Below are 49,317 nucleotides of genomic sequence, written 5' to 3' on the forward strand. Positions count from 1 at the left end.
AGGAAGCCTAAGATGACGTCGTTCTCGTTGGTCAGAGCAAAAGTATAGTCTGCATTCGTTGCCGAGGAGCTGATGAACTGTACCAGGTCAGATACGCCATCGCCAAGGCAGATGCTGAGCTGATCGCCCGGCGCTTCCGGCTCTGTCAGGATGATACCGCCGTCTACGCCTATAGCATTGATTTCCACAAACTGATCCGTCACGTCAAAACAGCCATCGGACAGCACATCGTCGAATAGGTTTGCGCCAGGCAAGATGGTGATGTTGCCTGTATAAGAGATGTTGTATACCCTGTAGATACCTGGGACGATCCCCTCAAAGTCGAACACACCGCTGATGCTGCTGACGATGAAGTCGTTCTCGTCTGTAATGAGTAATGCTCCCGGGTTAGGGGTCGCGCCAATTACGGTGAAGGTTACCTCATCAGGGGCACCGTCTCCTACGCACAGCTCTAGGCTGACAGGGCCATCTATGGTCCCGATCACGCCGGCATCCGGCACTAGGCGGGTGATGGTCACGAAGTTCTCAGAAAGCCCGAAACAATCATCGCTCAGCATAGCTGTGGCAGCATCTTCGCCTGGCACTACGGTTAGGTTGCCTGTGTAAGCTAAGCCCCAGACTCTGCTCACGCCTTCTGGCAAGTTCTCGAAATCGTAGCTGTCCCCAGAAATGGCTTCCACAATGATGTTCTGCTCATCCGTGAGCAGGTAAGTATACAAGCCTACTACGCCTGTGCTGTCAAAACTTGCCAAATCCGCCATCCCATCGCCCGGGCAGGTCAGCAGGGATGATTCCCCTGATTCCAGGCTGACCATGCCGCCTTCCGGCTGCTGACTGATGATGGTCACAAAGTTTTCGGAAACGGCATAGCAGTCATCTGCCAGCACATCCTGCAGTACATCCGCGCCAATGATGATTGGCGTAATGTTCCCTGCATAGGACAACCCCCAAATCCGGTATACATTGGGCGCGTAGATGTCAAAGTCGACTGAGTCCGGCACAATGGTCAGAACGATATTGTTGGTATCCGTCAACAGGTAGGCATAATTGCCGCTAACGCCAGCACTGTCTAGCAGTACGGGGTCAGGTGTGCCGTTGCCAGGGCAAGCATAGACGAGCGTATCGCCACCCTGCGCACGGACCACCCCGCCTGCAGGCACATCGCGGACAATCGTCAGGAAGTTGTCCGAAAGGTCGAAACAATCATCGCTCAGAGCGGCGGTAGTCAGTGTGTCGCCTGCGGCAAAAACCAACGCGCCAGTGTAGGCTAGGCCATACACGCGGCTTACGCCAATACCGCCCAGGTCAAAATCAAAGCTATTGCCATCAATGATAAGGGTTACCACGTCGTTGGTGTCCGTCAGTACATAAGTATAATTGCTGCTGCCAGTAGTAGAGAAGGTCAGGATATCCGCATTGCCATCGCCTGGGCAAAGCGTGACCATATCCATATCCTCATCTGCAATGCTGACCATCCCGCCTTCTGGAGTTTCCCGCACAACGGTGATGAAGTTGTCGGAGAGGTCGAAGCAGTCGTCGCTCAGGGCTGTAGCCGCGGCATCGTCTCCTGCAGCTGCAGTGAAGTTTCCAGTGTACGCGACGCCCCATATCCGGCAAACGCCGGGCATAGCGGAGTCAAAGTCGAAGGTATCTCCAGAGGGCACTTCAAGGATGACGTTGTTCTCATCTGTAATGATATAGGTATAAGGGCCAGAAGAAGTCATTGTACTATCGGCTGAGATGAGGTCAGAAACATCATCACCAGGACAGGTGAAAGCGGTATCCCCTCCCCCTGCAAGCGCAACGTTGCCGCCTTCCGGCACTTCGCGGATAATAGCCACGAAATTATCGGAGAGGTCAAAGCAGCCATCAGTCAGGGCTACAATCGAGGCCGTATCGCCTGCTACAGCTGTGATATTGCCAGTGTAAGACAAGCCCCATACGCGGCAGGTGCCTACAGGTGCCCCATCAAAATCGAAGGTATCCCCTGTTGGGATATCAAGGATCACATTCTGATCATCTGTGATGATGTATGTAAAAGGCGTGATGGCAGCAAATGCGCTATCGAAGGAGATCAAATCTGCCACCCCGTCACCAGGGCAGGTATACACAATCGTCTCCCCGCTTTCAGTAGCGACTTCACCTCCGAATGGGATTTCGCGGACTATGTCTACAAAATTCTCAGAGAGGCTGAAACAGTCATCGCTCAGCGCAGCTGTGCTCAGGGTATCACCAGCTGCTGCGGTCAGGTTGCCGGTATAGGCCAAGCCGTATACGCGGACAATCCCAAGGCCTCCATTGTCAAAATCATAGGTATCCCCCTCAAATGCATCGAGCACGAGCCCTTCCTGATCAACAGCAAGGTAGGTAAAGGCGGGACCTGTCACTCCGGTACTGTCGAAGGAAATAAGATTGGCCTGGCCATCACCAGGGCAAATGAATATCAGATTGCCGCCGTCCTCTATTGTTATCTGACCTCCAACCGGTACTTGACGGATGACGGTAATAAAATTGTCGGACAAGTCGAAGCAATCGTCACTTAGGGCAGCCACCGAAGCCGTATCGCCTACTGCAGCCGTAATACTGCCAGTATAAGCCAAGCCCCAAACGCGGCAAATGCCTTCTGCCCCTCCGTCAAAGTCATAGGAATCACCATCTGCAAAACCTAGGATGATGTTCTCCTCATCTGTGACCACATAGGCATAAGGGCCAGAGGAAGTATTCGTGCTGTCGAAACTGAGCAGGTCCGCCATCCCGTCGCCAGGGCAAGTGATGACTGTGGTATCTCCACTAGCCAAAGCGACTTGGCCGCCCTCGGGCGTCTCGCGCACCACTGTGACAAAATTATCTGACAAATCAAAGCAGTCATCGCTCAATGCTACCACAGAAGCCGTATCGCCTACTTCAGCAACAATACTGCCTGTATAAGCTAGCCCCCATACCCGGCAGTTGCCTTCGGGCGCTTCGTCAAAGTCGTAGCTATCGCCCGCTACCAAGGCAAGGATAACATTAGCTTCATCTGTCACTACATAAACATAAGCCCCTTGAGAAGTACCGGTGCTATCAAAAGCAACAACATCCGGCCTACCATCACCGGGGCAGGTGAAGACCATGCTCATTCCTTGAGCAGTAGCCACTGAGCCTCCCTCCGGGGCCTCTACAATCACCGTGATAGCGTTATCGGAAAGGTCAAAACATTCATCAGAAAGCGCTGTCCCGCCGGCATCATCCCCCGCGTCAGCAGTTAGCGTGCCAGAATAGGCCAGCCCCCAAGCCAGATAAGTGCCTGCAGCCAACCCATCAAAATCAAAAGCACCATCGACTGCAAAGCCGATAATTTCCAAATCGGCTGTAGTCACTAAGTAAGTGTACTCACCTGTAGAACCGCCTGTGGTCGTGAAAGCAAGCAGATCGGGGCTGCCATCACTTGGGCAGGTAAACAATGGCCCTTCAGAACCATCTGCCAAGATGGTGCCGCCCATTACCGACTCCCGGCGTACGGTCAGGAAATTCTCAGACAAACCAAAGCAGCCATCTGCTAAGGGCCCTCCACCCATCAGGGCATCGCCCTCCATGGCCAGCAGCGCGCCGCCATAAGCAAGGCCCCAAATCCGGCAGACGCCGGTCTCGGCCCCTTCGAAATCGAAGCTCGATCCTGCTGCAACCGCTAGAATAGTATTCTCTTCGTCCGTTACAATATAGGTGTAGCTGTCTGCCCCCATAGAAGTATTCGTGAAAGACAAAACATCCGCCACGCCATCCCCCACACAGGCGAAAGCCTCATCAGTGCCATCTTCAAAGGCGACAGTACCGCCATCAGCTTCCTGCCGCACCACTGTGATAAAGTTGGAAGAGAGGCTGAAGCAACCCGCTGAAAGATCAGCTACATTGACGTTGTCACCGGCCACAACCGTCAAAGCGCCTGTGTAAGAGAGCCCATATACCAAACAGGTGCCTGTAGGCGAGTCCTCAAAATTGAAAGCGTCCCCTTCCACTATATCCAGCACGGTCCCGTCCTCTTCCGTAATCAGGTAGGCATAAGCAGCGCCAGCAGCTGTCTCCTTGGTGAAAGTCAGCTCATCAGGCTGCCCATCGTCTACACAGACCAAGGCACTGTCGCTACCGTCAGCCAGAGCCACCAGCCCGCCATCTGGCAGGTCGCGCGTGATTTCCACAAAGGTATTGGACAAGCCAGCGCAGCCAGATGCCAAAGCAGATGCGGTGACGTCCTCCCCGGGCATGATCAGCAAGTCTCCAGAAAACGCCAAGCCCCAAACGCGGTAAGCTCCTGCGCCCAGCAGGTCAAAATCATAGGTATTGCCATCCAGCACCGCTATCAAGCCGTTGTCAGCTGTAGTCAGGAGGTAGGCGTAGGAAGCCGTCATGTCACCATTGGAAGCAAAGCTGATGACATCACTAATGCCATCTTCCGGGCAAACAAAAGCCTCCGTTGCACCATCAACGGTTGTCACTTCCCCTCCATTGGGGACGAAGTTGAGCACTGGGATGAAATTAGTGGTGAGCGCGCCACAGATTGTGCCGAGAGGAGCTGTAGTGGCATCCTGACCGGGCTGTGCAATCACTTGCCCCAGCCAGGCAAACGCCCAGACGCGGAAATTGCCTTGGCCCAGCCCTTCAAAACTGAGGGTATTATCGATGCTTACCTGAAGGATAATGTTGTTTTCATCGGTGATGAGGTAGCCAAAAGGCATAGCCAGAGTACTGGTACGGAAATCGTAGGTTTCCGCCAGCCCATCGCCTTCACAGGTGATAATTTCTGTACCGCCACCCCGGATTTCTATGGTAGCGTAGTCGATGCATTGGACCGGGAACTGCGCTTTGGCAGCGGTGGGCCCTAAAAGCATGGCGAGGAGCAGGAGCGCCTCAAAAAGTAATCGTTTGACCTTCATAGATTAGTGCGGTTTTGCGTTATCCCGGCGTTAGGGGGCGGCCGGGAAAAATGACATTAGTATTGGAATTATGTGCTTCAATATCACTTCGAGCCTGGACATACGCATTCGATGAAAAGGCTTGGTGTGTGTGTTGTTTCAGGAGCTTTCAGGCAAGGGGGGCAAAATTTCAGGGCATGCGCCCAATCTGAATGCTTGTCCAGGTCTGTAGCCGGCTATGAGCAGAGCCCAGCCAGTGGAAAATGGCAGGAATGTAATTATTTGCAGGTTTCTTACAACAAGCCAGATGCCCGGAGTCCTTGGTTTGTAGTGGTTTGCAGGCTGCAGAGCAGCCGGTTTTACTGGCTTTACACGCACGTGCAAGTTATTATATTTTTTTCTATAAAAAAAGAGTTGCCACAAAAATGCAAAGGCATTATCAGACTCGCCGGGCTGGGCTGGTGAATTAGGAAAAAGCAACCGTTTTCGGCCACTCGCTGGCCTTTCTGAGGGCTCTGCCTGGGCTAAGGGACTGGAAAATGAGAGGGGGGAGCACACTTTTAACGGGCACAAACCAGATGGATGTTTCTTTTGGGCCTGCCCCTGCCCGCAGGCAGGTGCCGCTATGCTACGGGGCTCGCTGTCCGCTCGGCCCCTCGCCCTACAGGCGTCGGGTCTGGCCTTCGGCCACCCCTTCGCAGCGCTAGGCCAATGCCAGGCTAGAACCTGAAAAGCATAAACGCACGCGACATTTTGGTTTACGCCCCTTTCAACCCTTCAAAGCTCCAAGCCTGTCTCTATTCTAACAGCCCAATCAGCGCCTGGTACTCATCGAATTTTGCATCCTCATTTTTCATTTCCAACAGGTCGAGGAGCGCACCGCCCTCGTAGGCTTCTTCCAGTTCTTCTGCGGTGTGGGCACTCCTGACCTCTATCTTCCCTGCGCTGATTTGCCTGGCCCTCCAATTGTAAGTGGCTTCCATACGCTTCATGACCTCTTGGTTCACCATGACGAAATCAGCATCCTCAGCAGTGGCCAGTGCATCTTTAAAAGCCAGCTTGTTGCGGGCGAGCATAACACCCCGGGAAATGATATAATAGGCAGTATGCGCCCAAGCAAAACCACCGCCCGCCATTTTTGCGTACAGCACCAACTGCAGATCTTCTTCATTGCGCAGCAACTGCTCCCGGTAGGACTTGCCAGACCACTTAAGGTCCAGCACAGCCAATTCTCCCCCTCTTTTCAGGACAAGGTCGGCTATGCCTTTGAAAGGCTTGCCCAAGAAGGTGCCTTCCAGCTCTTGTTCTGTCCCTACAATGGACCAGCCGTTTTCACGAATGTGAAGCAGGAGGTTTTTAGCAGAGCGCTTGACTTCAGACAACAGCCGTAGCCGCTCAGGCTCCTGCCCGTACATGAGCAGGACCGCCCCCTCGCGGTCTAAGAGGCCGGGGAAAGTGCTATCAAGAAAAGCATCTACTTGTTCTGCCGGCCACCCCAAGACACCATCCTGGGTAAGCAAAAGCTCGAAGAGCCGGTGGGCGAGGTTGCCCATGAGCCGCTTTTCGCCAACAATACTCAACAGGGAAGTGCGCCGAAGGCGGGCTAAGCGCTTGAAGGCCCAAGTGTGCGGAAAGTAGAACAATTCTTCCAAGCTGCTGAAAGAAATCGGGACCTGCTCTGCTATTCGATGGTGCGCCTGCCCTTGCAGCATGATCCAGGGAGAAGGCTTGCCCAATGGGCGTGCAGGCAGCCGGACATATTCCGGTACCGCCGCAAACTGCTTTGCCCACGCTGGGGGCAAAACGGTTTCGCCTACCCTGTACGTAACCAGCGAAAGGCTGCCCAAGGCCGCCTCCAAATCGCCCATCAGCGGATGAGGCGTGACCGCTTGGCCATTGACAAAATCTGGCGCGGCCAAAATCAACTGGCGTACCGCCTGCCGCACTGGCTGTTTCCGGTGCCAAACCTGCAAAGCATTTTCCACCTCAGGCCCGGCAAGCTCAACGCCCTGTTGGCTCAGCCATGCTCTTTCCTTAGCATACCAACGGGAGAAAAAGTGGTCGCGCTCAGCCCCGGCAAAATTCCACCATACCAAATGAGATACCGGAGCGACAACAGCACCCGGCAGGGTCGTAAACTCTAGCCCGCCCTGTGCCCGCTCTCCCAACTGTACAGGCGCCGGCTCGTACACGGTGCGCACTACCCGCTCAAGTTGCAGATAAGTCAGGTCATTTTCCGGCAAGGCCTCCAGAAGCTCCTTTATCCTGCGCGCCTGTTGGCTAAGGACAATGAGCGAACGGTTGCGGCCATTATCTTCCTGAAAACATTCCCGCGCCCATGCAGAAAGGTAATTATAGATAGCAATAGCGTCTTTTTTCGGAGCAGTGCCCCGGATAGCATAACGGGGCCGCCTGAACCAAAAGCGATACTGGTTATCTGCTCTCTCGTACCTGGGGCCAGGATCATCCTCTGATATTTTCACCTCTGCGAAAAAACGGGCAACAGCCCTATTCCAATCATCACTGAAAAGGCCCGGGCGTTCAGCCAGTGCGGCAGCGAGCAGATTGCCGAGCTCTCGATCAAGAGGCTTCACCGCAAGCGAGACAAACTCCATAACCTTGAAGGGGTCAATGGGCGCCCAGAGGAAGACCGGGGCCAACTTCAGCACCTGCAGGGTAGGCCGGGCCAAAGAGGCCGAAAGCACGCCAATAGGCGGCTGGCCTTCCAGCGCTAGGGCATGGCTCAAAACTTGTCCGCCCCCGGGGACCAGCACTGCCGGCCGGAAATGGGGGTTGCGCTGCAAGAGCTGGGCCAGCCAAGCGGCAATGTCTGTATCTCGCTGCCCGCTCAGCACCAGCAAGGAGCCATCGCCTTTGCACGGCCCACCTCCAAGCCCAGCCCCCGACAAAGCAGCTTGCAGCCGCCCCAGATCGGTACGGTCATCGGGCTGCTGCTCAGGCAGTTGCACTACTTCACACCCATGCGCCGACAAGGTAGCAAGCAGCCGTTGCCAAGCAGGCGGCAACAGGGGCAAAGGCTCAGCATGGTGCAAGGATTGGAGGCTTAGCCGGCGTGCAGGCAGGGCGGTGAGTATAGCGGCCAGCCGGTCTGCCTCCCCAGGGGGGAAGGCCGTGCCCCAATTGCGCAGCAGCGCTTCAGCTTCAGCCAGGCAAGACAGCCGTTCCGGCGTGCCCCCCTCAGCCTGAAAGCTCCAGCCCGCCACCACCAGTTCGTCACGGCGGCTGAGCAGATCCGTAGCCACTGCAAATTCGTCCGCCTCAAAGGAAGGTTCGAAGAAGTACTCCTGGCCATTGCGCGACATATGCTGCAAGACCTGCCGGTACTGTTCTACACGAAGGATTTCGTTGTCTTTGGGAGCCCCCGGAAGGCCGAGCTGCCGCTCCAGCAGGTCTAGCAGCCCCCAAGGGCCTAAGACTTTACAGCCGGGCTTGTACATCAACGAGCCGGGCAGCGGCTCCTCATCGAGGGCCATTCCAAATACTACTTCCATATTGTTCTTGAGGTTGTCCAGTTGAAGTGCTGCCTCCGTACTGCCTTAGGGATGCGGTGTTACTACCCGCCCATTTCTTTGCGAAGCTCGTCCATTTGGCTCCTCCAAAGCTGTTTCTGATCGTCCACTTCGTCCTCATCGCAGAAGTCGGTAATGAGCAGGATCGTATCCCCTGTTACAGGCGACTTTGAGATTTCGAACTCCAGGTACTCCGTATCGTCGTCTGCATCAAGCCAGTGGAAACGAAGGCGCTCCTCTTCTATGTCGTCTACCAGCTCTGCTTCTTCTGCTGCGCCTTGCCAATAAAACGTGAAGCTATCCCCCTGTATATCAACCTGATCACAGAACCACCGTACCAAGCAGGAAGGCGTTGTGAAAAACTTGTAGACGATGGCCGGAGAGGCTTTAAACAGAAATTCTTGGGTGAATTTTACTCGTTCCATGTAGTACGCACAGGTTGTTGGTTCACGGTTGATTTTGATTTGCGGGGCTGCCGGGCAACAGCAGGGCAGCAGTTACTGTTGTTTACCGGTGTACCGAAGGGCACCGCCCGCACAATAAAGAATAAAAAAATGATTTTTCCAAAAACTAATCGTGCTACCCCCACCCAAAGCACGCCACAGGAAATACCAACAACAACAGCCTTTGCAAAAGAACGTTTCACGATAGCCGCCCACACGCCAAATAGATACTGCCCGCACAGCTAATCATAAGGGCAGGAAACTTATTCCCGCCTGTCGATGTTGCTTTATTGGATGTTAGGCAAAGGTTAACAAGGTATTGACTACGATGGTAAATAACCTTATTTTTGTGGGCTGTAAACAGGGACCACCAAGCAATTGTAAACAACGGGCAGGCATGCGATCAAAAATATCCATTTTCCTTTTTCTACCGCCTAAGCCGCCACCTCCCCCTGTTATCCTAAAAGCGCCCACCACATCTGCCATATTCAGGACCCCATTTTTGTAAGGGAAAACCAACCAACCATTTCAAAATATATTAAAATCCACTGTACATGAGACAGCTTAAGATTACTAAGTCTATTACTAATCGCGAGAGCCAGTCCTTGGAAAAGTACCTCCAAGAAATCGGCAAAGTAGACCTGCTGACTCCCGAGGAAGAAGTAGACTTGGCTAAGCGCATCAAGCAAGGCGATCAGGCTGCATTGGAAAAGCTGACCAAAGCCAACCTCCGCTTTGTGGTTTCTGTAGCTAAACAATACCAAAATCAAGGCCTCTCCTTAAGTGACCTTATTAATGAAGGCAACCTTGGCCTGATCAAGGCCGCTCAGCGTTTCGACGAAACCCGTGGCTTTAAGTTCATCTCTTATGCTGTATGGTGGATCCGGCAGTCTATCCTGCAGGCTCTTGCCGAGCAGTCTCGTATCGTCCGCCTTCCACTGAACAAAGTAGGCTCGCTCAATAAAATCAACAAAGCCTTCTCCGAACTAGAGCAGGAGTATGAGCGGGAGCCTTCTGCAGAAGAGCTGGCTGAAACGCTCGAAATCGCCACTGAAGAGGTGGAAACGACCTTGGGCGTTGCAGCTCGGCACGTTTCTATGGACGCCCCTTTCGTAGAAGGGGAAGACAATTCTCTGCTCGACGTACTTGAGAACAGCAGCACGCCCAATACGGATTCGCAGCTTGACTACAAAGAATCCCTGCGGCGGGAAATCGAGCGCTCTTTGAGCACGCTCACTGAGCGTCAGTGTGATGTCATCAAGCTGTACTTCGGCATTGGGGTAGAGCACCCAATGTCTCTTGAAGATATTGGCGATAAATTCGGGCTTACCCGCGAGCGGGTACGCCAAATCAAAGACAAAGCGATCAACAAGCTGCGCTCTGCCAACCGCAGCAAGTTGCTAAAGTCTTACCTTGGTGCCTAAACGGTTGGTCCTGTTTTATTAGAAGACTTAGTAAATAAAAAAGCGCGTACTGGCTTAGGCTGGTACGCGCTTCTCTGTTTATGGCTTGTAGTTGCCCAGGGTCATTGCAGGCTCAGCCCAAAAGCGGTACTGCCTTCTTCCCCAGGCGCTAGGCGCCAAAGGCCTTCTCCGTTGTTGAAGGCATCTATATTGCAGGTCATGGGCTCAATCGCCAGACAGTTGCGATGTGGCGGCGTGAACAGCTGAACATAGGGGTACTTCCCAGGGCCACACTCCTGCCAGTAGGTTAGTGTAGCATCCTGATATTGCAGCCGGACCTGAACCTGCCCCTCCTGCTGCCGCAAGGCAAATGCGTTGTCCAAGACCTCCGCATTGATGCGGCGGGGCTGCGAGAAGGTCGTATACTCGTACCGCTTGCCGGTAGGGATCATATTGGCATCTACCCCGATCATATCACAGGGGGGGAGACAAAGCAGGTGGTTCGCCAAGTCATCAGACAACCGGAAGTATGGGTGCCAGCCCATACCAAAGGGCATAGCTCTATAGCCCGTATTTTCAACACGCAGCCCTAGGCGGAATGCCCCCTCGCTAACCCGGAATATAGCTTCCAGCCTGAAAGGGAAAGGGTAGTACGAAAGCTCGCCATCGTAATCAAAGCGGCAGCAAATGCCCGCACCATCCGCTGTGGCTTCCTGCCAGGCCACCTCCATTCGTTGCTCCAGCCCGAAACCGTGCAGGGCATTCTCTGTCGGAGCGTCATTTATAGGGAATTGATAGTCGATGCCGCCCCAAGTATATTGCCCACGCCGTAAGCGGTTGGGAAAAGGGTAAAGCAGCAGGTTTTTTGCCCACAAGTTGGCCTGCATCTCTTTTGGAGACTGATAGGCATCTAGGCATTCCTGCCCATTCAGCTTAAGGCTGGTCACACAGGCTCCAAAACCCGGGACCAGCGTGAGGGAGGTATCCCCACCAGATAAACAATAGGCCGTGAACGGGCCGTAGTCTGAGGTATCTATGGTAAACATGAGCCTGTTTTTAATCCGTCAATGCTTCTTCGGATAAAAGGCGCAACAGCACCCCATTCGTCCAGCCGAAACCATCCTGCACGGGGTATTCTCCGCCGCCGGCTTCCAGCCCCATGTCCATGACGTTGTATTTTTCTACCATTTTGCCTGTATTCTGATACACCTTGCTGTTGAGCTTCACCCAGTTGGCTTGCACCCGCGCAGCCAGCTCCGTTTCCCCATAATTGCGAAGGCCTTGTATGCTTACCCATTGCAGGGGTGCCCAGCCATTGGGGGCATCCCATTGCTGGCCATTTTCCACTAAAGTACTGACTAAGCCCCCATCGTAGAGAAAATCCCGCTCCAAAACACCCGCTACCTGAGCAGCCTGTTCGGGCGTAGCCATTTTGAAGAACAGTGGGAAGGCTGCCGCCAAAGACCGCTGCCCGGTAAAGCCCCCCTTTACAAAATTGTAATCTTGGAAAAAAAGCTCTTCTGCATCCCAGCTATATTTGAGCAATGCCTGTTTCCGGTCTTCCGCTTTTGAGCGGAAAGCTGCAGCATCCTGCTCCTGGCCAGATAAATCATAGGCACCAGCCAGGCACCGCTCCAAGTTGTAAAGCAGCGCATTCAGGTCTACCGGGATAATCTGAGTGGTGACGATAGTCTCCAGCCGCAGGGGGTCGTCCAGCCACCGGCTGCTGAAATCCCAGCCAGACTCGCAGGCGGAACGGATGTCCCTGTAGAGCGCTTCAGCTGGGCGGCCGCTTTTTTCGGCCGTCTCCACATCATCTCGGTACATCTCTGCGCGTGGATAATCGCCCTCGTCCCAATACCGGTTGAGCAGGCTGCCATCTGGCATGGGCACCACATGCCTGACGGGCTCCCCTGTTTCTAGCGCCTCCTCCAGCCCATTCATCCAGAAGGCATATTCTTTTTCCAGCTGCGGCAAATACTTTTGGTAAACCGCCGCCCGCTGCCCATCTTGGGTTTTGGCCCCAGCCAACAGATCGACCATTGCAGCGAAGAAAGGGGGCTGAGACCGCGTCAGGAAGTAATCCCGGTTGCCATTGGGGATGAAGCCAATGGTATCGATCAGGTAAGCGAAGTTGTCCAGCATGTTTTCGATCATCCCATCCTGCTCCGAGACTTCAAGCCCCAGCATCGTAAAATAGCTGTCCCAATAGTAAATTTCGCCAAACCGCCCACCAGGGACGATATAAGCATTGGGCAAAGGGATCAGGGTCCCCTTCGTGCTTTGGCTGTCGGGCTGACGGGTCAATACAGGCCAGAGGGCCTCTATGTGCTCAGCAGGCGTACGGCTCATATCGGTCTGAAAGCCAGAAGCATACTGCCGGGGAAGCTCAAAGTATTGGAGCACAAAAGCCCGGAGGTCGAAATCCGGCTCATCGCCCATTTCGGCGTAAGCCTGAAGGATGGCATCATCGGGCTGCTTTGGGGTACAGTCTACAAAAGTTTTCCCATCGGGGAACACCTGCTGCATCTGTACATCAACGAACAACTGCCCCCATCGGTCTGCCGGGGAGCGGAAGGGGTCAACAGCTGCTGCTTCTTCAGCAGGCGGCGCTTGTGGTGTAGAGCCTGTACCACAGGCTAAAAGAGACAATAGGCTCCATGTCATAAAAAGGAAATGATGAGTACGCATAGTTCCGTTTCGTTTGGAGGGCTAAGTTAAGAACTTGCCGTTAAACGGGTGGCATCTGCCCAAAAGCGCAAAGCTTTGTTCACTGCTGCCGGTGAGGGTGCTGAATGAGCTCTTCGCTTTCAGATTTCGTCACAATGGGCACGCCAAATTTTTCGGAAAGGACATAAAGCAAAATCAGGGCTACGAGGATGAGCCAGAGCCAGTCCCAACGGGACAACAAGCGGCGCCGGGGTTTGGGAGCATCTCCAGACATAAGTTGTGGGGGCTTTTTAATGCTGGCCATCTAAAACTCCATGCGCAACCTGAGGTTCAGGCGGCGGGAGGTCAGGTAATTCGGGATGGCATATTGCTGGTTGAAAACAGTTTTGATCCAAGTATTGCCCGCCTGATTGCGCACCTGCATAAGGTTGAACACTTCTAGGCTGAGCCAGGTATTGCGGGTAAACCGAAGGAAGTGGTTAGGGTTGCGCTTCTGTTTTTCCGCATCGAAAAGCTGAAGGCTAAACCCGATATCCACCCGGTGGTAAGGAGAAAAGCGGTAAGTATTGCGGTACTCCTGATTGTTGCCCTGTAGGCCAAATGGCAGCCCGGTGCCCACCGTCAGGTTGAGGTGCATACGGAAATTCTCGCTATTGGGCAGATAGTCTTGGAAAAACATGGACAGGTTCATCAGCTGATCGGTCGGCCGGGGGACGTCCTCAACGGGCACGCCCTCTGACTGCCCCAGCTCGCGCACCAAGTGCTGCACACCGGTCAGGCTTTCGCGCGCCCGCAGGAAAGAAAGGTTGATCCAAGATTCTGCACCCGGGACAAATTCGCCGTTCAGGCGGAAATCAATCCCTGCCACATAACCGGAGGCATCGTTCTCACCAGAATAGCGTATGCGCACATTCTCTATTTCATAGGATACGACATCCCAAAGCTCCTTGTAATACATCTCTGTGATAAAGCGGAACTTTTTGGGGTTGCGCTTGCCCATGTAGAAGTCGTAGGTCAGCCCCCCCACGAAGTGAGCGGACTTCTGCGCCCTGAGCCGTGTATTTACCGTGCCGTCCGGGCGGCGCATTTCCCTATAAAACGGCGGCTGATAATAAAGCCCGCCCGCCAGCCGGAAGGAGATGTCGCGTTGCCCAGACAGGGGCTTATAGAGCAGCTGTGCCCTTGGGGAGAGGAGCAGCTCTTCGTTCAGGTCCCAATAGGAAGCCCGTAGGCCAGCGGAAAAGCGGAACTCCCCTTTGGATTCGTTGCGGTGGGTGAAGGTGTTTTGGACAAATGCGGTATAGCGCAAGGAAGACAGCTCATTGCGGGTCTTTAGGACATTGAACAGCAGGACATCGGTTGTATCATAAGGAAGGGAATAGCCTGCGGAGTCCAGGCGCTCCCATTCGTTGATGCGGTCATCGATAAGCTCTTGCTGTACTTTTACGCTCCATTGCAGGAAGTGGCTGCTCGTGACTTCCGGCTTATCGGGGTCGAGCTGAAGCTCGATACCGCCCTTGTGCTCAAAATTGTATAGCTGAATATCCAGGAAATTCCGTACAAACTGATGCTGCGTGCCGCTGCCCAGCTCAGCAATGACCTGCCCGAAGTTGCTGCTGCCCAGCCCACTATCTATCTGCCGCAAGCTGTAGCGGCCTATTATGTCGAACCGCTCGTTCTCATCGCTGCGGAAACTCGAGGCCAGGAATTTCAAGAAGAAAGGGTTGCGGCTTCGGTCAGGCAAGTAAGTTAAAGAAACGCCCCCCATAGAAGTCGTAAAGTCGTCCAGCTCCTGCCCTTCAAAAACACTGAACAGCTCCAGCGCAAAATTGACCAGGCCGAGGGCAGTGCTGCGCTCTGTTGGCGCAAAACGGTATTCAGAGCGGTTGTAATTGGCCAGTACGCCCAGCTGCCAGTCCCGGCTGATATCATAGGTGATATAGGCCTGTATATCCGCGAAGTTGGGCACATATTCCCCTTTCACATCAAGGGAGCCCAGCAGGTAGCGCGTCGTTTTGTAACGGGCCCCCATGAGGTAACGGAGCTTCCGGTAGCCATCCTTGCCAGCGTCCATACTGCCTTCCACGTGAGCCGACCCGCCGAGGAAGCTCATGCCCAAAGACGCCCGCAAGCTATCGGGGCGCTTGTACTTGATATCCAGCACAGAGGAGAGCTTATCGCCATATTTGGCTTCAAAGCCCCCAGAAGAGAAAGAGAGGCTCCGGGTCAGGTCTATATTGGCGAAAGTCAGCCCTTCCTGCTGACCGGCACGGATAAGCTGTGGGCGGTAAATCTCGAAATCGTTTACATAGACCAAGTTCTCATCATAGTTGCCGCCCCGGACGTTGTACTGTGAGCTCAGCTCGCCCCCTGTGCCACTGCTCGCGCCAAGAGCGATATGTGGCAAAATGCTTTCCAAATTGCCCGTGGTGGATGGCAACAGCTTGATCTGCTCCACATCTTCCCGTATAATGCCTGCATCTTCGATCTTGCTTTCCCTGACAATCACTTCGATATCGGAATTGAGCGGGGGCATGGCGACATCTACCTGCCGGCTAGTGCCCGAAGGCATGGGGCTGATAGCCGCCCGAACTTCCTGATAACCGATACGGGAAAAGACCAGCACGACCTCTTCATTGACCGGGATGGTGATGCTGTACCTGCCGGTAATGCTGGTTTCAACCGCCTTGCTTGTGCCATCGATGTAAACAGTGGCTAGGTCGACCGGGGCATCGCTGACCGCATCTGTGACCAAGCCTGTAACTTTGGCCAGTGCGCCACCTTGTGCCTGTAGAGCTGTGGAAGCAAGAAAGAATGCCAGGGAAAGGTATAGATATCTCATTGATGTGGTTATTGGGCGCTTGAAACAACGCTGGCTCAGAACAGGAACGCGGCAAAGGCTTTGGTATTTGGCCCGGGCGCTCTTTTGATACCCGGCTGCCCGGTTTAGGCAAACCGCTGCCACTCTCCGCCAATATCCTTCAGCCGGGCAACGGCATCAGCAGGGTCTTCCGCTTTGTAGACGCTACTGCCAGCGACCAGCACATCCGCACCGGCCTGCAGTATTTTTTCTGCATTCTGAAGCCCAACCCCACCGTCTACCTCAATAAGCACCTGCGCATTGCGGACCGTGACCAGGTCTTTTAGCCGGCGGAGCTTGGGGAGGGTGTTGTAAATGAACTTCTGCCCACCAAACCCAGGGTTGACCGACATCACACAGACCAAGTCCAAGTCTTCGATCACATCTTCCAAGGCGCTTACCGGTGTATGCGGGTTGAGGGCTACGCCAGCCTGAGCGCCGGTCTCTCTGATCTGCTGCAAGGTGCGGTGCAAGTGGGGGCAAGCCTCTATATGCACCGTAATGATATCTGCGCCTGCTTTGCGGAAATCAGAGATGTATTTTTCTGGCTCCTCGATCATCAGGTGAACATCCAGTGGCTTATTGCAGATTTTACGGGCAGCATCTACCATCAGCATGCCAAAGGTAATATTGGGGACAAAACGGCCGTCCATGACATCGAGGTGAAGCCAATCTGCTTCGCTATCATTGATGAACTGTATCTCCTCTGCCAGGCGCGTAAAGTCTGCGGCAAGCAAAGAAGGGGCAACCTTGTGTTTCATGTTGTCGACATTTAGGAGGGCGAATATACGGGTTTGAGGGAGACAGGGGGCGCAGAAGGTATAGGAATATCGTTGCCCGTCGCAAGGCTGCCATTCCTGCCGAATAAAAAAACCGGCGCAAAGGCCGGTTCCAAAAAAGCTTTGAGAGGCTATCTACATACCAAAAGGAGGGTGCCCTGTGGCACCCTCAAATAGATTCATGAGATTATAATTGCATTATTCTTCGCATGAGGCTTTTTACCCCGATGACCGGCAGGCAGTGTTTAGGTCGTGGATTATAATTGGTCAGTAGTGAGCTGCCGGTCGTTGTGTTGTCGATTATGATTTGTATCAGCAGGAGGCTAAATGATTATGATTTGTTATTAGCAAAAGGTCGTTTTCATGAGATAATGATTTGCTTTTGCTAAAGTAGCTGTTTGCCTTTTCTTACTGATTACATTACAAATGTCGGGGCATTTTTCGCCAAAGCTAAGTACATTTTTAAATATTACTGCACCAGAAAAAACAAAATACAAATCACAATAAGCTGAAAACCAATTTTTTAAACTTAAAAATAGTGGTGAAATCTGAAGAAAACAGGGCATTCTGGCGCTCATATCCCTTTTAAAAAGGGCGTAAACCAAACTATCGCAGGAGTATATGCCTTTCGGGCTTTATAGCCTGGCATTGGCCTAGCGCTGCGAAGGGGTGGCCAGCCCGACAGGGCCGAGCGGATAGCGAGCCCCGCAGCATAGCGGCACCTGCCCGCAGGCAGGGGCAGGCCCCATCACACCATCATAGCGACAGCCTGTTTTGTGCCCTTTCAAAAGTAGGCCCGGAACGTAAAAGCCCCGCTACTGATTGCAGTAACGGGGCTTGTGCCGCCCTTTGTCTGGTTTACTGGCTTTTAGGTTAGCAGGCAAAGAGGGGGAGCGCAAATGCCCTAACAAGCAAGGGCAGTGTTTCATGGTGTGGCACAAATATCAGCTGTTGCCACATATAAAATTAGTACATTTTTGTATATTCCTGCCTGAAAAAACCACCCACACACTGGTTAACCTATTATTTTACAGTGATTTGGCAATAAAAAAACTCAATTGTACTGGAAATCAATAACCATCATCCCATGTATCAAAGCCGCCTAGTACAGCATATCCGTGAGCTGCCTGCCAAGCAGAGAGAGCGCTTCCGGCAGTTTGTGCACTCCCCGTATTACAATCAGCACGACAAAACCCAAGAGCTTTTGTCTTTTATCTTGAAAAAACTGGACAAACGGCCCTCTTCCTTGTCTAAAGAGCGGGTGTTCAAGGCCCTTTTCCCGGGCGAGCCTTACGAAGAGCAGCCTTTGTACAACGTAATGTCTTACCTCAACAAGCTGTACTATAAGTTCATGGCTGTGCAGTTTACGGAAAAACAGCGCTACCAGGAGTCTTTGTTCACCTTGGAAGAAGCGTTTGACAACCATCAGTTTGACATCATGACCAACCGGGGCAAGCAGCTGCGCAAGAGACTCGACAAAGACCCCGTGCACGACAGCGAATACTTCATGGCCAGCTACCGCCTCAACCACGCGGTAGGCTACTATAGCGGGCATTACTTCGACCGGGCAGAGACCAATACGTTTCAGCAAATGCTCGATGACCTGGACAAATACTATATCGTTGAAAAGCTCAGGAATTGCTGCCACCTGACAGCCAACTCCCTCATACTCAATACTTCTTATGAATTCCAGATGCTCAATGAGGTACTGGCCCATATACAAGCTAATTGGGGATCCTACCATGCCGAGCGCTCTATTGTGCTCTACTATACCGGCCTTATGAGCATGCTCGAGGAGCAGGAGCCCAACCATTATCAGCGGATGAAAAGTATGCTGGACCGGGAAATGAAGCATCTTTCTGAAAAGGAAGGGCGCGACCTCTACAGCTTTGCTTACAACTACTGCATCCGCATGATCAATGCAGGGGAAAGCGCTTATCAGCTGGAGCTGTTCAACCTCTACAAACAAGGCTTACGGCAAGACCTGCTGCTCGACAAAGGCATGATCTCAGAATGGGACTACAAAAACATCGCCACCCTGGGGGCCAGGCTCAAAGCGTTTGAATGGACGGAAGCCTTCCTGCATGAATACCGGGGCAAACTTCCTCCACACCGGCAAGAGAATGCCTACAATTACAACCTTGGCAACCTTTACTACAACAAGCAGATGTACGAGGAAGCCCTGTCGGCCCTGCTGCTGGTGCAGTTCACGGATGTCAAATACCACCTGAGCACCACCTTCCTGCTGCTGCGCACCTATTATGCCCTGCAAGACACCGAAGCCTTGCTTTCTCTGATTGAGACCTTCCGCATTTATGTCATACGGAACCGGAAAATGACAGTAGAGCAAAAGCGGGGGTACACCAATTTCTTGCGTTTCGCCAAAAAGCTGGTCCTCCTGAAGCACAATGCTGCCTACTCTAAGCGCGACTTAGGCAAAGAGCTGGAGAGCCTAAAAGACAAAGTAGAAGCCACAGAGAATGTCATCAACAAATATTGGCTGTTGGAAGAATGCCAGGTGGCTGCCCAAGAAAGGGCTGCTAAACCTTAGCGCCGGAAAGGGCCTCCCCTCTCCTGACTACCCTTTCTGCCCCGCCTTCTTCCCGGAAAACCGGCTTTATGCCCATGCTGAGCCAAAAACTCGCCCGGTCCTGCAATTGGAAGTGGATGTGCGGCTCCGTCGAGTGGCCTGAATTGCCGCAGTAGCCTAGGATGTCACCGGCCTCAACCTGCTGCCCTGCCCTCACCTTTATGCTCCCCTTTCTAAAGTGGGCGATAAAGCTGAAGACATTGGCTTAATGCCGTATGACGACAAAATTCCCCCGGAAATCCCTGGCTTTCCAGTCGATAGCGCCATCACCTACCCCCTGGAAATCGTCTGCCGTACCCTTGACCGCTACCACCCTGCCATGGGCAGGGCTGCATACCGCTCCGCCCCAGGCATAATAATCGGACAGCTCATCGCCGGCAGCAGTATGCGAACGCCCATCCCTGTCTGTTTTGACAAAATCATAGGCATAACGCTGCGCTAATAAGTGCCAAGAGTGAGAGCTGTCTTTATCTGGGCCGCCATTGACAGCAATCCAGGTGCCCTGGAAAGGGGGGGCACAGATATAAGGCTTGGGAGCGCGCCGGGTGAACAGCATGCTGCCCCACACTATGAACTGCCCCAACATTTGCAGCGTGCTCCGGTACAAAGTGAACGGGTTGAGCTGGCTGTAAAAAAATGACTGCCAATAGCCAGGCGGCGCCTCTCCCCCGCCCTGCCGCACTATGGCTGGCAGCTACAGCCGGCCAGGCTGCATCTTCGAGGTTGCCCTGTGTCATGTCTTCGTCGTTCACGATAGTCGTCTGGCCAAATACTACCGTATGCTGGGCCGAAGCAAGGAACAGCATTAGGCAGGCCATAAATACGGCGGTGAAGCGTTTCGTTTTTTTACTCATCTTTTAAATGTGTTTTACAGCCCATCAACCCGAAGCCTTTGACATCATAGCGCGCTAGCTCATCCATTTGCCATCTGTGCAGGCTGGGCAATGAAAGCCGGCAGTACCAACACGATGGCGTGCAGCCTTTTGAATTGAGCAACGCTGAACATAGCGGGCCGCATATCCTAAATGCTAGGTTGGCGGGCTATTAGGTGAAAAAATATCCTCTGCAGAGGGGCACAAACCAGATTGTAGTTTTTTTGCTTGCCCCCTCCGTAAGGATAGGGGCCTGCCCCTGCCATGGGGCAGGTGCCGCTATGCTGCGGGGCTCGCTATCCGCTCGGCCCTGTCGGGCTTGCCACCCCTTCGCAGCGCTAGGCCGATGCCAGGCTATAAAGCCTGCGACATTCTGGCTTACGCCCCTGCAAGGCTCAGGAAGCAGGGTTAAAAGCAGAGAAATCGTACTTGTCGTAAGACTCTGCCTCCATCACATCAATAGCAGAAGCAGACATCTCCAGCTCGGAGCCGAAAGCATCGTGCAGGGCATGACCTACGATGGTGCCGATGTCGTAAGCCGCTTTGACGGTGCCCACTGCAGCGGAAACGACGGCCACGCCGGCAGCGATAGCCGCCCAGCTGGCCTCCGTCTGAATATCCATCTGATCAGTAGCAGCACCGTTGTAGGTGCTACTTTGGGCGAAAGCCACAGAATTATTGAAGGATACGCCGAGCAGGAGCAGGCAGGTCAGGAATACCGAGAAAAACTTCTTTGCGGAATGCTTCATTTGAAAAAAATTTAGGTGAAAAAATCGATTGGGTGCCCTTCAGGCACAGCAAGGGCGGTCCGGCACATGGCCGGAGAGAAGCCTTGGCAGCCAGGAATATGGCTGCCCGCAAACCTTGGAGCCGCCAGCTAAGCGGCACCGGCAGGCTTGTCAAACGGCAAGGTCGTTGCCTACAATGATAGAAAGGTACTCTAGGATTTCTTCGAGGGTTTCGAACATGCCCAGATCAATAGCAAGCAACATTGGGTGCTGTGAGAGTAGTTCTAGTAGATCCATAGTCATCAAGTGTAACTTTAGCGTGTGATTTATTGCTCAAATATTGACAATTACTTAATTTGAGTCAACGACAGTTGCACAGCGCTCTTACCCTGTTAATTCTTGCCCAGCGCCACACAATTTCCCAATAAGCAATTGATAAACAAATAGTTACAAAACCCCACTTTTCCCCTGAATCTTACATAGGAGCAGTGCGCCCGTGCCTATTCAAACACCGGTAAAAAAGCCGATTTAACCTATGGAAATCCTAAAAACCTTAATCCGGGCGGTGCCCGCGAGAAAATTAAAAACCCTGCGCCTCCCACACGCCCCCCTCCCGGGGGAGTCCAGCTCCAAGCTTTACGATTTGTACAGCGGCATCAGCACCGGCCGCTTTGACGATGACGGCTCCGCGGCACAATCCCTTTACGGCACCACAAAGCCAGGCAACAAGTTTTCCAAACTCAAATACGACTTGCGCGCACAGCTCCTGCGCCTCCTCCCCTTTGTTATGCTGGAGAAACCAGAGCTCCCAAAGCCCTACCCTGCTATTTATCAGTGCTATGCAGAGTGGACCGCCATCAGGCTCCTCTACACTTTGGGGACAACACAGGCCGCGGTCAAGCTATTGAAAAAGCTGTTGCGCAAAGCGGAGCAGTATGAGCTCTATGAGATTGTCATTGGCGGCTACCGCCTCTTAAGGGCATACCACGGGAACACCACCGGGTCTCAGTCCAGCCTGAAAGATATTGAGCAGAAGCTCATACAGAGCCTGAGCCTACAAGCTGCAGACATGGCCGCAGAAAGTGCTTACTACCACCTCATCAGCCATTATGTCCAAGACAAATCCACCAAGGTGTTCATCGCCCAGCAGGCAGCAGAAGCGTTGGAAAAGCTCAAACCGCAAGTGCCCGGATCCCCTTCCAACAACTTCTTCTTCAAATACAAAATGATCGAGCTCATCCACCATATGAGCTTGTATCATTATAAGGAGGCCATCTCGATTTGCGAAGAAGCCGACTGCTTTTTCCGGGGCAAACCATTCTTCTATACCCAGCACCTCGTTATTTTCCAGTATCAGTGGATTGTCTCCAGCATACAGCTCGGCCAATTCGACCAAGCCCGGCAAATTGTAAGGGCGAGCCTGAGCATACTCCGCAAAGGCAGCTTCAACTGGTACAAAGCCAAGAAGCTGGAAGCCCAGGTCGCTCTTTACGAAAATGATTACCTCCGGGCTTACCAGATCACCGTCCAGGTGGCCCGCCGAAAACAAAAGCCGGAGGGCCACCCTGTACTGCACGAAGAGTGGATCCTTATTGAAGCTTATATGAAACTCCTGGCCATGGCTGGGCTCATCCAATTGCCTCAGGGGCAGCCCAGGCTACGCCCTTTCCGGCTGCAGCGCTTCATGAACGAGTTCACCATCTTTTCGCAAGACAAGAGGGGGATGAACATCCCGGTGCTTGCAGCACAGATCCTTTTCCTGATCTCCAAATCGGACTTTGGCCAGGCCATCGACCGCTTCGGCGCAATTGAGAAATATGCCTACCGCCACCTTAAAGCAGAAGAGCTCACCCGGTCGCGTGTTTTTTTCCGTACCCTTTCCCAACTAGCTGATGCTGGCTTCGCGGTAGAAAAAGCCAAGGAGCTCCGGCAGGAGTTTTTGCTAAATTTGAGCGCTCAGCCGCAAGCGCCCAAAAATTACCACATTGAAATCATCCCTTATGAAGACCTCTGGCCATTGCTTTCCATACTGCTGGAGCAAGCAAGAAAGGCCAAAAGAAATACCGCCAACTTATAAAACCAGCTTTGCCATGCCAGTCCAAAACAAAAGCCTCGCCCTTTGTGCAGCCGCCTTTATGCTTTTTGCCCTTTCCCTCCCACCCATTCAGGCACAGCAGCCATCGCCCAAACGCGAATTCCGCGGTGCATGGGTTGCTACAGTGCTCAGCCTCGATTACCCTGACCGCCCGACCACCTGGCCCGTTGCCCTAAAAGAGGACTGGAAAAACCTGGTGGCCGGGCTCAAGGCCGCGGGCCTCAACGCGGTCATTGTACAAGTGCGCCCAGCTGCTGATGCTTTCTACCCCTCCCGCTACGCCCCTTGGTCGGCCTACCTGACCGGGCAACAGGGGCTGCCGCCAGAAAAGGGCTTTGACCCGCTCGAGTTCATGATTGCAGAAGCCCACCGGCAGGGCCTGGAGTTTCATGCCTGGCTCAACCCCTACCGGGCTAGCATGAACCTCGACACTACCGCCTTCGCCCCGGGGCACGTCTTCCACCAGCACCGCAAATGGCTCCGCTCCTACGGTGGGCGCTATTACCTCGACCCAGGCATACCTGCAGTCCGGCATCACCTCAGCAGCATCGTGGCCGAACTGGCAGCCCAATACGATATCGACGGGCTACATTTCGACGACTACTTTTACCCTTACCCTGTGGCGGACGCCCCTTTCCCAGACAGCAGCAGCTTTGCCCGCTACGGTGCCCGCTACGATTCTGTTGCCGACTGGAGGAGGTTCAATGTAGACCGGCTGATCCAAATGACGGATTCCACCCTGGCGCGCCATAAGCCCTTCGCACAGTTTGGGGTTAGCCCTTTCGGCGTGTGGAGGAACCTGGCAGATGACCCGCGCGGGTCGGCCACACAGGCTAGCGTCAGCACTTATGACCACCTCTATGCAGATGTGCTCCGGTGGGCGCAGCAAGGGTGGGTCGACTACCTCGTACCTCAATTGTATTGGCATAGGGGGTTTGAGCCTGCCGACCATACTGCCCTGCAGGAATGGTGGGGGAAGTACCGTGGCAAGGCCCGCCTATACATCGGGCATGCTGCTTACCGCGCCGGCAATAGCACACATGAGCAATGGCGCTCTGCCGGTGAGCTTCCCGCACAAGTGAAGCTGGGCAGAGCAAACCCTGAAATAGAAGGAGCGGTATTCTTCCGTGCGGCTTCTTTGCTTGAAAACCGGCTTGGCACCCGCGACAGCATACAGCACCTGTACGCCTTGCCCGCACTGCTGCCGGCCAGGCCAGGCGCTTCCGATTGCAGCAGCCCTAGGCTTAAAAAAGCAAAAACCAAACGCAAAGGCAACCTGATCCGATGGAAGGACAGCCGAGGCACAGCAGAGGCCCGGCAGTTTGTCATCTACCGGTTCGAAGGGCAGAAGGCTGGCAGCCTGGAAGAGGCTAGGGCCATACGGTATATATCCCCTGCCAATCGGGGGCAGCGCCGGCACAAATTCATAGATGGGGAGGCTCAGGCGGGAAAAGCGTACACCTACATCATTACTGCTGTAGACCGCGCAAGGAGGGAAAGCCTGCCAAGCCGGCCGGCTGTGGTTCAGCCCTAATGCCCAAAACAGCCCAATCGAGCAGCAATATTGTCATTTATTTTAGCCAAAATAAGATTTTGTGCAAAAAACAAACACAAAGCCCTTTATATGTGTTCCTTTTTTAGACAACCAGACCAAACCTAAAAAATAATATGACTTTGACTGCAAACTGGCAACCCCTTACTGTTCACCAACCTCAGCAACTTAATGACACCATAAAGCAACTGCACATGGCCTCACAGCATGTCGCAGCCTTTGGGCACAGCTTGTTGCCAGAAGCATCAGATGACTCCCAGTCCAGCATGAACTGGGTGGCGGGCAAGAGGGCGCTTGCCAGCCAAGAAGTCAACCTGAAACGGCGGGTGCGCATCGCTTTGGCCTACGATAAATTTGAGCTGCAGATGATCAATGAGAACGATGATACGCTCGGTGTATTCCCCCTTTCTGGCCAAAACCCAAGCACTGCCCTGAGCTTCGTTCGCACACAAGCCCGGTCGATGGGGCTAAGCGGGCAAGATGTGCAGCCTATCAGCCACTTCGAACTCCCAGCCCACCCCACCCAAAATGGCGCTCCTTATATGATGACCTCCCCTAAGCTACATCAGGAAGCAGCCCGTTACCGGCAAAACGCCACGGTACTGCTGCAACAGCTGGCCGCTCAATATGAGTACGCCAGCGATGTTGCGACTTGGCCGCACCACTTTGACACCGGAAGCGTGATCACCGTGAAATTCGATGACACCAGCAATCCGGAAAAAACCATTGGCATGGGTTTCGCCCCTGCCGACGACAACTGCCCCGAGCCCTATTTTTATGTTAGCCATTGGATGAAAAAAGGTGATGCGGAGTATACCGCCCTGCCCGGCCTTCCTAAGGGGGGCGAATGGAAAACAGGAGCCTGGAAAGGCGCACTGCTCCCGGCTTCTGCCGTTGTATCCTTTTCTGAAGGGGCAGACCAGTTCGAGTTGGCAGGCCAGTTTTTCAAAAAAGGTATCGAAGCTTCTTTAGAAATACTTGAAGAAACGGCCGTAAAAGCTTAAATTACAACTGGAATTTAATTCCCCGAGACGGAAAGAAGGTCTGAAGGTCATCCCTCAGGCCTTTCTTTTTGCCTCCAACAAACTCGCGCTCCGCCAGCGCCTGCCGGTTCTCATACCCCAAACCCTCTCCCCCCATTCAACAATTCGGCTTATTCCGCCTTATATAAGGAGCAGTAGTAGCCCGCCCAATGTAGCCTATTGCGCTGACTGCCCTTCGATAGGCCAATGCAGGCCCCCAATCACTCAACAACCGCTATACCCAAATGACTGTACATACCCATCCCCAACAGGTGAGCAGCTGGCTGGCCCGTTATCAGGCCATACGCCAGCAAAGCCTAAACCTGTGCGCCCCCCTGCAAACCGAAGACTACGTTGCACAGCCCGTGCCTTTTGTCAGCCCGCCCAAATGGCACTTGGGGCACACGACTTGGTTTTTTGAAAATTTCATCTTAGCCGCACATTATCAGGGGTATCAATGCTTCAATGAAGCCCTCAATTATTGTTTCAACAGTTATTATCAAAGCCAAGGGCCCCGGATCCTGCGCGACAAGCGGGGCAACCTCACCCGCCCGCCCCTTAGCGAAATACAGCGCTACCGGTCCTATGTAGACCAGCACATGCTGGACTTTTTGAGCACTTTTGGCTCCGGCAGCCTGCCAGGCCAGCTTGCTCTTCTTCTGGAAGTGGGCCTGCAGCATGAGCAACAGCATCAGGAGCTGCTCGTCACAGACATCAAATATATTTTGGGGCACAACCCTATGCACCAGCCTTATACCCAGCCCGGAGCAAGGGCGGGCAAAGTAGATGCTACTGCGCCCATGTCTTTCGCTACAGTACCCGAAGGCGTTTATGAAATTGGGCACAAGGGGGAAGGCTTCTGCTGGGACAACGAGCTGGGGCGCCATAAAGCCTATCTTCAGGAGTTCCAAATTGCCAACCGCCCGGTCACCAATGAAGAATACATGGCCTTCATGGCCGATGGGGGCTACGAGCACTTCGCCTATTGGCTGGATGATGGCTGGGCATGGGCACAACAACAAGAGGTAAAAGCACCGCTGTACTGGTACCAGCAAGATGGGCAGTGGTGGCAGTATACCTTAAACGGGCTGCAGCCGGTAGCCCCTTCTGAACCCGTCACCCATATCAATTATTACGAGGCAGATGCCTTTGCGAACTGGAAGGGCATGAGGCTGCCCACAGAGCAGGAGTGGGAGGCAGCCTGTATGCTGCACTCTCCTGAGCCCACCGCTCAGTCCAACTTCGTAGAATCGGAACGTTGGCAGCCAGTCGCAGCAAGCAGTGAGGATGGCTTCCAAATGCTCGGCAATACCTGGGAATGGACAGCGAGCGCTTACCTGCCTTACCCGGGATACCCCCGCTTCAAAGGTGCGCTAGGGGAGTACAACGGCAAGTTTATGGTCAACCAAATGGTACTCAGGGGCGGGTCTTGCGCAACGCCAAGGTCTCACATCCGGCCCACTTACCGCAACTTCTTTTACCCTCAGGAGCGTTGGCAGTTCACTGGCCTGCGCCTTGCCCAGTAACCTCATTCGCCTAATCAAACAGACCCAATCATGCCCACCCACTCCTCTGCGGCAGCCAATGCCCCTGCAGTAAGCACTATATTCGCACAGGATGTCCTCTCCGGCCTAAAACAAACGGCCAAAACCCTGCCTGCCAAGTATTTTTACGATGAGCACGGCGACCGGCTTTTCCAGGACATCATGCATATGCCCGCCTACTATCTGACCGGCTGCGAACTGGAAATCTTCCAACAACAGCAGGCTGCAATCTTGAAAGCGATCGGCAGCCCTTCCTTCCACCTCCTAGAGCTGGGCGCTGGCGACGGCTATAAAACCCAAGTATTGCTGCGCCACTTCCTGGAAGCAGGTGCCGCCTTCGATTACCAACCGGTGGATATTTCGGAAAATGTGCTGATCGAACTAGAGCAGCGGCTTAGGGAAGAACTGCCCGGGCTGAAAGTCAACCCTTTAGCAGGAGATTACTTCAAAGTGCTGCACGAAGGCCGGCAATCAGGCCAAGGCTCGAAAGTCGTGCTATTCTTGGGCGCCAACATAGGCAATTACCCTCCTACCGAAGCCGGACGGTTTCTCCGGCAGCTCTATCATGAACTCAACACAGGCGATAAGCTGCTCATCGGCTTTGACCTGAAAAAAGACCCCGCTACCATACTCAAGGCGTACAATGACCCGGAAGGCATTACCGCTGCGTTCAACCTCAACCTCCTAAAACGGATTAACCGAGAGCTGCACGCCAATTTCAACCTTCAGGAGTTTAGGCATTGGGAAACCTACGACCCTCAGAGCGGAGAGGCGCGCAGCTATCTGGTCAGCCAAAAGCCTCAGCACGTCTTTATCCGCAGCCTGAACCGTTCTTTTTTCTTTGATGCCTGGGAGGCTATCCAAGTGGAGCTCAGCAAGAAGTACAGTTTGCACGAGGTCGAAGCGCTGGCAGCAGCTACTGGCTTTCAAGTTCAGGAGCATTTTACAGACTCCCGTGACTTTTTTGTGGACAGCCTTTGGGTAAAAGCTTAGTGGCTTCGCAGGCGTTTATGCTATAGCCTGGCATGGCCTAGCGCTGCGAAGGGGTGGCAAGCCCGACAGGGCCGAGCGGATAGCGAGCCCCGGAGCATAGCGGCACCTGCCCGATGGCAGGGGCAGGCCCCGTTAGACATTAGCAAAGCGGGTGGGCTTGTGAGCTCTCCGAGGAGCCCATAACAGCCACAGCCCCGCCCACTTGAGTAGGCAGGGCTGTGGCTCAGCGGCTGGGCCAAGGCATCGCTACTGCCCCCCGCCTTTGTGCATGCGCTTATTGTTCATGCGCTTTTTCTCCATCCGGCCCTTCATCTTCTCTTCCCGCTTAGCTTGCTGTGCCATGAATTGCTCCATTTGCTTCTGATCGAGCACTTGGGACAATTCGTTGTTTTTTGCATCGCGCAGCGCTTTCAATTCCTCCTTTGCAGCCGCCCGCTGCAGTTGGGCTTCTTCCTTTTTAGCCTCCCGGCGGGCATCCATTTCTTGAGCGTACTTAAGGTTGATTTCATAAACCTTAGCGGCCTGTGCCTCGGAAAGCTCAAGGCGTGCTGCCATGGTATCGGTTTGCATTTGGGCTTTTTCCTCAGCGGTCATGCGCTGGCGCTCCTTCTGAGGGCCCCGCTGCTGGGCCTGAGCAGTGAAAGAAACGGCCATGAAAAGAGCCAGGCTGGCGGCGATCATTGTGAGTTGCTTCATAAGGCAATGCTTGTTTTTTGCCCTTTTGACGCAGCCGCCCCCCTGCCGTTTAACCCTTTTCTGAAACTTAACGCTTCCTTAACCAAAGCCTGGCTTATTCCGTTTTGAACGACAGCTCATCCAAAGGCACCACTACCTCAGAACGAGCTTGCCCGGTGGAGCCGATCAAGCTGAGCGTAAGGGTTGGCGTAGCGCCAGCCTGTACCGAGATCAAGCCTATATTATTCTCTGGGACGGCCTCCCCTACACGGTTGGCATTAGGCTCGATCTTGGGCCAAGTCTCCGTTATGCCGCTGGAGGTAACATCATAGATAGGATAAGCAACCGGGACTGGCTGGCGGGAGATTTCCCCCCAATGAACATCTCCTGAGATAAAGACAACCCCTTCTGCCCCAGTTTTTCGGATGGTTTCCAACATCCGTGCTCTTTCATGAGGCACATTATTCCAAGATTCCCAGCCATTGTAGGTGTGTGAAAACTGATTGCTGGAGGCAATAACCCGGAGGTCCGCTGGCAGGCTTAGGGCCGTTTCCAGCCAAGCCCACTGCGCTTCCCCTAAAAAAGTGCTGTCTGGGCTGCCATTGGGCCGATAGTCATTTTTGAAGTGCAGAGTATCCGTTGGCTCGCGGCGCAAAAGGCCATCCCGGAAGGTTCTGGTATCCAATAACAACAGCTGTACCCGGAGCCCCTCCTTTTCTATCCACTCCATACCATAAATGCCGGGGCGGCCCCTTCGGGGGCTCTGGGCGGGCACCTCCCAGAAATCCATAAAAATATCCTTTGAGGCTTCTTTGAAAGGATAATGCCGGCCCGCATCGTTCTCTCCATAATCGTGGTCATCCCAAACTGCATACAACGGCACCCTTTCTTTCAGAGCCCTGAATTCTGGCTTGGCTGAAAGCCTGCGGTATTTTGCCCGTAGGGTATCCATATCGCGGGTATCGCCATAAATATTATCGCCCAAGAAGACGAAAGCATCAGGGCTGAGGGCCGCCGCTACACGGAGCATTGGCTGTGGCTTGTCCTGATGGGCGCAAGAGCCGAATGCAACCTGAAAAATGGGCTCCTTTGGTTTGTCCGCCACTCCGCAAGCAGCAAATGACATCAGCCAGGCCAGCGCGAGCCAATTCAAATAAATATTCATCGACATATACCGTGCTTTTTGTTCCGTTAAAAAGGTTCACCTTGAGCAACGGGCGGAGCGTCCGCAGCCCAACCGGCGGCTTCTATTAAAATTTCCTAAAGTTATGCTATCTTCTTGGAAAACCCCTTGCCAGCCGAGCCCGGGCCCCAAAAGGTTGTGCCCTTGCGGAGCAATGAGGAGAGGGCAGCCCCAAAAGGGCGGCGCCTGTATAACGCAAAAAGCCGGTTGGGAGCGCTAACGGTTAGGCAGGGGCGAAAGCTGCAGGGTATCCCCGGGGAGCAAGACAGACAGCTCGAGCCCCCGCCCGCCCAGCAAGCCACCTTGCCGGATAGTCCGCCCAGAAGGATGGCGCAGCACAATAACCTGATACCCGCCATACACCTTGCCGAAGCGGCCGCCCTCAATGAGCAAAGCCGTAGATTCATCTATGCCGATGCCAACCTTCTCCGGATGGTCCAGTACCACGGTCATCAGACGGTTCATGCGCATCCGCCAGATGAAATGCTGATCGACGATAGCCTGTGGCAGCAAGCCCAACCCTTCGCCAATTTCCATATTGTCAGCTTCAATTGTACGGAAGTCGCCTGTATATTCAGGGTGGCGTTTCTCGTTTCCAGTAATCATCAAACGGCTCATCACTGCAGCCCCCGCACTAGTGCCAGCAACAGTAGCCCCATTGCGGTAAGCCTCGTGTATGGCATCATACACCGGGCTGCCCGCTACCACCTCCATAAACTGGTTCTGATCGCCCCCCGTGATATATATCAGGCGGGCCTTCCGGAGCGAATCCACCCTGCCGGGAGGGTAATCGCCCTTTTGGAAATTGAACGCCGCAAACTGCCCGGCAGGGATGCCGAGCGGCCCAAACTGCTTTACCGCATAGTAAGCTGCGGTATCCGGCTCACTGCTCGACATAGGCAGCACCACAGCATAGCCGCTAGTATCAATACCTGATGCCTTTACCAGAGCCCTCAACAGCTCGGGCGGCCTTTTGCCGCCCCCAATAATAAACAGCTTGCCCAACGGCGCCCCTTCCACGGTGCTCGCTTCGGGCCGGCCAGAAGAGACCGGGCTACAAGAAAGAGACAACAACAACAACAACAAGGATAAGGCCGGGTACAGTAAGCGCATAACAGGCAAACAGTTTTTAGCAATCCAAACAGCGCCCGCTCTCACCTATCGAAATAGGGCACTTGCACAATAATACACAATATCCTTAGGCGAATTAACCACAATATGTTATTTTAACAACCCCTGCGGTCACCCGTTAAGCATTAGATTTTATTTAGCCTGAAGCTGCAACCCCGTCAAAACTGCCGTAAATCAGTTTGCCGTTTTTTAGGCTTGCCCCTGCCTGCTTAGCGGATGGGGCCTGCCCCTGCCCGATGGCAGGTGCCGCTATGCTACGGGGCTCGCTGTCCGCTCGGCCCCTCGCCCTACAGGCGTCGGGTCTGGCCTTCGGCCACCCCTGCGCAGCGCTAGGCCGATGCCAGCATAAAGCTAAAGCCTCCGACATTGGGGGGTTAAGCCAGCCAATACCATTTTGCCAATACCCCTAAATACTTGATCATGAAAAGAACCTTATGCAACTTAGTACTCCTGCTCACCCTACTTTATTTGCCCATCAGTGCGCAGGTCACTTATGTAAACACCTCCGCCACCGGCGCCAACGATGGCAGCTCTTGGGCCAATGCCTACACCGATTTACAAGATGCCCTGGCCAACACATCTGGCGGAGAGATTTGGGTCGCTGCAGGCACCTATACTCCTGGCACCGACACCTCCGCAGCGTTCAGCATTTTCGCCCCTGTGGCCCTTTACGGAGGCTTCAACGGCACAGAATCTAGCCAGGCAGACAGAGACCCACAAGCCAACCCGACTTTCCTCAGTGGCGACCTCAACGCGGATGACCTGGACGGGGATTTCGAGATCAACCGGGCAGACAACGTATCGCACGTGGTTTACATTGGCCAGTTCGAAGGCATAGCATCTATTGACGGGTTCAACATCCACGGTGGGCAAGCCAACCTGACCACCGGGGCCGATGGCAACGACCCCGAAATACTATGGCGCGGCGGTGGCCTGTATGCCGAGAGCACAGTTGCCGTCAGCAATTGTATGTTCTTCGGTAATGCTGCCCGTTCCGGCGGTGCAATCTTGATACAAGAGGAAGGCGCCAACGGGTCTGTTATCAGCAACTGCACCTTTGACGACAACTATGCGACCTCTCAGTCGGCCGGCATTCTGATGGACAATGCCGATGCAGTCACTATTGAAGACTGCATTTTCTCCAACAATGCTACCATTAGGGGCAGCATCTACCCACTTGAAACCGATGCTACGGTTATCCGTAACTGTACTTTTGAAAACAATGCGGCCAACGGGACAAGTGCAGGTATTTTCGCTTGGCAGCCAACCAACATGCTGGTCAGCAGCTGTACCTTCCGCAACAACGAGGCCACTTCCTCCTCTTGCATGTACATCGATCAGCGGGACTTGGCAGACGGTGCAGCCGAAGCCCTTTTCAGGATAGAAGATTGCACCTTCCAAGATAACAGCAACCCAGGAGGGTTCAGTGCCGGAGTATACTTCTGGCAGCCTAGAAAGCTGGAAATCCGAGGATCTAACTTCCTGAACAATGCCGCCGCCAATGCTGCTGCTGCTTATATCGATCAGCGCGATGTAGCCCCCGATATCAATTCCATTCTGATTGAAGACTGTTTGTTTTCTGGCAATGAGACCACAGACTTCGGCGGCTCCGGGCTATACTTCTGGAACAGCAACTTCACCCTTGACAACTGCGAGTTCACGGCCAATGAAGCCCCCAGCAGCGCTCCTGCTATCTACATGGGCGGAGACAGCGACAACGGCCTGATCACTAACAGCCTCTTTTCTGGCAACAGCTCTAACTTTGCCGGCGCTATAGCCAACTACAACGGCAACAGCAACCTCCTCATTCAAAACTCCACTTTCATGGGCAATACTGCGAACAGCGGGGGCGGAGCACTCTCTGTAGGCTTCCTCGCCCAAGCTTTCCTTGAAGATTGCACCTTCGAGAACAACCAGGCCGGGTACGGCGGTGCCGTTTTTATACAGAATGATTCCTCAGCCCTGACAGCAGTAGGCACCCGCTTCATTGGGAATGTATCCACCTCTTCAAGCGGAGGGGCTATCCTCAACAACAGCGGCAACCCTATCACCATTGACAGCTGCTATTTTGAGCTCAACACTTCGGCCGCCCTGGGCGGGGCGATCTCCCTTTTTGAGGACAGCCTCGACCTCACCGTGCTGGAGCTGCGCAAGACCATTTTCAATTTCAACGTTGCCGAGACGCAGGGCGGCGCACTGAACATCAGCAACGGAGATGCCATCATAGAGAGCTGTGTGATGGTCAACAACAATGCCCTGAATGAAGGGATTGGGGGGGCGGTTTCTATCAACTCCTTCGTTGGAGGAGCATCAGAAGACCTACAGGTCAGTATCATCAATTCTACAATCGCCGACAATACCGGGGAGCTCATCGCCGGCATAGCCAACTGGACAGACGGCATTGCCACTTCCACTCTAAGCTTGCAAAACAACATTTTCGCCCAGCAATTTGGGCTAGACTATAACATCGAAGACGGTGAGCCCTCCCTCGTCTCCAACGGGGGCAATCTCCTTTTGCTCGACCTACAGGCCAACTTCTTCGACCACCCAATGGATATCTTGGGGCAAGACCCGCTCTTCAATGAAGATGACGTGCTGAATTATGTCTACACTATTGCCGACAACAGCCCCGCCATTGATGCCGGCGTAGAAAATGGTGCGCCAGCTACCGATGTGCGCGGCCTGCCACGTGTAGATGGGGTAGACATTGGCGCATATGAAAACCAAAAAACCGTGGGCGTACGCCCAATGGCTGATTTCGACCGCGAACAGCTAAAAGTAGCGCCCAACCCCGTCAAGCAGCAGGGCACTTTGCTATTCGACAACGACTGGAACGGAGAGGTCGAACTCCGCCTTGTAGACCTTAAGGGCCGCCACCTAAAAACTTGGCTGGTACACAAAACCTCAGGCGAGCAGGCTTTCCAAGTGGATGCCACAGGCATCCCTGCAGGCGCTTACAAAATCATCGCTGCCCATAACAGCCAACTCTGGGGGCCCACCTCATCAAAATTTAAGGCGCCTTTGCCGTGCTTACCCCCTGGCTGCCAGACTTTTTGAAGCCGCCAGGGGGGCTTGCATTTTGGCGAAAGCCTAATTCTACAGCCCCTACCCCGCAGGAGTACCCCAGATGCCTTATATTTGCTCGTCCTTAGCATAAAGTTGGGATAATTTTTTACCTTGGAAAAAGGCACGAAAACAAACCAATGGGAAAAGTCATATCATTACTCAATCATAAAGGGGGCGTTGGCAAGACCACGAGCACCATCAATATTGGTGCCGGCATGGCACAGCTCGGCAAACGGGTGCTTTTGCTAGACCTTGACCCCCAAGCCAACCTTACCCTGGCTATTGGTGCTCAGCGTACTCCCATTACCGTCTATGAAGCTATGCGCGGTGAAGGGGAGCTGCAGCCTCAGCCTGTCAAAGAAAACCTGGACGTGGTCGTCTCAACCCTTGACCTTTCCGGGGCAGAAATGGAGCTCATCAATGAGGCTGGCCGGGAGTTCATCCTGCAAGAGCTTTTTGCCCCCCTCATTGAAGACTATGACTTCATCCTCATTGACTGCCCCCCTTCCCTAGGCCTGCTTACCCTAAATGCCTTATCCGCCAGCGACTTCGTCATCATCCCCCTTCAGGCAGAATTCTTGGCTATGCAAGGTTTGGCCAGGATCAAGCAGGTCATTCAGAAAGTAAAATTCCGGCTTAACAAGAAACTGCAAATTGCAGGCGTTATGGCTACCATGTTCGATGGGCGGAAGGTCCTGAACCGGGATGTGGTGCAGACCATTGCCAAATATTTTGGCCCGCTCGTCTTCGAAACACGCATACGCGATACGGTCGCTCTTGCAGAAGCGCCTGCACAAAGGCAGGACATCTTTTCTTATAGCCCCAATAGTGCCGGGGCAGAAGACTATCTCAACCTCAGCCGGGAAATCATTCAGCGGGTAGAACAGTTTGAAAAACAAATGGCCGCTCAATCATAGCCGGCTACCGCAGCAGGATATTTAGCATAAATCAGGCTGGGGCTATGCTCCCGCCTAACTTAAATTTGGAACTGTGAGCAAGAAACGATTTATCGAAGGCATGGAGAGCATCTTTGACGCACTCGAGGAAGAAGAGCTGCTGTCTGGTGCAGAGGCCTCCGAAAATGCGGGCCAAAAGCCTTCTCCTGCCTCCAAAAAACGCAGTTCCAAAGATTTTTCTGATGACCTTCAGGCTTTCCTACAGGATGCCTTCGACCACTCTATGGAGCAGCAAATACAAGAACGGGAACAAAAAGCTGCACAACATGCCCCAACCTCCAGCCCGGGCGTAAAAAAGCGGTCGCGCCGCCCTATGGCAGGCCTTGATGCGCTCATCAGAAGTACTGTCGACCCTCGCCAGGAGGCCATTTCCCCCAAGCGACCAGAAAGGATTACCATCTCCTTTGATCCGGAAAAGCTGGAGCGGCTTAAGTCCATAGCTCGCAATCAGCGTACGATGCTCAAAGATGTCATTGACCAGATTGTCGCTGAGTACCTAGACAAAAACTACCCCGGCGCTTCCCAAGAGTAACACAGCTGCCGCTTTAATACCCTGCGGGAATGCGCCACTGACGAGTTTGCCAGTAGCCATCGTCGTGAAAGCCGAAAGCTGTAGGGGCGTAGGCGCCTACCGTGTCCACATTGGCTTTATCCGGCACCGGCCGGCCCGTCAGGTAGTAAGCAGCATTGACCAACAAGCGCCTCAGCTCTTCATCCAGCATATCTGTTGATGCCCCCATCGTACAAGCCAACGCTTCCCCCTCCGCTCCCCCGGGCAATTGATAAGGCTGCACCCAAGCCACCGGCATCATCGGGTCATTGGGGTTGTAATGCGTGGCACTGCCCGGGTTGGTGGAAGAGATTGCCCAATGTGACTCCCGCATCCCGTACATGAGGTCTGCCTCATCAAAAACCCCAGTATTTTCGGTAACCTGCCCATATACCAAAGCCTTGGCTTTGGCGCTCAGCGGTTTGGAAAGCCCGTAAACATCGCTCGGCCCCCATATCTCTCCGGACGCAATCCCATTTAAAACAGGGTGGCTGCGTGCTTCAGCAGGGATGATGCCCCGGGTGCTTTGGTGTTTGTGGTGCCCATGATGGCTGTGCCAGTTGGTACCCAGCACCAGCTGCCCAAAACCACCGTGCCAAGCTGTATCTTCCCCTTCATAGTAATTGCCCCAATGCCGCCACGAAGAAGAAGTATCCGGAAAGTGGAAAGCATGCGTAGCAGTGCGCAGCCCAATGACCGGCTTCCCGGATTCTAGATACTGGGCAATGTGCCGCATCTGTGAATCGGGCAATGCCCTGAAACGGGTAAAAAGGACCAGTAGGCCAGCATCCGACAAATGAGCCAGCCCTGGTATGTGCCCAGTGGCGTTGGGGTTGGCATAACCGGGAACAGCGGGGTCTTGGGCAAAAAGCACTGTGCAATCAAAGCCATGACGCTTCGCAAGGATCTTTGCCAACTGTGTCAGGGCTTCCTCAGAACGGTATTCCTCATCTCCGCTTACCAATACCACCTTAACCAGGCTGTCGGCATCTGCCTTGCCTGTGTACTCCGACCAAAGCGCGCCCGGGCCATCAGGCTGCTGGGGCCCCGTATCGCTATCGCAGCTGCTGAACAGCCATAGCCCTGCAGCCAGGGCAAGCATCCAAAAGTGTTGCATTGCTTTATTTTTGCATTATACTCCCCTCAGTCACGAGAGGTAAAATTTTGACGATTTTATTTCTGTGCCCTGCAAGGCAAAAAGCGCAGGCGTAGCCCACACGAAGCGTGGGGAAAAGGGGCCCCACGGTGAGGTCGGCGAGCATTTTTAACGCCGTAGGGCGCAAAAAGAAAAAGTCAAAATCACTTATCTGCCCGAGGGGAGTATAGCTCCTCCGGGGTATAAAACCCTTTTTTCCCTGCAATATTTTTGCGGACCGCAGCTACCTCATCAGCTGTGACCCGGCTAGCATCGTTGCCAAAGGAAGACCTGACATAGGTAAGCACTGCAGCCATCTCCTCGTCTGAAAGCAAACCCTCAAAAGCAGTCATAGGGACCTGCCCCGGATACTTCTTGCCATTGACCTCAATGGGGCCATATAACCCTTTAAGGGTCAGTTTAATCAGCCTCTCTTTATCGCCGATGACCCACTCTGAGCCGCTCAGAGGCGGAAAGCCAGAGGCCGCAAGCCCTTTCCCATCGGCCTGATGGCAGGTAGCACAATAGCCATCTTTATGGTAGATAGACTGCCCAAGGCTGGCTTCAGGCTGTGCGGCAGCAACTGGAGCTTTGGCGGGCGCATACCGTTCTTCCAGGACAGAAAGCACCGGTGCTGCCCATCCATCAACCGGCAGCTGTCGCGCTCGGGCTATGGCTGCTTTGGATAAATCCGGCGAAAGCCATGAAGCTGCCACAACGGCTTCGAGGCGCACCCTTTCATGCGGGTCTTCGGCCATTGCCAATAGCCACTTCTCTTGTTGCGGCACTTTATGCCCATTGTACCTTAACGCTCTGACTGCCGCTGCCCTTGCCCGGTAATTTTTAGCACTGAGCAGCTGCCTCAGCAAGGGCACTTCTATCGCATCCAGCCCCCAGCTGACCCAGAGCGCTTCCAGCAGATGGTGCTCGTAGCCTTCCGCTGAGGGGTCAAGCCCTGCAGCCCATTTCCGTAAGGCAGGCAACACTTCCACGGCATCACGCCCCCTGAGCTCCCTCCTCGTCCGGTAACGAGTTCGGTACTCCGGCAGCTTCAAATTTTCTAGCAGGTCTGGTATTGGCGCCCCGGCTATCACAGCAGGCTCCAACAGTGGCCTGGACGGATAAGTGACCCGGTAAACCCGGCCGTGAGCATGGTCCCGCAGTGGGTCCCGGGCGTTGTGCTGCATGTGGCCGATCAGGCGGTTGTGCCAGTCGATGACATAAAGGGAGCCATCGGGGGCGAACTCCATATCCACTGGCCGGAAATGGGGGTCGCTACCCACAAGCAGGTCCTGCCTGTGCCGGGACATATAGCCGGATGCAGTGTCCACCATACGGTGCTGCTTGGTGCCTAAGAAGCCGATAGTATTGTTGATGAGCAGATCGCCCTGCACCTCAAGCGGAAAATGGCGGCTAGAAACGAACTCAAGCCCCGAAGTAGGCCTCACCCGGTGTGCACTTTCAATGATATTAGGGCCTTTGGGGCTGGCTTTGCCATAAACCGGAGCTATCGTGCCAGGGGAGAGCCAACGGACATCAGGCCCAGAGGTTTCTGCAAAAAAGGGCTGCCCCCAATCATCGAACGCAATGCCCCAAGGGTTGGGGATGTCAAGCTGTGCAGTACGCTCCAAGTGCTGCCGGGCAGGATTATAACGGTAAAAACCTCCGTTGGTACCCCGCACTGTCCCGTGTGGGGTTTCTACATTGGTGTGCAGGAAGACCCCCTCTGCCATAAAGATAGCCCCAGAAGGGCCGGCACAGAACGCACTGATGGCATGGTGGGTATCGTGGTCGTCAAAACCGCTCAGCAGAACAACCTCCTCATCCGCCCTATCGTCCCCATTATGGTCCTTGAGCAGCACCAGGTTGCTCCCCTGAGAAACATATACCCCTTCCGGCGCAATCTCAAAGCCGATCGGCAAATGGAGCCCACTTGCAAAAACCTTCTGCTTGTCCGCCTTCCCATCGCCATCGGTATCTTCCAATATGAGCAGCTTATCATCTGGGCGGCTATCGCCTGGGCGGTAGTGAGGATAAGAAGGCATGGCCGCGACCCACAATCGCCCTTTGTTATCGAAAGAAAGCTGCACCGGGTTGGCTAAATCCGGGAAATCTTCTTCGGAAGCAAATAGGTTCACCTCATACCCTGGGGCGGCGGCCAAAGCCGCTTCGGCATCCTCACCGTACAAATAAGGCTGTACCCCCTGCTCCGGGTGGAAGTTGGTCTCCACTGCGGGGAGGCTCTTGGTGCGCAGCTCAGCCCTTGCGATATCGTAAGGCTCTGCACGCAACATTTTCCAGATCGCAGTATCTCTGATCATCGTCAACTGCCGTACTTTTTCTATTTCAGCAGGATAATTATCGGGGCCAAAGGGTTGGTACCGGCGGCCATAGATATGCACGCCGTTAGGTATTTTATAATCATTGAGCCAATACCAGTTCTTATCTAGCACAGCAGCGTTCAGTTGATCCTCTGCAACTTCGGTGCCCCCCTTTCCCCTGCCCGTTAGGGCCTGCATCAGGTGAGCAGACAACCGTTCATAGCCCGCTTGGTTGAACTGCAGCCCGTCTATGGTCAGGGGCGTACCAGCTTTGTACCATTCCTGGGAAGGGCCGAACAAGTCCACAGCAGGGACCCCCTCCTCCTCTGCTACCTCCAAGATAGCCTGTGAAAAGACACGCAACCGAGCGTTGACCGGCGCAACGGGGGGCAGGGAGGGCTGTTGCCCAGAAAGGTCTTGCAGGGCGGGGGGCGAAATCAGCACCAGTTGAGGCGGAGCCGCTTCATTGTACTGCTGTGAACGGGTATGATGGATGAATTCGCGCAGCTCTTCTTTGAATACGGGAAGATAAGCACCGCCCCGCTGTGCTGCATTGAACCCCCAAAAAGCCAAGATGATATCAGTATCCAGGGTATCGAGCCATTCGTCGGGCCCCGGGAAATGCCCCTCACTGCCAGAAGGGTTGGCAAGCTCGCCCTGAAACGCTGCAGCCCCGGGGAAGGCCCAGGGAGTATCCCTGGCAGCGTGTGGGCGGAAGCCCGGGGTATCCCCGCCATCGCACAGGTTGCGTATGGTCAGGCTGCTATGGGGGAAACGGAGGTGAAGCGCGGTTTCCAGCTCACCAAAATGTATCATCCGGGCGCACAGGTTGTTGCCAACAAGTGCAATGCGTGCATTATCATTGATCTGCAAGAGCGGCTTCTGAGGTTGCTGACAGCCTGTAAACTGTGCCCCCCCACAAACAAGGAGGCTTATGGCCACGATGGAACTTAGGCGCATAGGCGATGGTTTTTCGTGTATCGCACCTAAAATAATACTTTAATCCGCTGCTCTAGACCAAAAGACAACAATACTGTGAAAAAAGCGCTCGCCTCACTTTTAACTGCCCTCAGCCAGGGCCGCCCCCCGGCGCTCTGGCCTTATTCTGCTTTAGCCATTTTTTTGTTGCTGTTAGGGCTGCCAGCGGGGAGCACCGCTCAACCTCATCAGCGGCCCAAAGTGGGCCTGGTGCTCAGCGGGGGGGCAGCCAAGGGCATGGCGCACGTTGGGGTGCTCAAGGTGCTAGAAGAAGTAGGGCTGGAACCGGACATCATCACGGGCACGAGCATGGGCAGCATCATTGGCGGGCTATATGCCATAGGCTACCGGTCTGACACCCTAGAACAGCTGCTGGCCAATATGGACTGGGACCAAGTGCTGAGCGACCGCATAGACCTGCGGAACGTTGTCTTCGAGGAAAAGGATTACTTTGAAAACCAGCTCTTCGAAATTGGCTACCAAGACCGGGAGTTCCTGCCGCCGACCGGGCTGATTTTCGGGCATCAGATCGACAACCTGCTCACATCGCTAACCCTCCCAGCCAGAAACGTTAAAGACTTTTCGCAACTTCCCATCGCATTCCGCTGTGTAGCGGCAGATATTGTCGAAGGCCAGCCCTATCCAATTAGCAGCGGCAACCTTGCGCATGCCATGCGGGCCAGTATGGCCATCCCTACAGCCTTCACCCCCGTCATCCAAGATAGTGTGATCCTTATCGATGGGGGGCTTATCCGCAACTTCCCAGTGCAGGAAGCCAAGGATTTAGGCGCTGACATCATCATCGGGGTTTATACGGGGTGGGTCAAAGCAGATGCCAAAGACCTTGAGAACTTTTCAACCATCCTCCTGCAATCTGGTTTTTTGCTCAGTGTGCAAGACGCAGAAGCGCAAATGCCCCTTGTAGACCTATACATTGAGCCCGACTTGAGCGGCTACAGTGCTCAGGACTTTGGGCAAGCCCGCGAGATCATTGGCCAAGGGGAAGCAGCTGCGCGCAAGGCGCTGCCGGCCTTGAGGGAACTGAGCGCACGCCTCGATCAACTGGGCACTACTCCGCCCAAAACCGTTCTTGTATATCCGGACTCGCTTTGTTTTGAGGAAATCCGGGTAGAAGGCAACCAACGCTACCCCGAGCAGGAGATCCTTGGGAAATTTGACATCGCCCCCGGCGAGTTTTACAGCCCGACCGATATCAATGCCCAAATCGATGTCCTGATGGGCACCAATACCTTTGAAAAAATCAGTTTCAGCATTGAAGGCAGCAGGGGCTCGCCCACCCTTGTACTGAACTGTACCGAGCGCCCGCCCACCCTTTTCAAAATGGCAGTAAACTACGACAACTATAGCAATGCTGGCTTCTTGTTCCACGCCAGGACCCGCAATGCCCTGCTTGCCCAATCACGGCTTTCGGCTACTGCCGCCATTTCCGAAAACTACCGGCTATTTGCAGAGTACCTCAAATATTGGGGCAATAGCCAAGTGCATAGCACTCGCTTGCTTTTGGGGCTTACCCGCGATAACATCCCCATCATTCAGGGGGATATCCGCAATGAAGAGTACCGATTGATCGAAGCTTTTGCCGACCTGCAGTTCCAGAAGCGGCTGGACCGGGATGTGATGGCCAGCCTGGGCATTCAGTACGAGCAGTTGCAGTTCAGCCCAAGGGTATCTTCAGCAGCGCCTTTCCGCAGCCTCAGCTATAATAATTTCAACATACACGCCCGGCTTGAACGAAATACGCTAGACCGGAACATCTTCCCTACCTCCGGCACTCGCCTTGGCCTTGAAGTCAAAGGGATACGCAACCTAGGCTACCGGATAAAGGAGATCAGTCCTTCACTGCCATTGGATGCAGACTCCTTAGTATCTTTTACCCCTTACCTAAAGGTTGCTTTCCAAGCAGAGAGCTTCCTGCCGCTCAACGAACGGGGCTCGGTCCGGCTGCGCTCTTTTGCGGGGCTAGTGAGCAACCCCAGCAATACCTTTGGCGACTTTTTCCTTATTGGCGCGCCGGCAGCACTGACCCGCCGTTCGATCCCCTTTTACGGCCTCACGGCCAATCAGCTGGTCGCTCAGGTAGCCGTTGGGGGCGGGCTGGGGTATCAGCACTTTTTCAAGAAAAATATGTTTTACGCTATCGACCTGAGCACGGGCTTGTTTGGGCGCCCCTTAAATTTTGAAGATACCCTGAACGAACTCCGGCTCTTTGTTGCAGGAGCAGGGGTGAGCGCCGGGGTCAACACCCTGATTGGGCCGGTGAAGCTCACCTTAATGATGCCGGTCAGTGGGAGTGGGCAGGTAGGCAAACGGCTGCGCGCCTTCCTAAATATCGGGCACCGCTTTTGAGCTGAAGCTCAAATCATTGAAACAAAATCATTTTTTTGTTTACATTATTGTGGCAACATTACCCCTCATTGGTTAATATTGCCAGCATTAATACATATTTTTGTAAGTGGCCTGGCTGCAAAGCACAAGAGGCAAAATTGTAAGCAAACCAAAAAGCATGGCAGCAAGAAAGCGCAAAAAGAAGGGGCAGCTAAGCCTCAGGCTAGGCATTAACGATGAGCGGGTGCCTAAGCTAGTAGGTATCCTTTGCCTTTTTCTTGCCCTTTACCTCCTCATTGCCTTTTTCTCCTACCTTTTCACTTGGCAGATTGACCAAGACCGGGTCTTGCGTTTTTCTTGGCGCTTGTTGCTGGAAAGCGAGCAGGAAATGGCAAATTGGCTGGGCAGGCTTGGTGCCATCATCTCCAATATGTTCTTTTATTGGGGCTTTGGGCTGCCTTCCTTTATCTTGGTTTACCTGCTCAGCTTTGCTGGGCTATCCCTGATCCGCAGGGAGCCGCTCGGGAAACATTGGCCCAAGTACCGTATGTACCTGCTGCTGATGCTCGTGTTCAGCGTATTCTTGGAATTTGTAACCGGGCAAGCCGAGTTCCCTTGGGGAGGGGCCTTTGGGGATGCTGTCAGTGCCTGGCTGATCAGCTTTGTAGGGACAGCAGGCATGATTGTGCTGTTGTTGTTCCTTGTCATAGGTCTTATCGTCTGGAATGTCAATCCCAATTTCAATGAAATAACGCCCAAAGGGGCCGTTCAGGACACTCAGCAGTACATCAACAACTGGTTTGCCGGAAGGCTACCCAACACAAAGCCTGCCGCAGATAGCGCTGCCGCCTCAGCCCGCCCCCGGCCCGAGGCCCTCCGGCCAGCCCAACAGCACCCAAGCGAAAGTTTAGAAGACGGCGAAGGGCAGGAACAAGCCCCTTCAGCAGCCTCGCCCAAAGCACTTGCCTCCGAGCCCCGCCCACAAATGAGCTTTGAGCTGGTGGAGGGCGTGGAGGTAGAAGAGCCTGAAACCCTGACTGCAGAGAACAGCGAACTAGAAATTAAATCTCCTGGGGAAGGGAATGAGCAAGGCGGCCCTCCGCCAATTGCGGCGCAACAGGAAAACCGCGACCACAGCGAGCCTTATGACCCTACCCTCGAGCTATCGAGCTATGAGTTCCCAGTGACCTCCCTGCTAAAAGATTACTCTGGGCAGCGCGTTGAGATAGACCGCAGCGAGCTGGAATCCAATAAAGAGCAGATCATTGAGACCCTGCTCAACTACAAAATTGAGATCACCAAAATCCGGGCTACCATTGGGCCAACGATTACGCTCTACGAAATTGTGCCCGCCCCGGGGGTCAGGATATCCAAGATCAAAAACTTGGAAGACGATATCGCCCTGAGCCTTGCGGCCCTCGGCATCCGGATTATTGCGCCCATCCCTGGCAAAGGGACAATTGGCATCGAGGTGCCCAACCGCAATAAGCAGATGGTCTCTATGCGGGAAGTACTGGCCTCTGACAAATTCAAGCGGGCAAAAATGGATCTGCCGATTGCAATCGGGAAAACCATTTCCAATGAAGTATTTGTAGTAGACCTTGCCAAAATGCCCCACTTGCTTGTCGCGGGCGCTACTGGCCAGGGCAAGTCGGTGGGCATCAACGCTATCCTAATGTCCCTGCTTTACAAAAAACACCCTTCTCAGCTCAAGCTCGTGCTCATCGACCCTAAAAAGGTGGAGCTTTTCCCTTATAGCCAGCTCGAGAACCACTTCCTTTCCTTCCTTCCCAATCAGGAGGAGCCCATCACTACAGAGACCAACCGGGTCATACATACCCTCAACTCCCTTTGTATCGAAATGGATCAACGGTACAACCTCTTGAAAAAGGCGGCTGCCAGGAATATCAGGGAGTACAACGAAAAGTTTGTTCAGCGCAGGCTCAACCCCAACAAAGGGCACCGCTTCCTTCCCTTTATTGTGTTGGTGGTGGATGAATTCGCAGATATGATCATGACGGCCGGCAAGGAAGTAGAGCTGCCGATCGGGCGGTTGGCACAGTTGGCGCGGGCGGTTGGCATACATTTGATCATCGCTACACAGCGCCCATCGGTCAATATTATCACAGGGGTGATCAAAGCCAACTTCCCTGCCCGCATAGCTTTTAAAGTATCCTCCAAGGTTGACTCCCGTACCATTCTGGATGCTGGGGGAGCTGACCAACTGATTGGCCAAGGGGATATGCTGCTGTCTGTAGGTGGAGAAATGGTCCGCCTGCAAGGGGCTTTTGTGGATACTCCTGAAGTAGAATCTGTCTTGGAGTTCATCGCCGAGCAACGGGGCTATCCTGAGCCTTACTACCTGCCTGAATTCCACGGTGACGATGAGGAAATTTCAGGGGCGCAGGGGCTGACTTATGCCGACTTGGACGAGATGTTCGAAGATGCGGCCCGCTTGATTGTGCAAAATCAGCATGGGTCTACCTCTATGATCCAAAGGCGCCTGAAGCTCGGCTACAACCGGGCAGGGCGGATTATGGACCAACTGGAAGCCCTTGGTGTCGTAGGCCCAAGTGAAGGCAGTAAAGCCCGCGAGGTGCTCATCTATGATGAAATGGAGCTGGAAAAGTACCTAGAGGATATCCGCAACCGCAACTAAGCTATTTCCAAGGCTCCGTAAACGGATATGGCTCAACTCGGGCGCTTGCTACAAGGGGCTTACGGTACGCGATGTGTATGCGGTCTACTTCTACCCCCAACTTTTTGTACGCGCTCACAGCTTCCTCATTATGCGCCCTGACTGTAGTCAAGTACAGGTCTTTGTAACGCTTAAATATCCGTGGCTTCGCCATTTGAGCGATTATGGCAGGAAAAGCCCCTTTGTTCTGAAAGTCAGGGTGTACTCCAAAGCCGATCCCTTTTATAGGCAGCTGCCGGGCGCTCCATTTTTTCCAGAGCAGCCTGGGCAGTTTGTACCAAGCCAAGCGGCCATTAGCAAAGCGGAGCAAATGGTTGATATCTGGCAAAAGGGCACAAAAAGCAGCCGGAGCCCCATCGAAGTAGGTCAGAGCCATAAGGTCTGTATCAGCTATGGGCTTGGCCTCATTCAAGATTTGCATCACTTGTTGGGGCTCAAGCGGTTTAAAATGCAGCTTCTTACTGAATGAGGCATTGTAAATGGTGCAAAAATCCCGGGTGTACTCCGGCAGCCGGCTGTAGTCTAGCGTACGGGTCTCGATATGTATCTTGCGCCCCAACCGGTCTACCACGCTTTGCAGCCGGGAATAAGGCAACTGCCCGGTGTTGCCTTTGAACGTAAGGATCTGCTCATAGGGTACATAGCCATTGCTTTCAAATAAGCCTTGGTAATACTTGGGCTGGTAGTTCTCTTGGAACAGTGGCGGTTCAAACCCTTGAACCAGCAAGCCCCAAAACTTCTCCCGCTCTCCAAAGTTGATGGGCCCATCTACTAGGGCTATGCCTCTGTCCTTCAGCCAGTTTTCTGCCACTTCAAACAGCGCCTCTGCATACTCCTGCTGAGGCATACACTCAAAAAAACCAATCCCGCCAGTTGCAAGCTTAGCGCCCCGGTTGCGCTCGCCGTCGATAAAAGCAGCAATACGCCCAACTGGAACTCCACTGCCATCGACAAGGACAAAGCAAGAAGCTTCACCGTTCTTGAAGGTGTCGTTCTTAGCTGGGTCAAATACACTTTCTACATCTCCCTGCAATGGAGCAATCCATCTGGGGTCGCCTTTGTACACCCGGAAAGGGACCTTATGGAACAATTCCCAATCGGCAGGGCTGTCAACAATTCGTATTTCCATAACTATTCCTCTCTGTCCAGTTTACAGTTTGCCCGCCCAAGGGGTTATCAGGCAGAGCAGCAAATTTAACAGAGTTTATTCAAAACAACCGCAGCAAACTGTGCCGCATGTGCTAAGGGCTGACCAGTGCATGGCAGCCCTTGTGCCCTGATGCAGCCCTGTCAAGCGCCTAAGCCGAGGGCAGAAAGGGAGGAAAAAAGGGGCAGCCAAATCTAGGCTGCCCCATACAGAATAATGGATTCAATCAAATTGATGGGTTTAGGGCTTTAGGTGCCCCCGCCCCGGCCGCCTTCTTTGGCCATGTTCTATCTCCAAGTCAGGGCAGGCCGGATAGCGGAGGGATGCTGCTGCTTATTGTTCGCCCTCCTGCTTTTTCCGGTCCAAAAGGACGAACTCTTGCACGACGACCTGTGGCTGTGTACGCTGAACACCGTTTTTATCCTGGTAGGTGTTGTACGTTAGCTTGCCGCGGACAGCCACCTCTTTGCCTTTTTTGCAAAGGTTGCCCATGACCTCTGCCAGCTTGCCCCAGGCTACGCAGCGGTGCCACTCTGTCGTTGTGACACGGTCTCCCTGCTTGTTCTTGTAGCTGTCGTTGGTCGCCAGGGAAACATTAGCCAAGGTGTTCCCGTTGGTCGTTTCGATAATTTTAGCATCCTGTCCGATGTGGCCGATCAAGGTGATACTGTTTCTGATTCCGTTCATGATTTTGTGGGTTTTAGGCAGGCAGAGCCTGCGGTACATCCGGAGCTCATCACTCCGGCTAAATAAAAATTTCTGTTTTTTGGCTTACATACAGGGCAGCACGTAGCCGCAACTACCCCATTGGCATAAATTCGCTGACGATGATTTCAGAAATGTGGCGGCGGTTGCCGTCCTTGCTCTCAAAAGAGCGGTGAGATAGCTTTCCCTGCACGGCTACCTGCTTGCCTTTCTTCAGCAGCACCTGCATGATCTCAGCGATACTGTCCCAGCCTACGAGGTTGTGCCACTGCACATCTACCACCTTTTCGCCCTTGCTATTGCGGAATACCTCTTTGGTGGCGATAGTGGCGCGGGCTATGGCTTTTCCGTTGTCCAGCTTCCTGAATTCAACATCTTTGCCCAGGTTTCCAATCAGTTGTACGTGGTTGCGTAAGTTGTTCATGACTAAAGATTTTAGGTTTTATGTAATGTTGTCTGCCGTTCCAAGTGGCGACGATACAAAGGTGGGGGGAACTGCAAGCCCTAGCCGAAAAATAAATGCTTACTTTCGTTTGTAACCGTTTGTAATCGTTTGAAAATGAAAACATGAATTGCAATGCATTCAAAATGAGCTATTTACACACAGCCCTTTAAAAAGGATTTTTTCCACTTTTCCCTGCTGTAAAGAGACTGCTCAAGCCCGCGCCCAAGTAGCGTGCTAGCCCTTTCGCAGAATAGGGCTGCCGAGGTCTTCTATCCATCCGCTTTTTTGTAATTTCCAGCCACTAACCAAATACCTTAGCATGACAAATATCGGCGTTATTGGAAGCGGTGCAATGGGCAGCGGTATTGCCCAGGTAGCGGCCACTGCCGGCCACACCGTTTTCTTGTACGACAATAACCCTTCCGCTTTGGAGCGGGCGAAAAGCAGCTTAGGAAAAATCATGGCACGCCTTGTGGAGAAGGGGCGGTTGACACCAAAAGCCTCCCAGGAAATCCAGGGACGGATCCACTATACAGACAGCTTGTACCAAATTGAAGCCCCTGGGCTTGTTATCGAAGCCATCGTGGAAGACCTAATGGTCAAGCGCAATGTATTTGAGCAATTAGAAAGCATTGTGCCTCATGACTGTATCCTTGCTACCAATACCTCCTCTCTCTCTGTTGCAGCCATTGCAGCCGCATGCAAAACTCCAGAGCGCGTCTTGGGGATCCACTTCTTCAACCCTGCCCCATTGATGAAGCTGGTAGAAATCATCCCTGCTGTACAAACCGGTGAACATGAGCTCCACAAAGCTAAAGCCTTGATAGACAGCTGGGGCAAAACAACGGTAGTAGCTAAGGATACCCCTGGCTTTATCGTCAACCGTGTAGCCCGCCCCTTTTATGGGGAAGCCCTCAGGATTTTGGACGAGGGGCTCGCAGATGCCGCCACCATTGACTGGGCTATGACCACGCTTGGGAAATTCAAAATGGGGCCATTTACCTTGATGGATTACATAGGCAATGACATCAATTATACCGTGACGGAGACGGTATTTCAGTCCTTTTATTATGACCCTCGATACAAGCCCTCCTTTACGCAAAAGCGGTTGTCCGAAGCTGGCTACCTAGGCCGGAAAACTGGCCGTGGCTATTACGATTACCGAGAAGGCGCGGCCAATCCAGAGCCCCAAAAGGATAAAGTATTGGGGCAGCAGATTCTGGACCGCATCGTTGCTATACTGATCAATGAGGCTGCAGATGCCCTTTACCTAAACATTGCCAGCAGAGAGGATATTGATATGGCTATGACTAAGGGCGTCAACTATCCCAAGGGCTTGCTCCAATGGGCTGATGAGATGGGGATCAACCGCTGCGTTGAAAGAATGGACAGGCTTTACCATGAGTACTTGGAGGATAGGTACCGTTGTAGCCCAATGCTGCGGAAAATGGCCAGAAATGGCTCGACTTTTTACCCTCAAAACTAGCGGTTGCTGTCTGTGAGCCTTATCTAGCAAACGGGGGCAAACCAGATTGCTGTTTTTTGGAGCCTGCCCCTGCCGCAAGGAGAGGGCCAGCGGGCAGGGTGCCGCTATGCTCCGGGGCTCGCTATCCGCTCGGCCCTATCGGGCCTGCCGCCCCTTCGCAGCGCTAGGCCAATGCCAGGCTATAGCCCGAAAAGCATAATCGGCTGCGACATTTTGGTTTACGCCCCTGCAAACTATACTTTCCTGCCTGCCTGCTGCTTTGCTGGCAGGCAGGCTTGTTTATAGGGCCGCCACTGCCATACCTTCAAGGGCTTAGCCTAAACCAATTGCCCAATGTTAGTGGATCCATGGCTAGCCAAAAAATCACGGGCTCGGGAAGAAAATAGCCCCTAACATGGGCATAACCGAAATACATCAAGCCGTTGAGCCCATTTTCCCAAGCGATTGGCTTTGCGCCTTTTAGCATTTCCGCCCTAGGCTGTTGACCGGCAAGAGATTAGAGCAGCGCGGGCTGCCATAGTAAGG

At 53.7% G+C, this 49,317-nt stretch carries 34 protein-coding genes (1 of these 34 cut by a window edge); 13 read left to right on the forward strand and 21 right to left on the reverse strand.

Features of this window, described 5'->3' with window-relative positions:
* The 4 genes from FRY97_RS10675 to FRY97_RS10690 all read right to left on the reverse strand — a co-directional run.
* Nucleotides 1-4,910, reverse strand: the 5' portion of a protein-coding gene (locus tag FRY97_RS10675) for a T9SS type A sorting domain-containing protein (protein WP_147167516.1). It extends 1,507 nt beyond the left edge of the window; only the first 4,910 of its 6,417 coding nucleotides appear in the window; the start codon lies at nt 4,908-4,910; its stop codon lies off the left edge, out of view.
* A 776-nt stretch (nt 4,911-5,686) separates the two neighbouring features.
* The gene (locus FRY97_RS10680) at nt 5,687-8,401 is read right to left on the reverse strand and encodes a PD-(D/E)XK nuclease family protein (RefSeq protein WP_147167517.1); all 2,715 of its coding nucleotides are present in this window, start codon (nt 8,399-8,401) and stop codon (nt 5,687-5,689) included.
* Between the two features lie 62 nt (nt 8,402-8,463).
* Nucleotides 8,464-8,844: an START-like domain-containing protein gene (locus FRY97_RS10685; protein ID WP_147167518.1), complete on the reverse strand. Its 381-nt coding sequence runs from the start codon at nt 8,842-8,844 to the stop codon at nt 8,464-8,466.
* A 315-nt stretch (nt 8,845-9,159) separates the two neighbouring features.
* Nucleotides 9,160-9,348 (reverse strand): hypothetical protein, encoded by a 189-nt coding sequence (locus FRY97_RS10690; RefSeq protein ID WP_147167519.1) that lies wholly within the window; start codon nt 9,346-9,348, stop codon nt 9,160-9,162.
* Between the two features lie 68 nt (nt 9,349-9,416).
* Here FRY97_RS10690 and FRY97_RS10695 point away from each other — a divergent pair, with 68 nt between their 5' ends.
* Nucleotides 9,417-10,286 carry a sigma-70 family RNA polymerase sigma factor gene (locus FRY97_RS10695; RefSeq protein ID WP_147167520.1) on the forward strand — a complete coding sequence of 290 codons (870 nt, stop codon included), beginning with the start codon at nt 9,417-9,419 and terminating at the stop codon, nt 10,284-10,286.
* Between the two features lie 101 nt (nt 10,287-10,387).
* On the opposite strand, the gene FRY97_RS10700 is transcribed toward FRY97_RS10695, so the two are convergent.
* From FRY97_RS10700 to rpe, 5 genes are all read right to left on the reverse strand, one after another.
* Nucleotides 10,388-11,311 (reverse strand): aldose 1-epimerase, encoded by a 924-nt coding sequence (locus tag FRY97_RS10700; protein WP_147167521.1) that lies wholly within the window; start codon nt 11,309-11,311, stop codon nt 10,388-10,390.
* A gap of 10 nt (nt 11,312-11,321) precedes the next feature.
* Nucleotides 11,322-12,956: an alpha,alpha-trehalase TreF gene (gene treF / locus FRY97_RS10705; protein WP_147167522.1), complete on the reverse strand. Its 1,635-nt coding sequence runs from the start codon at nt 12,954-12,956 to the stop codon at nt 11,322-11,324.
* Between the two features lie 79 nt (nt 12,957-13,035).
* Nucleotides 13,036-13,209 carry a hypothetical protein gene (locus tag FRY97_RS22355; RefSeq protein WP_170254591.1) on the reverse strand — a complete coding sequence of 58 codons (174 nt, stop codon included), beginning with the start codon at nt 13,207-13,209 and terminating at the stop codon, nt 13,036-13,038.
* A 30-nt stretch (nt 13,210-13,239) separates the two neighbouring features.
* Nucleotides 13,240-15,777: a TonB-dependent receptor gene (locus FRY97_RS10710; RefSeq protein WP_147167523.1), complete on the reverse strand. Its 2,538-nt coding sequence runs from the start codon at nt 15,775-15,777 to the stop codon at nt 13,240-13,242.
* Between the two features lie 104 nt (nt 15,778-15,881).
* A complete protein-coding gene (rpe, locus tag FRY97_RS10715) occupies nt 15,882-16,556 on the reverse strand; it encodes a ribulose-phosphate 3-epimerase (protein ID WP_147167524.1) in 675 nt (224 codons plus the stop codon).
* Between the two features lie 1,105 nt (nt 16,557-17,661).
* Here rpe and FRY97_RS10720 point away from each other — a divergent pair.
* Entirely contained in the window at nt 17,662-19,125 is a 1,464-nt protein-coding gene (locus FRY97_RS10720; RefSeq protein ID WP_147167525.1) for a hypothetical protein, read from the forward strand.
* On the opposite strand, the gene FRY97_RS10725 is transcribed toward FRY97_RS10720, so the two are convergent.
* From FRY97_RS10725 to FRY97_RS23210, 4 genes are all read right to left on the reverse strand, one after another.
* Nucleotides 19,115-19,351, reverse strand: a complete 237-nt coding sequence (locus FRY97_RS10725) for a M23 family metallopeptidase (RefSeq protein WP_147167526.1) — start codon at nt 19,349-19,351, stop codon at nt 19,115-19,117. The two genes, FRY97_RS10720 and FRY97_RS10725, sit on opposite strands and share 11 nt — an antisense overlap.
* An 18-nt stretch (nt 19,352-19,369) precedes the next feature.
* Complete coding sequence (locus tag FRY97_RS10730) at nt 19,370-19,771, reverse strand: hypothetical protein (RefSeq protein WP_147167527.1); 402 nt, start codon at nt 19,769-19,771, stop codon at nt 19,370-19,372.
* 660 nt (nt 19,772-20,431) lie between these two features.
* The gene (locus tag FRY97_RS10735) at nt 20,432-20,785 is read right to left on the reverse strand and encodes a hypothetical protein (protein WP_147167528.1); all 354 of its coding nucleotides are present in this window, start codon (nt 20,783-20,785) and stop codon (nt 20,432-20,434) included.
* Between the two features lie 150 nt (nt 20,786-20,935).
* Nucleotides 20,936-21,061: a hypothetical protein gene (locus FRY97_RS23210; RefSeq protein ID WP_262712237.1), complete on the reverse strand. Its 126-nt coding sequence runs from the start codon at nt 21,059-21,061 to the stop codon at nt 20,936-20,938.
* 238 nt (nt 21,062-21,299) lie between these two features.
* On the opposite strand from FRY97_RS23210, the gene FRY97_RS10740 reads away from it, so the two are divergent.
* From FRY97_RS10740 to egtD, 5 genes are all read left to right on the forward strand, one after another.
* The gene (locus FRY97_RS10740) at nt 21,300-22,841 is read left to right on the forward strand and encodes a hypothetical protein (RefSeq protein ID WP_147167529.1); all 1,542 of its coding nucleotides are present in this window, start codon (nt 21,300-21,302) and stop codon (nt 22,839-22,841) included.
* A 13-nt stretch (nt 22,842-22,854) separates the two neighbouring features.
* Nucleotides 22,855-24,393, forward strand: coding sequence for a glycoside hydrolase family 10 protein (locus FRY97_RS10745; protein WP_170254592.1), 1,539 nt, complete (start codon nt 22,855-22,857; stop codon nt 24,391-24,393).
* Nucleotides 24,394-24,527: 134 nt separating this feature from the next.
* Nucleotides 24,528-25,415 (forward strand): hypothetical protein, encoded by an 888-nt coding sequence (locus tag FRY97_RS10750; protein WP_147167531.1) that lies wholly within the window; start codon nt 24,528-24,530, stop codon nt 25,413-25,415.
* Between the two features lie 263 nt (nt 25,416-25,678).
* Nucleotides 25,679-26,959 (forward strand): ergothioneine biosynthesis protein EgtB, encoded by a 1,281-nt coding sequence (egtB, locus tag FRY97_RS10755; RefSeq protein WP_147167532.1) that lies wholly within the window; start codon nt 25,679-25,681, stop codon nt 26,957-26,959.
* A 30-nt stretch (nt 26,960-26,989) separates the two neighbouring features.
* Nucleotides 26,990-27,970: an L-histidine N(alpha)-methyltransferase gene (egtD, locus tag FRY97_RS10760; protein ID WP_147167533.1), complete on the forward strand. Its 981-nt coding sequence runs from the start codon at nt 26,990-26,992 to the stop codon at nt 27,968-27,970.
* A 246-nt stretch (nt 27,971-28,216) separates the two neighbouring features.
* Here egtD and FRY97_RS10765 read toward each other — a convergent pair whose 3' ends face one another.
* From FRY97_RS10765 to FRY97_RS10775, 3 genes are all read right to left on the reverse strand, one after another.
* Nucleotides 28,217-28,666, reverse strand: coding sequence for a hypothetical protein (locus FRY97_RS10765; RefSeq protein WP_147167534.1), 450 nt, complete (start codon nt 28,664-28,666; stop codon nt 28,217-28,219).
* Between the two features lie 94 nt (nt 28,667-28,760).
* Entirely contained in the window at nt 28,761-29,816 is a 1,056-nt protein-coding gene (locus FRY97_RS10770) for an alkaline phosphatase D family protein (protein ID WP_147167535.1), read from the reverse strand.
* Nucleotides 29,817-30,044: 228 nt separating this feature from the next.
* Complete coding sequence (locus tag FRY97_RS10775; protein ID WP_147167536.1) at nt 30,045-30,941, reverse strand: cyanophycinase; 897 nt, start codon at nt 30,939-30,941, stop codon at nt 30,045-30,047.
* Nucleotides 30,942-31,379: 438 nt separating this feature from the next.
* Between FRY97_RS10775 and FRY97_RS10785 the strand changes: the two genes are divergently transcribed.
* From FRY97_RS10785 to FRY97_RS10795, 3 genes are all read left to right on the forward strand, one after another.
* Nucleotides 31,380-34,016 (forward strand): right-handed parallel beta-helix repeat-containing protein, encoded by a 2,637-nt coding sequence (locus tag FRY97_RS10785; RefSeq protein ID WP_147167538.1) that lies wholly within the window; start codon nt 31,380-31,382, stop codon nt 34,014-34,016.
* Between the two features lie 146 nt (nt 34,017-34,162).
* Nucleotides 34,163-34,942 carry a ParA family protein gene (locus FRY97_RS10790; RefSeq protein ID WP_147167539.1) on the forward strand — a complete coding sequence of 260 codons (780 nt, stop codon included), beginning with the start codon at nt 34,163-34,165 and terminating at the stop codon, nt 34,940-34,942.
* Nucleotides 34,943-35,015: 73 nt separating this feature from the next.
* Nucleotides 35,016-35,513 (forward strand): hypothetical protein, encoded by a 498-nt coding sequence (locus FRY97_RS10795; RefSeq protein WP_147167540.1) that lies wholly within the window; start codon nt 35,016-35,018, stop codon nt 35,511-35,513.
* Nucleotides 35,514-35,526: 13 nt separating this feature from the next.
* On the opposite strand, the gene FRY97_RS10800 is transcribed toward FRY97_RS10795, so the two are convergent.
* Together FRY97_RS10800 and FRY97_RS10805 are read right to left on the reverse strand one after the other, a co-directional pair.
* Entirely contained in the window at nt 35,527-36,648 is a 1,122-nt protein-coding gene (locus FRY97_RS10800) for a ThuA domain-containing protein (RefSeq protein WP_147167541.1), read from the reverse strand.
* 182 nt (nt 36,649-36,830) lie between these two features.
* Nucleotides 36,831-39,947: a PVC-type heme-binding CxxCH protein gene (locus tag FRY97_RS10805; protein WP_147167542.1), complete on the reverse strand. Its 3,117-nt coding sequence runs from the start codon at nt 39,945-39,947 to the stop codon at nt 36,831-36,833.
* Nucleotides 39,948-40,022: 75 nt separating this feature from the next.
* Between FRY97_RS10805 and FRY97_RS10810 the strand changes: the two genes are divergently transcribed.
* Entirely contained in the window at nt 40,023-42,332 is a 2,310-nt protein-coding gene (locus FRY97_RS10810; RefSeq protein WP_147167543.1) for a patatin-like phospholipase family protein, read from the forward strand.
* Between the two features lie 157 nt (nt 42,333-42,489).
* Entirely contained in the window at nt 42,490-44,970 is a 2,481-nt protein-coding gene (locus tag FRY97_RS10815) for an FtsK/SpoIIIE family DNA translocase (RefSeq protein ID WP_147167544.1), read from the forward strand.
* Nucleotide 44,971: 1 nt separating this feature from the next.
* Here FRY97_RS10815 and FRY97_RS10820 read toward each other — a convergent pair whose 3' ends face one another.
* The 3 genes from FRY97_RS10820 to FRY97_RS10830 all read right to left on the reverse strand — a co-directional run bounded on the left by FRY97_RS10820 (nt 44,972) and on the right by FRY97_RS10830 (nt 47,285).
* Nucleotides 44,972-46,138, reverse strand: coding sequence for an N-acetyltransferase (locus tag FRY97_RS10820; RefSeq protein ID WP_147167545.1), 1,167 nt, complete (start codon nt 46,136-46,138; stop codon nt 44,972-44,974).
* A 351-nt stretch (nt 46,139-46,489) separates the two neighbouring features.
* Nucleotides 46,490-46,843, reverse strand: coding sequence for a single-stranded DNA-binding protein (locus FRY97_RS10825; protein ID WP_147167546.1), 354 nt, complete (start codon nt 46,841-46,843; stop codon nt 46,490-46,492).
* Nucleotides 46,844-46,955: 112 nt separating this feature from the next.
* The gene (locus FRY97_RS10830) at nt 46,956-47,285 is read right to left on the reverse strand and encodes a single-stranded DNA-binding protein (RefSeq protein WP_147167547.1); all 330 of its coding nucleotides are present in this window, start codon (nt 47,283-47,285) and stop codon (nt 46,956-46,958) included.
* A 340-nt stretch (nt 47,286-47,625) separates the two neighbouring features.
* Between FRY97_RS10830 and FRY97_RS10835 the strand changes: the two genes are divergently transcribed.
* A complete protein-coding gene (locus tag FRY97_RS10835; protein WP_147167548.1) occupies nt 47,626-48,792 on the forward strand; it encodes a 3-hydroxyacyl-CoA dehydrogenase NAD-binding domain-containing protein in 1,167 nt (388 codons plus the stop codon).
* Nucleotides 48,793-49,317 lie beyond the last annotated feature (525 nt).

This window comes from Phaeodactylibacter luteus (assembly GCF_007993045.1).
In the GTDB taxonomy this organism is placed as follows: Bacteria; Bacteroidota; Bacteroidia; order Chitinophagales; family Saprospiraceae; genus Phaeodactylibacter; species Phaeodactylibacter luteus.

Bases quoted from the DNA above. Each gene is read 5' to 3' on its own strand.
- egtB (WP_147167532.1), top strand. From the start codon at position 25,679: ATGACTGTACATACCCATCCCCAACAGGTGAGCAGCTGGCTGGCCCGT.
- FRY97_RS10775 (WP_147167536.1), bottom strand. From the start codon at position 30,941: ATGCGCTTACTGTACCCGGCCTTATCCTTGTTGTTGTTGTTGTTGTCT.
- rpe (WP_147167524.1), bottom strand. From the start codon at position 16,556: ATGAAACACAAGGTTGCCCCTTCTTTGCTTGCCGCAGACTTTACGCGC.
- FRY97_RS10740 (WP_147167529.1), top strand. From the start codon at position 21,300: ATGGAAATCCTAAAAACCTTAATCCGGGCGGTGCCCGCGAGAAAATTA.
- FRY97_RS10745 (WP_170254592.1), top strand. From the start codon at position 22,855: ATGCCAGTCCAAAACAAAAGCCTCGCCCTTTGTGCAGCCGCCTTTATG.
- FRY97_RS10815 (WP_147167544.1), top strand. From the start codon at position 42,490: ATGGCAGCAAGAAAGCGCAAAAAGAAGGGGCAGCTAAGCCTCAGGCTA.
- FRY97_RS10710 (WP_147167523.1), bottom strand. From the start codon at position 15,777: ATGAGATATCTATACCTTTCCCTGGCATTCTTTCTTGCTTCCACAGCT.
- FRY97_RS10830 (WP_147167547.1), bottom strand. From the start codon at position 47,285: ATGAACAACTTACGCAACCACGTACAACTGATTGGAAACCTGGGCAAA.
- FRY97_RS10750 (WP_147167531.1), top strand. From the start codon at position 24,528: ATGACTTTGACTGCAAACTGGCAACCCCTTACTGTTCACCAACCTCAG.
- FRY97_RS10720 (WP_147167525.1), top strand. From the start codon at position 17,662: ATGTATCAAAGCCGCCTAGTACAGCATATCCGTGAGCTGCCTGCCAAG.
- egtD (WP_147167533.1), top strand. From the start codon at position 26,990: ATGCCCACCCACTCCTCTGCGGCAGCCAATGCCCCTGCAGTAAGCACT.
- FRY97_RS10695 (WP_147167520.1), top strand. From the start codon at position 9,417: ATGAGACAGCTTAAGATTACTAAGTCTATTACTAATCGCGAGAGCCAG.
- treF (WP_147167522.1), bottom strand. From the start codon at position 12,956: ATGCGTACTCATCATTTCCTTTTTATGACATGGAGCCTATTGTCTCTT.
- FRY97_RS10835 (WP_147167548.1), top strand. From the start codon at position 47,626: ATGACAAATATCGGCGTTATTGGAAGCGGTGCAATGGGCAGCGGTATT.
- FRY97_RS10825 (WP_147167546.1), bottom strand. From the start codon at position 46,843: ATGAACGGAATCAGAAACAGTATCACCTTGATCGGCCACATCGGACAG.
- FRY97_RS10805 (WP_147167542.1), bottom strand. From the start codon at position 39,947: ATGCGCCTAAGTTCCATCGTGGCCATAAGCCTCCTTGTTTGTGGGGGG.
- FRY97_RS10800 (WP_147167541.1), bottom strand. From the start codon at position 36,648: ATGCAACACTTTTGGATGCTTGCCCTGGCTGCAGGGCTATGGCTGTTC.
- FRY97_RS10680 (WP_147167517.1), bottom strand. From the start codon at position 8,401: ATGGAAGTAGTATTTGGAATGGCCCTCGATGAGGAGCCGCTGCCCGGC.
- FRY97_RS10700 (WP_147167521.1), bottom strand. From the start codon at position 11,311: ATGTTTACCATAGATACCTCAGACTACGGCCCGTTCACGGCCTATTGT.
- FRY97_RS10685 (WP_147167518.1), bottom strand. From the start codon at position 8,844: ATGGAACGAGTAAAATTCACCCAAGAATTTCTGTTTAAAGCCTCTCCG.
- FRY97_RS10765 (WP_147167534.1), bottom strand. From the start codon at position 28,666: ATGAAGCAACTCACAATGATCGCCGCCAGCCTGGCTCTTTTCATGGCC.
- FRY97_RS10735 (WP_147167528.1), bottom strand. From the start codon at position 20,785: ATGAAGCATTCCGCAAAGAAGTTTTTCTCGGTATTCCTGACCTGCCTG.
- FRY97_RS10690 (WP_147167519.1), bottom strand. From the start codon at position 9,348: ATGGCAGATGTGGTGGGCGCTTTTAGGATAACAGGGGGAGGTGGCGGC.
- FRY97_RS10790 (WP_147167539.1), top strand. From the start codon at position 34,163: ATGGGAAAAGTCATATCATTACTCAATCATAAAGGGGGCGTTGGCAAG.
- FRY97_RS10770 (WP_147167535.1), bottom strand. From the start codon at position 29,816: ATGTCGATGAATATTTATTTGAATTGGCTCGCGCTGGCCTGGCTGATG.
- FRY97_RS10820 (WP_147167545.1), bottom strand. From the start codon at position 46,138: ATGGAAATACGAATTGTTGACAGCCCTGCCGATTGGGAATTGTTCCAT.
- FRY97_RS10785 (WP_147167538.1), top strand. From the start codon at position 31,380: ATGAAAAGAACCTTATGCAACTTAGTACTCCTGCTCACCCTACTTTAT.
- FRY97_RS22355 (WP_170254591.1), bottom strand. From the start codon at position 13,209: ATGTCTGGAGATGCTCCCAAACCCCGGCGCCGCTTGTTGTCCCGTTGG.
- FRY97_RS23210 (WP_262712237.1), bottom strand. From the start codon at position 21,061: ATGGATCTACTAGAACTACTCTCACAGCACCCAATGTTGCTTGCTATT.